At 61.2% G+C, this 42198-nt stretch carries 40 protein-coding genes, 1 tRNA gene and 1 pseudogene; 18 read left to right on the top strand and 24 right to left on the bottom strand.

The window, feature by feature from the left end; translation table 11 throughout:
* Positions 1–451 precede the first annotated feature (451 nt).
* A complete protein-coding gene (locus FFR93_RS38295) occupies positions 452–2392 on the top strand; it encodes a M23 family metallopeptidase (protein WP_138396971.1) in 1941 nt (646 codons plus the stop codon).
* 50 nt (positions 2393–2442) lie between these two features.
* Here FFR93_RS38295 and clpB read toward each other — a convergent pair whose 3' ends face one another.
* The 6 genes from clpB to FFR93_RS38265 all read right to left on the bottom strand — a co-directional run bounded on the left by clpB (position 2443) and on the right by FFR93_RS38265 (position 11958).
* Positions 2443–5043, bottom strand: coding sequence for an ATP-dependent chaperone ClpB (gene clpB, locus FFR93_RS38290; RefSeq protein WP_064713717.1), 2601 nt, complete (start codon positions 5041–5043; stop codon positions 2443–2445).
* A 253-nt stretch (positions 5044–5296) separates the two neighbouring features.
* A complete protein-coding gene (locus tag FFR93_RS38285; RefSeq protein WP_064710592.1) occupies positions 5297–6019 on the bottom strand; it encodes a DUF4167 domain-containing protein in 723 nt (240 codons plus the stop codon).
* A 342-nt stretch (positions 6020–6361) separates the two neighbouring features.
* Positions 6362–7222 carry a peptide chain release factor N(5)-glutamine methyltransferase gene (gene prmC / locus FFR93_RS38280; RefSeq protein WP_138396970.1) on the bottom strand — a complete coding sequence of 287 codons (861 nt, stop codon included), beginning with the start codon at positions 7220–7222 and terminating at the stop codon, positions 6362–6364.
* The gene (gene prfA / locus FFR93_RS38275) at positions 7219–8298 is read right to left on the bottom strand and encodes a peptide chain release factor 1 (RefSeq protein WP_138396969.1); all 1080 of its coding nucleotides are present in this window, start codon (positions 8296–8298) and stop codon (positions 7219–7221) included. Before prfA ends, prmC begins: the two co-directional genes overlap by 4 nt.
* Before the next feature lie 28 nt (positions 8299–8326).
* Positions 8327–10594, bottom strand: a complete 2268-nt coding sequence (ptsP, locus tag FFR93_RS38270) for a phosphoenolpyruvate--protein phosphotransferase (RefSeq protein WP_138396968.1) — start codon at positions 10592–10594, stop codon at positions 8327–8329.
* Between the two features lie 89 nt (positions 10595–10683).
* Positions 10684–11958, bottom strand: coding sequence for an aspartate kinase (locus FFR93_RS38265; protein ID WP_064710596.1), 1275 nt, complete (start codon positions 11956–11958; stop codon positions 10684–10686).
* 293 nt (positions 11959–12251) lie between these two features.
* On the opposite strand from FFR93_RS38265, the gene ubiG reads away from it, so the two are divergent.
* Positions 12252–12998: a bifunctional 2-polyprenyl-6-hydroxyphenol methylase/3-demethylubiquinol 3-O-methyltransferase UbiG gene (ubiG, locus tag FFR93_RS38260; RefSeq protein ID WP_138396967.1), complete on the top strand. Its 747-nt coding sequence runs from the start codon at positions 12252–12254 to the stop codon at positions 12996–12998.
* Between the two features lie 61 nt (positions 12999–13059).
* On the opposite strand, the gene FFR93_RS38255 is transcribed toward ubiG, so the two are convergent.
* From FFR93_RS38255 to FFR93_RS38240, 4 genes are read right to left on the bottom strand one after another with little or no spacing between them, the layout of a single operon-like run.
* On the bottom strand, positions 13060–13488 hold the full coding sequence (locus FFR93_RS38255) for a DUF1178 family protein (RefSeq protein ID WP_138396966.1): 429 nt from the start codon (positions 13486–13488) through the stop codon (positions 13060–13062).
* Positions 13485–14342: a carbon-nitrogen hydrolase family protein gene (locus tag FFR93_RS38250; protein WP_064710599.1), complete on the bottom strand. Its 858-nt coding sequence runs from the start codon at positions 14340–14342 to the stop codon at positions 13485–13487. The genes FFR93_RS38255 and FFR93_RS38250 overlap by 4 nt, the downstream gene beginning before the upstream one ends.
* A gap of 11 nt (positions 14343–14353) precedes the next feature.
* Complete coding sequence (grxC, locus tag FFR93_RS38245) at positions 14354–14611, bottom strand: glutaredoxin 3 (RefSeq protein WP_138396965.1); 258 nt, start codon at positions 14609–14611, stop codon at positions 14354–14356.
* Positions 14612–14643: 32 nt separating this feature from the next.
* Positions 14644–15420 carry a ComF family protein gene (locus FFR93_RS38240; protein ID WP_138396964.1) on the bottom strand — a complete coding sequence of 259 codons (777 nt, stop codon included), beginning with the start codon at positions 15418–15420 and terminating at the stop codon, positions 14644–14646.
* Between the two features lie 76 nt (positions 15421–15496).
* On the opposite strand from FFR93_RS38240, the gene FFR93_RS38235 reads away from it, so the two are divergent.
* A complete protein-coding gene (locus tag FFR93_RS38235; RefSeq protein ID WP_138396963.1) occupies positions 15497–16381 on the top strand; it encodes a methyltransferase domain-containing protein in 885 nt (294 codons plus the stop codon).
* A gap of 15 nt (positions 16382–16396) precedes the next feature.
* Here the strand turns inward: FFR93_RS38235 and FFR93_RS38230 are convergent, their stop codons facing one another.
* From FFR93_RS38230 to FFR93_RS38205, 6 genes are all read right to left on the bottom strand, one after another.
* Complete coding sequence (locus FFR93_RS38230; RefSeq protein WP_138396962.1) at positions 16397–16564, bottom strand: Flp family type IVb pilin; 168 nt, start codon at positions 16562–16564, stop codon at positions 16397–16399.
* 80 nt (positions 16565–16644) lie between these two features.
* The gene (locus tag FFR93_RS38225; protein ID WP_064710604.1) at positions 16645–16962 is read right to left on the bottom strand and encodes a hypothetical protein; all 318 of its coding nucleotides are present in this window, start codon (positions 16960–16962) and stop codon (positions 16645–16647) included.
* A gap of 125 nt (positions 16963–17087) precedes the next feature.
* A complete protein-coding gene (gene mutT / locus FFR93_RS38220; RefSeq protein ID WP_064710605.1) occupies positions 17088–17501 on the bottom strand; it encodes an 8-oxo-dGTP diphosphatase MutT in 414 nt (137 codons plus the stop codon).
* Entirely contained in the window at positions 17498–18304 is an 807-nt protein-coding gene (locus tag FFR93_RS38215; RefSeq protein ID WP_138396961.1) for a GNAT family N-acetyltransferase, read from the bottom strand. Before FFR93_RS38215 ends, mutT begins: the two co-directional genes overlap by 4 nt.
* Positions 18285–19526 carry a bifunctional glutamate N-acetyltransferase/amino-acid acetyltransferase ArgJ gene (gene argJ / locus FFR93_RS38210; protein WP_138396972.1) on the bottom strand — a complete coding sequence of 414 codons (1242 nt, stop codon included), beginning with the start codon at positions 19524–19526 and terminating at the stop codon, positions 18285–18287. The genes FFR93_RS38215 and argJ overlap by 20 nt, the downstream gene beginning before the upstream one ends.
* 112 nt (positions 19527–19638) lie before the next feature.
* Positions 19639–20520 (bottom strand): peptidylprolyl isomerase, encoded by an 882-nt coding sequence (locus FFR93_RS38205; protein WP_064713727.1) that lies wholly within the window; start codon positions 20518–20520, stop codon positions 19639–19641.
* Positions 20521–20767: 247 nt separating this feature from the next.
* Here FFR93_RS38205 and secA point away from each other — a divergent pair, with 247 nt between their 5' ends.
* From secA to FFR93_RS38190, 3 genes are all read left to right on the top strand, one after another.
* Positions 20768–23482, top strand: a complete 2715-nt coding sequence (secA, locus tag FFR93_RS38200; protein ID WP_064713728.1) for a preprotein translocase subunit SecA — start codon at positions 20768–20770, stop codon at positions 23480–23482.
* A gap of 178 nt (positions 23483–23660) precedes the next feature.
* On the top strand, positions 23661–25076 hold the full coding sequence (locus FFR93_RS38195; protein ID WP_138396960.1) for a lipopolysaccharide biosynthesis protein: 1416 nt from the start codon (positions 23661–23663) through the stop codon (positions 25074–25076).
* Positions 25077–26354, top strand: a complete 1278-nt coding sequence (locus FFR93_RS38190; protein WP_138396959.1) for a GNAT family N-acetyltransferase — start codon at positions 25077–25079, stop codon at positions 26352–26354.
* A 15-nt stretch (positions 26355–26369) separates the two neighbouring features.
* On the opposite strand, the gene FFR93_RS38185 is transcribed toward FFR93_RS38190, so the two are convergent.
* Complete coding sequence (locus tag FFR93_RS38185; protein WP_138396958.1) at positions 26370–27998, bottom strand: AMP-binding protein; 1629 nt, start codon at positions 27996–27998, stop codon at positions 26370–26372.
* A 197-nt stretch (positions 27999–28195) separates the two neighbouring features.
* Between FFR93_RS38185 and FFR93_RS38180 the strand changes: the two genes are divergently transcribed.
* The gene (locus FFR93_RS38180) at positions 28196–29176 is read left to right on the top strand and encodes an aldo/keto reductase (protein WP_138396957.1); all 981 of its coding nucleotides are present in this window, start codon (positions 28196–28198) and stop codon (positions 29174–29176) included.
* Between the two features lie 84 nt (positions 29177–29260).
* On the opposite strand, the gene FFR93_RS38175 is transcribed toward FFR93_RS38180, so the two are convergent.
* Complete coding sequence (locus tag FFR93_RS38175; protein ID WP_138396956.1) at positions 29261–29839, bottom strand: TetR/AcrR family transcriptional regulator; 579 nt, start codon at positions 29837–29839, stop codon at positions 29261–29263.
* Positions 29840–29957: 118 nt separating this feature from the next.
* Here FFR93_RS38175 and FFR93_RS38170 point away from each other — a divergent pair, with 118 nt between their 5' ends.
* On the top strand, positions 29958–31253 hold the full coding sequence (locus tag FFR93_RS38170) for an MFS transporter (protein ID WP_064710614.1): 1296 nt from the start codon (positions 29958–29960) through the stop codon (positions 31251–31253).
* A 126-nt stretch (positions 31254–31379) separates the two neighbouring features.
* Positions 31380–31464, top strand: a tRNA-Leu gene (locus FFR93_RS38165).
* Between the two features lie 204 nt (positions 31465–31668).
* On the opposite strand, the gene FFR93_RS38160 is transcribed toward FFR93_RS38165, so the two are convergent.
* Together FFR93_RS38160 and FFR93_RS38155 are read right to left on the bottom strand one after the other, a co-directional pair.
* Positions 31669–31956 carry a hypothetical protein gene (locus FFR93_RS38160; protein ID WP_064710615.1) on the bottom strand — a complete coding sequence of 96 codons (288 nt, stop codon included), beginning with the start codon at positions 31954–31956 and terminating at the stop codon, positions 31669–31671.
* 169 nt (positions 31957–32125) lie between these two features.
* Complete coding sequence (locus FFR93_RS38155) at positions 32126–32371, bottom strand: hypothetical protein (protein ID WP_138396955.1); 246 nt, start codon at positions 32369–32371, stop codon at positions 32126–32128.
* Positions 32372–32580: 209 nt separating this feature from the next.
* Here FFR93_RS38155 and FFR93_RS38150 point away from each other — a divergent pair, with 209 nt between their 5' ends.
* Positions 32581–34329 carry a cation:proton antiporter gene (locus FFR93_RS38150; RefSeq protein ID WP_138396954.1) on the top strand — a complete coding sequence of 583 codons (1749 nt, stop codon included), beginning with the start codon at positions 32581–32583 and terminating at the stop codon, positions 34327–34329.
* A gap of 13 nt (positions 34330–34342) precedes the next feature.
* On the opposite strand, the gene FFR93_RS38145 is transcribed toward FFR93_RS38150, so the two are convergent.
* A complete protein-coding gene (locus FFR93_RS38145) occupies positions 34343–34633 on the bottom strand; it encodes a hypothetical protein (protein WP_138396953.1) in 291 nt (96 codons plus the stop codon).
* Between the two features lie 195 nt (positions 34634–34828).
* Here FFR93_RS38145 and FFR93_RS38140 point away from each other — a divergent pair, with 195 nt between their 5' ends.
* Positions 34829–35419, top strand: a complete 591-nt coding sequence (locus tag FFR93_RS38140; protein ID WP_064710617.1) for a YqaA family protein — start codon at positions 34829–34831, stop codon at positions 35417–35419.
* A 20-nt stretch (positions 35420–35439) separates the two neighbouring features.
* On the top strand, positions 35440–35955 hold the full coding sequence (locus FFR93_RS38135; protein WP_138396952.1) for a disulfide bond formation protein B: 516 nt from the start codon (positions 35440–35442) through the stop codon (positions 35953–35955).
* A gap of 11 nt (positions 35956–35966) precedes the next feature.
* On the opposite strand, the gene FFR93_RS38130 is transcribed toward FFR93_RS38135, so the two are convergent.
* Positions 35967–36524 carry an HNH endonuclease gene (locus tag FFR93_RS38130; RefSeq protein ID WP_064710619.1) on the bottom strand — a complete coding sequence of 186 codons (558 nt, stop codon included), beginning with the start codon at positions 36522–36524 and terminating at the stop codon, positions 35967–35969.
* Positions 36525–36635: 111 nt separating this feature from the next.
* A complete protein-coding gene (locus tag FFR93_RS38125) occupies positions 36636–37328 on the bottom strand; it encodes a DNA-3-methyladenine glycosylase (protein WP_138396951.1) in 693 nt (230 codons plus the stop codon).
* On the opposite strand from FFR93_RS38125, the gene gluQRS reads away from it, so the two are divergent.
* Positions 37327–38208, top strand: a complete 882-nt coding sequence (gluQRS, locus tag FFR93_RS38120) for a tRNA glutamyl-Q(34) synthetase GluQRS (RefSeq protein ID WP_138396950.1) — start codon at positions 37327–37329, stop codon at positions 38206–38208. The two genes, FFR93_RS38125 and gluQRS, sit on opposite strands and share 2 nt — an antisense overlap.
* Here gluQRS and FFR93_RS38115 read toward each other — a convergent pair.
* A complete protein-coding gene (locus FFR93_RS38115) occupies positions 38173–39096 on the bottom strand; it encodes a YihY/virulence factor BrkB family protein (protein ID WP_064713737.1) in 924 nt (307 codons plus the stop codon). The two genes, gluQRS and FFR93_RS38115, sit on opposite strands and share 36 nt — an antisense overlap.
* A gap of 76 nt (positions 39097–39172) precedes the next feature.
* Here FFR93_RS38115 and FFR93_RS38110 point away from each other — a divergent pair, with 76 nt between their 5' ends.
* The 5 genes and pseudogenes from FFR93_RS38110 to FFR93_RS38090 form a co-directional block, all read left to right on the top strand.
* Complete coding sequence (locus FFR93_RS38110) at positions 39173–40006, top strand: SDR family oxidoreductase (RefSeq protein WP_064713738.1); 834 nt, start codon at positions 39173–39175, stop codon at positions 40004–40006.
* A gap of 18 nt (positions 40007–40024) precedes the next feature.
* Positions 40025–40228 (top strand): twin transmembrane helix small protein, encoded by a 204-nt coding sequence (locus tag FFR93_RS38105; protein WP_064710624.1) that lies wholly within the window; start codon positions 40025–40027, stop codon positions 40226–40228.
* Between the two features lie 250 nt (positions 40229–40478).
* Positions 40479–41057 carry a cob(I)yrinic acid a,c-diamide adenosyltransferase gene (locus tag FFR93_RS38100; protein ID WP_064713739.1) on the top strand — a complete coding sequence of 193 codons (579 nt, stop codon included), beginning with the start codon at positions 40479–40481 and terminating at the stop codon, positions 41055–41057.
* Between the two features lie 32 nt (positions 41058–41089).
* Entirely contained in the window at positions 41090–41872 is a 783-nt protein-coding gene (locus FFR93_RS38095) for a rhomboid family intramembrane serine protease (protein WP_138396949.1), read from the top strand.
* Positions 41873–42055: 183 nt separating this feature from the next.
* Positions 42056–42198 (top strand): annotated as a pseudogene (locus tag FFR93_RS38090) (electron transfer flavoprotein subunit beta/FixA family protein); the annotation flags it as partial.

The raw sequence follows: 42198 nt of genomic DNA, 5'->3' as shown, positions 1-42198 counted from the left end.
TGAGTTTCTTCAGAACGAGAGACTTCGTCGCCAGCAGCGCCGCCGCCCTCGTCAGTGAGTGGGCTTATAGAACTATCACCTTTTCCAAGTCAACAGCGCTTTTCGAAAAAAATCATTTTTCTCTCAAGTCGTTGTTTTTCCTAAGCGAGTTTCCGCGGGCCTGACAATGCGATCCTTTCCCGGATTCTGACCTGTCCTCCACGAGGCCAGGAGGAGTGAACATCCTTCGACTTTTCGTGGAAAGAGCGCTGTTTCGTCTCTCGCGCCCCGACATGATCACAATCTGCTGGTCTTTACGGACACATGATTCACACAGGCAAATGCGTGTAGCCTGCATTTCCGGTGCATGATTTGACTTCAGTGCCCAAAATATGCACATCTTTCGCCCCAGCCAGGATGGCCGAGAAATGCTCCCAGAGACGTCAAATGTAAGGACGCGGATCCGACTGCCATGATGACGGAGAAAATGATGATCCGCTCGTTGGGCAACGAGCCTCCGCTTCTGGCCGACGGCAGACGTGCGCCCGATAAGCGCGAAGTTTCGTTGCGCTGGCTCTCGGGCACGTTCCTCACCGGTATCACATCCTCTGTCCTGATGGGCGTCGCCCTTTTTGCCGCCCTCGACGGCCGCCAGCAGCTGGCGATTCCTGCCGAGGCCTATGCGAGTGCTGCCGCAGAGGCGCATGTGGATACGACGGTGGTCCGTGGCGGCAGGCTGATCGCGCCCGCCATCGCCGCAAAACCTTCCGACCGGGCGATCATGGAAGTTTCGACCGTCGTCCATGACGGCGAGAAGGAGGTCGTGCGCCGCCAGCCGTTCGCGCATGTGAAGATGACGCTGGCCGCTAACCATGTGGCGACCGAAGACTACCCGGATTTCGATCCTCTGGCGATCTTTTCCGCCGACGAACCTCAGCCCGCTCCGCAGAGCCGCACCGGCGCAATTTATGGCTCCGATGTCGAATCCGAAGTCAGCCTGAAGACCATTCCCTTCCCGACCGGCAAGCCCGGCATGAAGATGGCCTCTGGCCTTTCGCTCGAGGAGGTCGAAGAAAACGTCCGCTCCAACGGCTCCGTGCTGACCGACGGCAACACGCAGCTGGCGGCTCTCTACTACGTCGATCCACGGCGTTTCTCTAACGAGGAAGCCGATGTTGATCTGACCGCCGGCCTGTCCGCCCGCGTGCTCGAGCAGAATATGACGGTCTCGGCATCGGAATCGATCACGCCGCAGACCGAGGAATTCGCGGACGATATCCTCCCGGTGCGCGTCGATGCACCGATCGCCAAGGCGCTGACTGATTCAGGCTATCCGCAGCAATATGCCGACGGAATTGCCGGCTTCATCGCCCAGCAGCTGGGAACCAGCGATCTCGAAGAAGGCGACGTGCTGCGTATCGGCATCATCCAGAAGGGTGAACAGGCAAAGATCATCCGGGCCAGCGTTTATCGCGGAACACGCCATCTGGTCACCGTGGCTCTCGACGACAAGGGCAAGTATGTGCCCGGCAGCGAGCCGCCGATGCTGGACGCCATCGCTACGGCCTTCGACGACAATACCTTCGCTCCGCCGCCCGGACAGAACCTCCCGCGCGTCTATGACGGCATCTATCGCGCCGCCCTTTCCTACGGCATGACCAAGGATATGACCGCGCTGATCATCAAGCTGCTCGCAAGCAATGTCGATTTCCAGGCGCAGTTGAGACCGACCGATAAGCTGGAGGCATTCTTCTCCGTCGCCGACAGCACCGGCCAGGCGACGGAAGATTCCGAACTGCTCTACGTCAATGCCCGTTTCGGCGATACGCAGACGCGCTTCTATCGCTTCCAGGATCCCGACGACGGCACGGTCGATTATTTTGACGAGAACGGCAAGAGCATCCGCCAGTTCCTGCTGCGCAATCCGGTTCCGAACGGCATTTTCAAGTCGGGCTTCGGCATGCGCCGCCACCCGATCCTCGGTTTCGCCCGAATGCATACCGGCGTCGATTGGGCAGCCCCCCGCGGCACGGCGATCATCGCCGCCGGCAACGGCACGGTCGAAAAAGCCGGCTGGGATTCCGGCGGATATGGCAACCAGACGATCATCCGCCATGCCAACGGCTATGAATCCTCCTACAATCACCAGAGCGCCATCGCCAAGGGCGTCGTTCCCGGCGCGAAAATACGTCAGGGCCAAGTGATCGGCTGGGTCGGCACGACGGGTGAATCCACCGGCCCGCACCTGCATTACGAGCTGATCGTCAACGGCACCAAGGTCGATCCGTTGCGCATCCGACTCCCCGGCGGAAAATCGCTGCAGGGCCAGGCGCTGGCGAAATTCGAAGACGAGCGAAAGCGTATCGATACGCTGCTGAACAACCAGACGCTGGATCAGGTGGCGAGCAAGTAGTACGAAAATGGCGGCCGAAGCCGCCATTTCCCATTCCTCGACAAAATAGATTAAGCCGCTGCGCTCACCGTCTGCCGCGTGCTGAACTGGAGCCGGTCCGAACCGTTGGTCACCTTGACAGTCGATCCGTCCGGCACCTGGCCCGACAGGATCTGCTCGGCCAGCGGGTCCTGCACGAACTTCTGGATCACCCGCTTCAGCGGCCTTGCGCCGTAAATCGGATCGTACCCCTTGTTCGCCAGCCAATGGCGAGCTTCCTCGTCGAGATCGATGACGATCTTGCGTTCGGACAGCAATGCTACCAACCGCTTCAGCTGAATGTCGACGATTGCACCCATCTCCTCGCGTTTTAGGCGGTGGAAGAGGATGATCTCATCGATGCGGTTCAAGAATTCCGGCCGGAAATGCCCGCGCACGACGTCCATCACCTGCTCGCGAACGGTGTCACTGTCATCGCCGTCCCTAAGCTGCGTCAGATATTCGGCTCCGAGGTTCGAGGTCATGATGATCATCGTATTGCGGAAGTCGACCGTCCGCCCCTGGCCGTCCGTCAGGCGTCCGTCATCAAGCACCTGCAGCAGGATGTTGAAGACGTCGGGATGCGCCTTCTCGATCTCGTCGAACAGCACGACTTGATACGGCCTGCGGCGCACGGCTTCCGTCAGCGCTCCGCCTTCATCGTAGCCGACATAGCCGGGAGGCGCGCCGATCAGCCGGGCGACGGAGTGTTTCTCCATGTATTCCGACATGTCCATGCGCACCATCGCCGTCTCGTCATCGAAGAGGAAGCGGGCGAGGGCTTTGGTAAGCTCCGTCTTGCCGACGCCGGTCGGGCCGAGGAAGATGAACGAGCCGATCGGCCGGTTCGGGTCCTGCAGGCCGGCACGCGCGCGCCGCACCGCCCGCGACACGGCCTGAACCGCATCGCCCTGGCCGATCACCGATTTCGCCAGCTCGTCTTCCATCCGAAGCAGCTTGTCGCGTTCGCCTTCCAGCATCTTGTCGACCGGAATGCCGGTCCACCGGGAAACGACATGGGCGATATTGTCGGGGCTGACCACCTCCTGCACCATCGCCCCGCGCTCGCCGTCCTGCTTCTCGGCTTCGACCAGCTGCTTTTCGAGATCCGGAATGACGCCGTAGGTCAGCTCGCCGGCGCGCTGGAATTCACCCTTGCGCTGGGCGATCGCCAGCTCGTTGCGGGCATCGTCGAGCTGCTTCTTGAGATCGGCGGCGAGGCCGAGCTTCTGCTTTTCCGCCTGCCAGCGGGCCGTCAGCGCATCGGCCTCCTCTTCGAGCGCGGTGAGTTCGGTCTCCAGCCGCTTCAGCCGGTCGGCGGAAGCCACGTCGGTTTCCTTCTTCAGCGCCTCGCGCTCGATCTTCATCTGAATGATGCGACGGTCGAGTTCGTCGAGCTCTTCCGGCTTGGAGTCCACCTGCATGCGCAGCCGCGCTGCCGCCTCATCCATCAGATCGATCGCCTTGTCGGGCAGGAAGCGATCCGTGATATAGCGATTGGACAGCGTCGCGGCCGCGACCAACGCCGCATCAGCGATGCGCACCTTGTGATGCTGCTCGTATTTCTCCTTGAGGCCACGCAGGATCGAGATCGTATCTTCCACCGTCGGTTCGTCGACGACGACAGGCTGGAAGCGGCGGGCAAGGGCCGGATCCTTCTCGACATGTTTACGATATTCGTCGAGCGTGGTGGCGCCGACGCAATGCAGCTCGCCGCGCGCAAGCGCAGGCTTTAGAAGGTTGGAGGCATCCATCGCTCCATCGGCTTTACCGGCGCCGACCAGCGTGTGCATCTCGTCGATGAACAGAATGATCTCGCCGTTTTCCGCCTGGACTTCGTTGAGAACAGCCTTCAGCCGCTCTTCGAATTCGCCGCGATATTTCGCACCCGCAATCAGCGCGCCCATGTCGAGCGCCATCAGCTTCTTGTCCTTGAGCGATTCCGGCACGTCGCCGTTGACGATACGCAGAGCCAGACCTTCGACAATCGCCGTTTTGCCGACGCCCGGCTCTCCGATCAGCACCGGATTGTTCTTGGTGCGGCGCGACAGGACCTGGATGGTGCGGCGGATCTCGTCGTCGCGGCCGATCACCGGATCGAGCTTGCCCTCCCGGGCTTCACCGGTGAGGTCGCGGGCGAATTTCTTAAGTGAATCGAAGCCCTGCTCGGCACTGGCCGAATCTGCCGTCCGTCCCTTGCGGATATCGTTGATGACCTGGTTGAGACCCTGGGCTGTCACACCTGCATTCTTCAGCGTCGAATAGGTAGAGGCCGAGGATTCGATCGCCAGCGCCTGCAGCAGACGTTCGACCGTGACAAAACTGTCGCCAGCTTTCTTGGCCGCCTCTTCGGCGGTCGAAAGCACCTTGGCGAGCGGTTGCGCCAGATAGATGTTGCCGTTGCCGCCCGATATCTTCGGCATCTTGGCAAGAGCCGCGTCATTGGCAAGGCGAGCAGCCTTGGCATCGCCGCCGGCACGCTCGATCAGCGACGCCGCCATGCCTTGATCGTCATCGAGCAGGACTTTGAGCACATGTTCGGGTGAAAATTGCTGATGGCCCTGCGCCAGCGCGTAAGTCTGTGCCGACTGGATGAAACCGCGCACCCGCTCGGAATATTTCTCGATATTCATATTCTACCTCCATTGATCGCCCTGCCCTTACGAGGCGCAGACCGATGATTGAGATCGACCCCCTCAAAAGGCAGGCCGCGCTTGACCCATTTGGGATTTGGGCGAAGCAGTTCGAGGAGAATATGGTACCCGGCCCGAAGAGTTTAAAGAGCCCGGAAAATGAAAATCCCCGGCGGAAGGCCGGGGATTTTCAAGCAAATTCGAGTAGATGACCTGAGCCCTCGGCTTTTCCTGAAGCGAGGACCGATATCTCTTATTCCGATGCGACGTCCGCCAACACAGGCGCCTCGGCGGAAGTGCTCTCGCCCTCGCTAGCTGCATCGCCCTCTGCGCCGCGACGCGGCCGGCGGGGACGATTGCCGGCGCTGCGGCGGCGGGGTTGCCGTTCGCGCGGCTGACCGGCGGAGCCTTCCTCGTCCATGGCCACCTCGGCGGGAATACCTTCGATCTCCGGCTGGGGCCCGGTTCCGTCGATGACTTCGGGCTGGGGTGCCTGGGCAGGCGCCGCGGCGGCGGGAACCGGCTGCGGCTGTGCCTGCGGTTGGTGCTGCCTGCTCTGCGGCGGCTGGACGACAGCGACATCATCGCCGTCATTTTCGTTGTTATCAATGTCGTCGCTGTCGCGATCCGCCGAGTCGCGGTCATTGAAGTCGCCGCGGTCGTCGCGCTGGAACCGCTCCTGCATCTGCGCCTGAGCGCTGGCGATGATGCGATTGTAATGTTCGGCGTGCTGAAGATAGTTCTCGGCCATCACGCGGTCGCCAGAGCTCTGGGCATCACGGGCAAGCTGCGCATATTTCTCGGCGATATGCTGTGCGGTACCGCGAATCTTCACATCCGGACCGGAGCTGTCATAGGTCCGAGTCAGCGGATTGCCGCCCTTGCGGTTGAAATTGTTGTTATTATTTCCGCCGCCGCCGTTGTTATTGTTGTTACCACGCCCTCGACCGCGCTTGTTTTGCTGTCCTGGCCTCATAGATCGTTCACCTGAATTCTCTGTTTGTGATGGATACATGGCACCAACCGCCATGACCGGAAAACCGGGTCAGGACCTTTGTGCCGCGAGCATACTGCGCCTCTGCGCCGACCTGCCGCTTGGTTCTCAAGTCAGTTTGACTGATTCACGCGTTGGGTCGTGTTCAACCGTTGAAACTCTCGTTAAAAGAGCGGACCCCCGAGGCAAACCAAGTACCGAACGAATCTCGTTCATTCCTATCTGCCCAACACGTGTCCGCAACCTATATTGCTTCCCTGGGAAATCCAAGCCTTTTCTTCGCAATAACAATAATGTCCCGTTCAATGGCGCAATTATCGCCGTTTACGCGAGCGCGAACACGAGCGCCCTGTCGTTCTGGCCATAATCTTTCACGGATTTGAGGCACCTGAAGCCCTTCGCTTCGAAGATCGCCGTCACATCGTTTCGCTGATCGTAGCCGATTTCCAGTCCGAGAACCCCATCGGGCCTCATGAACCTTGCCGCATCCTTGGCTATGGCTTTGTAGGCGTCAAGCCCATCCGGGCCGCCATCCAGCGCTGCAACCGGATCAAATTTCGTCACTTCGGGAGCGAGATCGTGAATGACCTTGGAGGCAATATAGGGCGGATTTGAGACAATCGCGTGAAAGGAGCCATGGATGTTGTCGAACCATCTCGACTGTATGGCCTGAAAGCGATCCTGCAACCCGTTTCTTTCCGCGTTTGATCTTGCCGTGCCTAGGGCATCCGCCGATATGTCGCTGCCGACACCTGACGCATCGGAACACTCACTCAGAAGCGCAAGGCATATCGCCCCGGTCCCGGTTCCTATGTCCAGAATATGGAGATGATCGTGGATCTTTGCAAGGTCCTGGAGATAGGGAAGCACCGTATCGACCAGGATTTCCGTATCCGGCCGCGGCTCCAGCGTCTCCGCCGATAGGCAAAGCGGCAGGCCGTAAAATTCCCGCTCGCCAAGAATGCGATGCACAGGCTCATGGTCAAGCCGCCGTTCCATCGCCTTAAAAATCACTTCGATCTGCTCAGGTGAAAGCTTCTCGGCCGATCGCGTCAACAGCTCGGTCGACGACTGTTTCAAAAGGCCTGCGACAAGCAGTCGCGCATTGGTTGCCGCATCGACGATGCCCGCCTCTGTGAAACGACGGCGCGCTTCAGCAAGCATATCGGCAACCGTCGCGCTCATTGTGGCTCGCCGAGCTGCGCCAGCTGGCTTGCCTGGTAATCGGCCATCAATGCATCGACGACCTCCTCGATCTCGCCTTCCATCATCCGGTCGAGCTTGTAAAGCGTCAGATCGATGCGGTGGTCGGTTACCCGTCCCTGCGGGAAATTATAGGTACGGATGCGTTCCGAACGATCGCCGGAGCCAACCTGGCTCTTGCGATCGGCCGAGCGCTCGCTGTCGGCCCGTTGCCGCTCGGCATCGTAGAGCCTGGAGCGCAAGACCTGCATCGCCTTGGCGCGGTTCTGATGCTGTGATTTTTCCGAGCTGGTGACGACGATGCCGGTCGGCAGATGGGTGATGCGCACCGCCGAGTCCGTCGTATTGACGTGCTGACCGCCGGCGCCCGAAGAGCGCATCGTATCGATGCGGATATCTTCCGGCCGGATTTCGATGTCGATCTCCTCGGCTTCCGGCAGCACTGCCACTGTGGCGGCCGAGGTATGGATGCGCCCGCCCGCTTCGGTCTCCGGCACGCGCTGCACGCGGTGCACGCCGGATTCGAATTTCAACTTGGCGAAGACGCCCCGGCCTGTGATCGTCGCGATGATTTCCTTGTAGCCGCCGGCCTCACCCTCGCTTGCCGAGAGCACTTCCACCTTCCAGCCTTTTTCCGAGGCGAAACGCTCGTACATCCGGAAAAGATCGCCGGCAAAAAGCGCAGCTTCCGAGCCGCCGGTGCCGGCGCGGATTTCCAGGATCGCGCTCTTTTCGTCGGCAGCGTCCTTCGGCAGAAGCAGGATCTGCATTTCCTGCTCCAGCGCCTCGATCCGCGCTTTTACTTCGGGCAGTTCGAGCTCGGCGAGATCGCGCATCTCGCGATCGACCGATTTGTCCTCAAGCAGCGTTTCGAGATCGGCGAGCTCGGCGCCAGCCTTCTCATAGGCGCGGATCTTCGTGACGACGGGCTGCAGCTCGGAATATTCGGATGCGAGCTTCACATAGACATCGGCGGCTGGACCAGCCGACATGCGCGCCTCAATCTCGCCGAAACGGCGTTCCAGCTCGCGCATCTTTTCAACGGGAAGCTTCGCCACCCTTCACTCCGATTCTTCTTATATTTGTCTAAAGGGGAATATTGTGGCTCTCGGCGAAGCGGGCAAGCACCTCGCGCATCGGCTCCGTGCTGCGATGATCGTCGAGCACTTCGTCCATCACCTTCGCCAGCGCCCCGACATCAAGCCCAAGCAGCATCGCCTTCACCGGCCCAATCGAGGCGGGTGACATCGAGATCGCCCGAAAGCCGATGCCGAGCAGCGCCATTGCCGAAAGCGGCTTGCCGGCAAGCTCGCCGCAGAGCGTCACCGGCGTCTTGTTCCGATCCGCCCCGCGCACGATATCGCGTAGGATCCGCAAAAACGGCTTGCCGAGTGGATCGAAGCGATCCGACACCCGCGCATTGCCGCGATCGACCGCCATAGAAAACTGGAAGAGGTCGTTGGAACCGACCGAGACGAAATCGACCGCCTCCATCAGTTCATCAAGCTGCCAGAGCAGCGCGGGCACCTCCAGCATCGCTCCGAATTGCAGCTTGCGCGGCAGCCCGTGCCCGAAGCGCGACAGATGCTGCACTTCCTTCTGCAGGAGTTCGCGCACCATCTTCAGCTCGGAAACCTCCGTCACCATCGGCACCATCAGCTTCAGCTCGGTATCGGCCGATGCCTTCAGCAGGGCGCGCAGTTGGGTGCGCAACAATCCCGGCCTGTCGAGCGACAGCCGGATCGCACGCCAGCCGAGTGCGGGATTTTCCTCTTCGTGGCCACGGAAATATGGTACGACCTTGTCGCCGCCGATATCGAGTGTGCGGAATGTGACAGCGCGGCCCGCCGCCTGCTTGATCACATTACGATAGAATTGCTCCTGCTCTTCCGCCTTCGGCATGGTAGAGGCGATCATGAATTGCAGCTCGGTGCGGAAGAGACCGATGCCCTCCGCACCCGATTCTGAAAGCTGCGGCAGGTCGACCAGCAGGCCGGCGTTCATCATCAGCGAGATCCGCTGGCCGTCCTTGGTAACCGGCTCGATGGCGCGCAGTGCCCGGAACTGCTCCTGCCGCCTGGCGCGGAAGCGCACCTTTTCCTCGTAGGAGCGCCGATGATCGGCCATCGGCCGGAGATGCACATGCCCCTCATCGGCGTCGATGATCACGGCATCGCCATTCTCGGCGAGCGCTACAACGCCCGCCGCCTGGCCGATGACGGGAATGCCCATGGCGCGCGCGACGATCACCACATGGCTCGTCACCGCCCCTTCCTCCAGCACCAGTCCGCGCACATTGGCCCGGGGATAATCGAGCAGCTCGGCCGCCCCCATGGCGCGCGCCAGAATGACCGCATCGTTCGGAAAGCCTTCGGCGGTCGTCCGGCCTGTATAGCCCGTCAGCTGCCTGAGCAGTCGGTTTGCCAGATCCTCGAAGTCATGCATGCGTTCGCGCAGATAAGGGTCGGTCAACCGCATCATCCGCGCCTTGGTGTCGCTCTGCACCTTTTCGACCGCCGCTTCTGCCGTCAGGCCGTTACGGATCGCCTCTTCGAGCTTGCGCACCCAGCCCTGGTCGTGCGCGAACATACGATAGGTTTCGAGCACCTCGCGATGCTCGCCTTCCATCGACACGTCACGGCGCGACAGCATGTCGTCAATCGAGATCCTCAGCGAGCCCATGGCCTCCGCCAGCCGCCGGATCTCCTTCTCCGCATCCTCGTTCAGCAGGTTGGTGACGACGATGCGCGGCTCATGCAAGACGACGTAGCCGAGGCCGATGCCGTCGTTGTAAGTATCGCCGTCGATCGTCACTGATCGTGTCAGGTCGAGTTCGAGGCCCGGTTTGGTGATCTTCTTGAGCTCGCCGGTGGCGATCATCTCGGCAAGCACCATCGCCGTCGTTTCGAGCGCTTCCACCTCCTCGTCGCGATAGTTGCGGCTCGCCTTGTTCTGCACGACGAGAACGCCGAGCGAGCGCCCGGTTCTCAAGATCGGCACACCGAGGAAGGAATGGTAGATTTCTTCACCCGTCTCCGGCAGGTAGCGGAAGGCCGGATGCGACTGCGCGTCGGAAAGGTTCAGCGGCTGCGCCGAGGCGGCGATCGTGCCGACGAGGCCCTGCCCCATCTTCAGCTGCGCCAGGTGCACGGCTTCGCGGTTGAGGCCTTCGGTCGCATAGAGTTCAAGCACGCCGTCGGCGCGCAGCACATAGACGGAGCAGACTTCCGCCACCATATTGCCGGCGATCTGGCGGACGATTCGGTCAAGACGATCCTGCGGCTCCAGCGGCTCTGCCATCAACTCGCGCAGCCGCCTGAGCAGCACGCGCGGACCGCCGGAAAGGTCTCTCATGGCGTTTCAAGCTCCCGAAACAACGCACTCAGTCCCGGCAGGCCGGCCCTCGTCTCCTCAACCTGAAGGGGCAGGCCGCCCACTGGGAATCAATTCTTATCCAGACCGTAGCAGGAATGCAAAGTCCTGACAGCGAGTTCTGCATAGGGACCGTCGATCAGGATGGAAATCTTGATCTCGGAGGTAGTGATCGCCTTGATGTTGATCCCTTTTTCGGCAAGTGCACGAAACGCGGTCGCGGCAACGCCGGCATGGCTGCGCATACCGATACCGATGACGGAGACTTTAACCAGGCCCGATTCGTTCTGCACGACATCGTAGCCGATCTTCTCCTTATGGTCGCCGAGCACCTTGATCGCCTTCTCCACGTCGCCAGACGGCACGGTGAAGGTCATATCGGTCTTCGATCCGTCCTCGGAAATATTCTGGACGATCATGTCGACATTGATATGGGATTCGGCAAGCGGCCCGAAGATCGCGGCGGAAACGCCCGGCCGGTCGGCAAGACGGCGAAGCGAGATCTGAGCCTCATCCTTGGCATAGGCGATGCCGGTGACTACTTCCTGTTCCACGATTTCATCCTCGTCACAAATCAGTGTTCCGGGCGGGTTCAACAGATCGCCCATGCCCGGAGCATCGGGATCTTCGAAAGACGAGCGCACGAAGGTGCGCACCTTGTGCACCATGGCAAGCTCGACCGAGCGCACCTGCAGCACCTTGGCGCCGAGCGAGGCCATCTCAAGCATTTCCTCAAAGGCGATCTTCTTCAGCCTGCGCGCCTGCGGCACGATGCGCGGATCGGTCGTGTAGACGCCGTCGACATCGGTATAGATATCGCAGCGATCCGCTTTGACAGCGGCCGCGATGGCGACGGCCGACGTGTCTGAGCCGCCGCGTCCGAGGGTGGCGACGCGGTTGTCCGGCCCCAGCCCCTGGAATCCGGCAATGACGGCGACCTGCCCCTCGCCCATCCGCTTGATAATGTCGGAACCGTCGATCTCGAGAATCCGGGCCGCACCATGCGCATTGTCCGTGCGGATCGGGATCTGCCATCCCTGCCAGGACCGCGCATTGATATCCATCGCTTGCAATGCGATCGCCAGCAGCCCCGAGGTCACCTGCTCGCCGGAGGCGACGACCGAATCATATTCCCGAGCATCGTAAAATGGCGAGTTGGCGCCGATGACCTTGGGCATGCCCTGCACCCAGCCGACCAGTTCATTGGTCTTGCCGGACATTGCAGAGACGACCACCGCCACCTCGTGGCCGGCATCCACTTCGCGTTTCACATGGCGGGCAACGTTCTTGATGCGGTCCAGGTCAGCGACGGACGTGCCGCCGAATTTCATTACGATGCGTGCCATATGCCTCTACCACGACTTGCGCCGGAAAGCGGAAAACCGGACCCGGCATAACGAAGCCCAGGGGTGACCGGTCGGTGAAAGAGCCAGATCCCAGATTCTGGAACCGCTCTAATGCCCAGGCCCCCAAAGGCCTCAAGTTGCGGCGTCTCTTAGCGAGTTTGGCGGGGGGAGGCAAGCGTGGGCGATAAAAGCAGTTGCCTGGCGGTTCCGCACCCGTCCGCCTCCTGATCTCAGCCCCTTGACTTATGTCACCGATCGTCCGACTTCAGATCTCACGAACGAAGGAGCGGACGATGACAGAAGGCGCCAGAAGCACGATCGACCAGGGCGAAGTGGACCGCTTCTCGGCGATGGCGGCGGAATGGTGGAGCCCGACCGGCAAGTTCAAGCCGCTGCACAAATTCAACCCCGTCCGCCTCGCCTATATAAGAGACAAGGCCTGCGAGAATTTCGGCCGTGATCGGAAGAGCCCGCGCCCGCTCGAAGGTTTGCGCGTGCTCGACATCGGTTGCGGCGGCGGCCTGTTGTCCGAGCCTGTTGCCCGCATGGGCGCCACCGTGGTCGGCGCCGATCCTTCCGAAAAGAATATCGGCATCGCCTCGACCCATGCGAACGGTTCCGGCGTCTCGGTCGACTACCGCGCCGTCACTGCCGAGGAACTCGCCGATGCCGGCGAGACTTTCGATATCGTCTTGAACATGGAAGTGGTCGAACACGTCGCCGACGTCGAGCTCTTCATGAGGACCTGCGCCAGAATGGTCCGCCCGGGCGGCCTGATCTTCATCGCCACGATCAACCGCACGCTGAAGGCGGCGGCGCTCGCCATCTTCGCCGCCGAAAACATCCTGCGCTGGCTGCCGCGCGGCACCCATCAATATGAAAAGCTGGTGCGCCCGGAAGAGCTGGAAAAGCCGCTCACGGCAAGCGGCCTTGAGATTACCGATCGAACCGGCGTCTTCTTCAATCCGCTGTCCAACCAGTGGAACCTGTCCAAAGACATGGACGTGAATTACATGCTGCTGGCGAAGCGGACGGTATAATTCCCGCAGCCAATGCTACATTTCAGCATCTGCTCCCGCAGCCATATGCACTGACTGCATCTCAGTTTACGTCCTCAGGCAAAACGGGAATGGCAGCAATCTCGATGCCTTCGTCGACGAGCGCCTGCGCCTCGTCGACGGTTGCTTGGCCGATGATGCCCCGGGCGTCCGCCTCGCCATAATGGATCTTGCGGGCTTCCTCGGGAAATTTCGTGCCGACATCCTCGGAATTGGCCTTGACGGCCGCAACTGCTTCTTTCAGCTTTTGCAGGGCCTCCCGGCGCATGGCATCCATCGCCAACGTCTGCCTCTCATCCTTCTTGCGCGCGGTCGACACCGAGGGCGCCATCAGGAGCTTGGACACGGCGGCGGAATGGCAGACCGGGCAGGTCAGGAAGCCGCTCGCGAGCTGGCGGTCGAAATCGGCGCTTTCTGAAAACCAGCCTTCGAATTCATGCGCATTGTCACAGGTAAGGGAATAGCGGATCAAGCGGCGACGCCTCCTGCGACTGCCCCCGCGATCTTCTCGACCGAGAATTCCCGACCGTTCCTCAGGTTCGGGATCTTGTCATGGGCGGCCTTGACCGCGCTGGGATCGATCTCGGCAACGATGACCGCCTCGCCTGTTGCGCCGGCCGAGGCCAGCACGGTGCCCCAGGGATCGATGATCATCGAGTGGCCGAAGGTCTCGCGCCCGTCCTCGTGCCGGCCCGCCTGCGCTGCGGCAACGACGAAGACGCCGTTCTCGATCGCCCGTGCTCTCAACAGGATTTCCCAATGCGCCTCACCGGTTTGCTTGGTGAAAGCGGCAGGAACCGTCATCACCTCGGCGCCGGCAACGGCCTGAGCGCGGAAAAGCGCCGGGAAGCGGACGTCGTAGCAGATGGCAAAACCCATTTCGGCAAAGGGCAGCGACAAGACGCGTGCCTCCGAGCCCGCGGTATAGGCGGCGCTCTCGCGCCAGCTCTCGCCGTTGTCGAGATCGACGTCGAACATATGAATCTTGTCGTAGCGATTTAGAATCCGGCCGTCAGGACCAAAGAGGAAGCCGCGATTGGCAATCTTGCCATGGGCGAGCGCGATCGCCGTCGAGCCGACATGCATGTAGATGCCGAGTTCCCTGGCAAGCTCGGAGCCCGTCTTGACAATGATATCGTGCGTCTCGTCGGCAAGCACGGCGCGTGCCGCATCGCGGTCACGCTGCAGCATGCCCGTCATTTCAGGCGTCTGCACATAGGTCGCGCCCTGCGCTGCAGCCTCGCGCACCAGCCGCGCCATGGCGGCGGCATTCCTTGCGGGATCGACCCCGGAGCACATTTGAACAGCGGCGGCCTTGAAGCTCATCGGATCTTCCTTCAGGCCGCCAGCATCGGGTCGAGCTTGCCGGCTCGATCCAGCGCGAAGAGATCGTCACAACCGCCTACATGCTCGGCACCGATGAAGATCTGCGGGAAGGTCGTCCGCCCGTTTGCCTTGCCGACCATCTCCTGGCGTAGATCCGGCGAATAGGTGGCGTCGTGCTCGACATATTCGACGCCCTTTTGTTCGAGCAGGGACTTGGCGCGGGCGCAATAGCCGCAGAACTGCCGTGTATAGATCGTGACGGGTACCATGATATCTCCAGACGAATGCCGGGTATTTTCTGTCATATAGGCTCGGAAATGGCCCTTGCAAAGGTTAAAACTGTGATATCCGCCGCACCCGCCTTACGCAGCGTCCGGCTTGCGGCGGCGACCGTTGCCCCAGTCGTATAGACGTCGTCGACGAGCACGATACGCTTGCCGAAAACGTCGCTCTCGCAGCCTTTGGCAATCGCGAAAGCACCTCTGACATTGTCCTCGCGCGCCTTGGCGCCGAGGCCGACCTGCTGGCTGGTGCGCTTGAGACGGATGAGCGTGGAGGCAAGCAGCGGTTTGTCCGATAGCCTCGCCACATGGCGGGCAAGTTCGGCAGCCTGGTTGAACTTACGGACCAGCATGCGAGTGCGGTGCAGCGGCACCGGGACCAGCGCGTCGCAGCTTTCGACCGCACCGTCGGAGGCACGCAGCATCCAGCCGGCCATCATCGGCGCCAGATCGGTGCGATCGCGATATTTCAACCCGTGAACAAGATCGCGGACCGCATGGTCATGCGTCGCCGCCGACCGCAATCGGTCGAAAGGCGGGGGATTGGCGATCGCCTCTGCGCTGAGGATGCCGGCGCCGAGATCATGCGAGAAGGGAATGCCGAGCACTTCGCAATAGGGCCGCTCGATGAAGCGGATGCCGGACCAGCATTTCGCGCACAGCCCACGATGGCCGCCGGTCGAAATGCCGCAGACGGAACAGGCGGGCGGATAGAGAAAATCGGCAAGCGCCGAAAACGGTCGCAGGAGATGCGCCCGGAGCAAATCCGCCGGTCTTTCGGAGTGGATCCGTTTCATAAGGTCGAGACTAGCCTGTTCTCTTCGAAAGGAAAATCGCCTTGCCGCTGCAGCCAGCCGGGACTATGGACATACCATGGAAACGATCTTCGATAGAGCCCTGATCGCCGCACACCGTCATCGCGCGCTTGTCAATAATGACCTGAAAGCCGCCTTCCTGCTTGAGATCGCAGCCAAGGAAATGGCCGAGAGGCTTGTTGTCGTCGAGCGGCGCTTCGAAACCGCCGTTGAATTGCATGGCACAACCGGTGCAGCCGCCCGCGCGGCAATGGCGACGGGCAAGATTGGCACAATGATCCGCGTCGAAAGCGAGAAGGCCTATGCGGGCCCGGGCGAAACCCTTGTCGAGGCGCCGCTCGAGGAGGTGCCGCTTGCGCCGCAATTGGCCAACCTCATCCTTGCGCCGCTCAGCCTGCATCTGACCAACGACACGCCTGGCGTTTTCATCCAGATTCGCCGCGCTCTGAAGCCGGACGGCCTGTTCCTGGCGGCCATCCCCGGCGCCGGCACGCTGCAGGAGCTGCGCGACGTGCTTTTGGCTGCCGAGCTCGAGATGACGGGCGGCGCAAGCCCCCGCGTCATCCCCTTCGCTGATGTGCGCGATATCGGCAGTCTGATGCAGCGCGCCGGCTTCACCCTGCCGGTGATCGACGCTGAGAACTATACGGTCCGATATGACTCGCTCTTTCCGCTGATGCGCGATCTCAGGGCGATGGGCATGAGCAATCCGCTTGCCGCCCGTAGTCGCATGCCGCTGACGCGGGCCTTCTTCCTGCGCGCCGCAGAGATCTACGCCGAGCGATATTCCGATGCCGATGGACGCATTCGCGCGACATTCTCGATCATCTATGTCTCCGGATGGGCTCCGCATGATAGCCAGCAGAAGCCGCTTCAGCCGGGCTCGGCCAAAGCACGTCTTGCCGACGCCCTGAAAGTGGACGAACACAAGCTCAGGCAGTGATCATCGGCAGCTTCTTCAATTGACGGTGATATTGTTGGTGACCATGTTGAAGAGGTTCTGCAGGCTGCCGGTGAAGATGCCGAGACCCGAGACAAGCGCAGTGCAAATGATGGCGGCGATCAGGCCGTATTCGACCGCCGTCGCACCTGTGTCATCTGCAAGAAATGCTTTCCAAAGACGCATTACCCAACCCTCTGCGTGAACGCCTGCAACGATCAATTCCACGGCCACCGGGCGATGGCAGTCATTCCAAGCAACCGGCTTCAGCAGCCGGCGCCGACGCCGTAGCCCTGGACGACGCAGACGGAGCCGGGCGTATCCTGAAGGACGCTACGGCGAATCGTATAGTGCTTGCCGCTTTCGTTCTTCGGAATCGACCCGGTTGTGATCGTATCGAAATCAACCGGCGCGCTCGCAAAGACGCTTTTCTTGGAGGAATCCGCAAGCATCGGGGTCAGGATCAGCGTTAGCGCGACCACTGCCGTGCCAAAGAGAAGGGCGATATTGAGCGCGCCCGTCCTGCGCGAGGCAGACGCAGCCCGTTCCTTTTCCCGGACAGCTTTCCAGAAATCATCGTCCATGACGTCAAGCCTTTTAAATACGCACGCCAGATGCTTGATTGAGGCTGATCTTTGGCAGAAGGTGTTAAACGATCCATTAATATCCACAGCGGAAAACGCGGCTGCACAACAATAATCAGCTAACGCTAAAGTAAATCCTGCAACATCGGGATAAGCGGCTCGTCGGCCGGCGGCATAGGGTAATCCCGAAGGGCCTGCGCGCGCACCCATTTCAAAGCCTGCCCTTCGCGGCCCTGGGCAATGCCCTCATAGCGCCGGCAGATATAGAGCGGCATCAACAGGTGAAACGTCTCATAGGAATGGCTGGCGAAGGTGAACGGCGCCAGGCAGGCGATCTTGGTCTTGATGCCGAGCTCTTCCTCGAGTTCGCGCACCAGCGTCTCCTCCGGCGTCTCGCCGGGTTCTACCTTCCCGCCGGGAAATTCCCAGAGCCCGGCCAGCGACTTTCCCTCGGGACGTTGTGCCAATAGGATACGCCCGTCGGCATCGATCAGCGCACAGGCGGCGACCAGCAATATCTTCCGACCTGCCTCGCTCATCGCGACTCCCGCTGCCAATAGCAATAGTGATAGGCGCCGCGAAAACCGAGGCGCTCGTAGAGCGCAATGGCCGGACGATTGGAAAGCTTGACCTGCAGCCAGGCCGAGCGGGCGCTGCGCATGCGCGCCCAGCGCAGCGCCGAGGTCAGGATTTCGGTGCCGAGCCCCTCGCGTCGACGCGTTTCGCAGACCGAAAGCGACATGATGCCGGCAAGATCGTTGTCCTGGACGCAGAGCACGGTCGCAAGCGGTCCCTCCACTGCATTCTCGATCATGAAGAGCCCCGACGGCGGCTTGATCGCCGAAATGATTTCGGCAAGCGCCGGTTTCAGGCTCGGCGGCGCCCCGTCGACCGCCAGGTTGGCATCGACGAAACGGCCGACGTCATGGGTTGGCAGGTGATCGAGCGTATCCGGCAGCTCAGCCTCGGCCAGATTGCAGGTCATCACCACGGTCTCGTCGAACCGTGTCCAGTTCTGGGCGCTGAGAAGCTCGATCAGCACCGGCGACGCGAGCGGCGTCTGGCGGACGACGGCGGCGCGGCCATAGGCCTCGAATTTCCGGCTCGCCTTTTCCAGACGGATCTCGACATCGCGATGATCCGAGGGATCGAGCGGCACGATGGAATTCAGCCGGTTGGACGGATGGCCCGCGGTCAGCCGCACCTGCCAGCTGCCGTCATATTGCACGGATGCCGCCGGCCAGGCGCGAAAGCCGACGGCCTCCAGCCTGCGGACCAGCGGCAGATTCTGCGAAGATATGGATGCCTGCACCAATGGACGATCAGCTCCGATAGTCGCCATTGATCGCAACATATTCCTTGGTGAGGTCGCAGGTCCAGACGGTTGCCGATCCAGTGCCGAGGCCGATATCGACTTTGACGGGGATATCCTGTGCCTTCATCACATTCGAGGCTGCTTCCTCGGAATAGTCGGGATCGCGCTCGCCATTGACCGCGACCCTGATATCGCCGAACCAGATGGCAAGCCGGTCGCGATCCGCCATCTCCCCCGATTTGCCGACGGCCATGACGACACGTCCCCAGTTAGCGTCTTCGCCCGCAGCAGCCGTCTTGACCAGCGGCGAGTTGGCGATCGACAGCGCGATGCGCTTGGCGGCGGCATCGCTCTCGGCGCCGGTCACGGTGATTTCCAGCATTTTGGTGGCGCCTTCGCCGTCACGCACCACCTGCAGCGACAGATCCTTCAGCACTTCGTTCAGGGCTGCCCGGAAAGCGGCAAGACGCGGATCATCGGCGCGGTCGATGTGCGGCTGGCCGTCTTCGGCCGCCGCACCCGTCGCAAACAGCATCAGCGTGTCGGAGGTGGACGTGTCGCTGTCGACGGTCATCGAGTTGAAGGTCGGCCCGACACCGTCGGACAAAAGCGCCTGTAGCGCTGCGGGCGCGATGTCGGCATCGGTGACGATGAAGGAGAGCATCGTCGCCATGTCGGGCGCAATCATGCCGGCGCCCTTGGCAATGCCGTTGATGGTCACGGCGACGCCGCCGATCTCGGCGCTGCGGGTCGAAACCTTGGGATAAGTGTCGGTGGTCATGATCGCCTTGGCGGCTTCGAACCAGAAATCGCCGGTCGCCTCGGCCTGCATCCTGTCAAGGACGCCTGAGAATTTGGCGGCATCGAGCGGTTCGCCAATGACGCCGGTCGATGCGAGATAGATCTCATTCTCGCTGCAGCCAATTGCCGCAGCAGCCGACTTCGCCGTCAGCGCTGTGGCCTGGCGGCCCTTCATGCCGGTAAAGGCATTGGCATTGCCGGAATTGACCACGACGGCGCGTGCAGTCCCGTGCGGCAGGTTCGCACGGCAGAAATCGACCGGCGCCGAAGGGCATTTGGAACGGGTGAAGACGCCCGCGACCGATGCCGGCTTGTCGAAGACCATCATCAGCACGTCGGTGCGGTTCTTGTACTTGATGCCGGCCGAAGCGGTCGCCATGCGCACGCCGCGCAGCGAAGGCATCGGGACGAAGGATTTCGGGGCGAGCGGCGAAACGGAACCGGACATGATGAAACCTGCCAATGAGCATTTCCCGGCGACTGAAGAACCGGCTCGCCGTCCGGAAATGCGACAACAACGATAACGAAGGGCCCGGAAGAACCGGGCCCGGATGCGGATATTACTGCTTCGGCGCCGGCTGGGCGGGTTCGGCGCCGGGCTCCGGCTGCTTGTTGGCCTCGTCGTAACCCTTGCGTAGCGCCTCGTCCGAGATCTCGATCTTGGCAGACGACTTGGCCTGGTTGAGGAGGGCAAGATACTTGTCGCGCATGACGAGCTGACGAACCTGGTCCTGCACCTGGTCGAAAGGCGGCGGCGGAGCGTCGCGCTTGTCCTCGACCTTGATGACATGATAGCCGAAATCGGTTTTGACGGGCGTCTTGGAATAGGTGCCCTTCTCGAGCGCGAAGGCCGCGTCCTCGAATTCCTTGACCATGCGGCCGCGCGAGAAATAGCCGAGATCGCCGCCTTCCGACTTGTTCGGGTCGGTGGATTTCTCCTTGGCAAGTTCGGCGAAATCCTTGCCGGCGTCGAGCTGCTTGATGATGTCCTTGGCTTCGTCCTCGGTCTTGACCAGGATGTGGCGGGCGTGGACTTCCTCCTGCTTCGGCAGGGCTGCGACCTCCTTGTCGTAACGAGCCTTGATTTCTTCAGGGGTCACGGTGTCGACGACGTGCTTCTTGAAATAGGCATTGTGCAGCTCGCGATCGGAGAGATACTGCATGCGCCTCTTGAATTCGTCGGTCTGATCGAGCTTCTCCGTCGTAGCGCCGGCCGCAAGCAGCTTCACATCGATGGCGGCGGACAGGGCTGCGACCTTCTTTTGGTCGTCGGGAAGCTGTGCCAGCTGCGGATCGAGGTTGGCGACGGCGAGATCGAGTTCAGACTGGTGGATCTCAAGATTGCCGACCTTGGCGATGACGGCGTCCTCTGCATGGGCCGGAGCCTGGAATGCAACGAAAGTTGCAAACGCCAGCGTGGCGAATTTATTGGTGCTCAACATCAAATAACCCTTCACAGTTACATCGCCGGCTTCAGCGTCGCCTATTCCAGCTCAAAATAGCCATCAACACCGGATTGTGGCCTTTCTGTATCCGCCAAATCCGTTGACATCATTCGACCCCCCTCTTATCTGTCACGCAACCTCGCGTCCAGAACAGTTTCCGGGCGTTTCAAAGGCGTGCGCCTGATTTTCGGCTGGGCCGCGGACAAGAAGCGTGGCGGATGAATATTGAGAAAGGACCAGTCACATGGTCAGCTTTGGCGGTATAGCCCGCAAGTTATTTGGGTCGTCCAATGATCGCCGCGTGCGGTCCTTCCAGCCGAACGTCACTGCGATCAACTCCATCGAAGAGAAGACGAAAGCCCTGACGGACGAGCAGCTCGCGGCAAAGACCGTCGAATTCCGTGCTCTTCTTGCCGAAGGCAAAACGCTCGACGACATTCTGATTCCCGCCTTCGCCGTCGTGCGCGAGGCTTCGCGCCGCGTTCTCGGCCTGCGACCTTTTGACGTACAGCTGATTGGCGGCATGATCCTGCACTCGAATGCGATCGCCGAGATGAAGACCGGCGAAGGCAAGACCCTCGTGGCCACGCTGCCGGTCTATCTGAACGCGCTTTCCGGCAAGGGCGTGCACGTCGTCACCGTCAACGATTATCTCGCCCAGCGCGATGCCGCGAACATGGGACGCGTCTACGGCTTCCTCGGGATGACCACGGGTGTCATCGTCCACGGTCTCTCCGACGAGGAGCGCCGCGCCGCCTATGCCTGCGACATCACCTATGCCACCAACAACGAGCTCGGCTTCGATTATCTGCGCGATAACATGAAGTACGAGAAGAATCAGATGGTCCAGCGCGGCCACAATTTCGCGATCGTCGACGAAGTGGACTCGATCCTCGTCGACGAGGCGCGCACGCCGCTGATCATCTCCGGCCCCCTCGACGACCGCTCCGAACTCTACAATACGATCGACGCCTTCATTCCGCTGCTGGAGCCTAGCGATTACGAAATCGACGAAAAGCAGCGCTCCGCCAACTTCTCCGAAGAAGGCACCGAGAAGCTGGAAAATCTGCTCCGCCAGGCCGGCCTCTTGAAGGGCAATGGCCTTTACGACATCGAGAATGTGGCCATCGTCCACCACATCAACAATGCACTGAAGGCCCACAAACTCTTCCAGCGCGACAAGGACTACATCGTCCGCAACGGCGAAGTCGTCATCATCGATGAATTCACCGGCCGCATGATGCCGGGCCGGCGCTATTCGGAGGGGCAGCACCAGGCACTCGAAGCCAAGGAAAAGGTACAGATCCAGCCGGAAAACCAGACGCTCGCTTCGATCACTTTCCAGAACTACTTCCGCATGTACGACAAGCTCGCCGGCATGACCGGCACGGCGCAGACGGAAGCGGAGGAATTCGGCAATATCTACAATCTCGATGTCATCGAGGTCCCGACCAACCTGCCGATCAAGCGTATCGACGAGGACGATGAGGTCTATCGGACCTTCGACGAAAAGTTCAAGGCGATCATCGACGAAATCCTCGATGCTCATAAACGCGGCCAGCCGGTGCTCGTCGGCACGACCTCGATCGAGAAGTCGGAGCTGCTCGCCGAGCGCCTGCGCAAGCAGGGCTTCAACGACTTCCAGGTGCTGAACGCCCGCTACCACGAGCAGGAAGCCTATATCGTCGCCCAGGCAGGCGTGCCGGGCGCCGTCACGATCGCCACCAACATGGCCGGCCGCGGTACCGACATTCAGCTCGGCGGCAACCTGGAAATGCGTATTGAACGCGAACTCGGCGAAGTCGAGGCCGGTACGGAGCGCGACGCCAGGGTCCAGGCGATCGTCGAGGAGATCAAGGAGCTCAAGCAGAAGGCGCTCGCCGCCGGCGGTCTCTACGTCATCGCCACCGAACGCCATGAGAGCCGGCGCATCGACAACCAGTTGCGCGGCCGCTCCGGCCGCCAGGGCGACCCCGGCCGCTCGAAATTCTACCTTTCGCTTCAGGACGACCTGATGCGCATCTTCGGCTCCGATCGCATGGACAGCATGCTGACCAAGCTCGGCCTCAAGGAGGGCGAAGCGATCGTCCATCCCTGGATCAACAAGGCCCTCGAGCGCGCGCAGAAGAAGGTCGAAGCCCGCAACTTCGATATCCGCAAGAATCTGCTGAAGTATGACGACGTCCTCAACGATCAGCGCAAGGTGATTTTCGAGCAGCGTCTCGAGCTGATGGAATCGACCAATATTTCCGAGACCGTCTCCGACATGCGCCGCGAAGTGATCGAGGATCTTGTCGAAAAGCATATCCCCGAGCGCGCCTATGCCGAGCAATGGGATGCCGTCGGCCTGAAGACCGGCGTTACCAACATCCTGAACCTCGATCTGCCGATTGAGGAGTGGGTCAAGGAAGAAGGCATCGGCGAGGACGATATTCGCGAGCGCCTGACGCAAGCTGCCAACGCCGCCTTCACCGAAAAGGCGGAGCGCTTCGGCGACGACATCATGCATTATGTCGAACGCTCGATCGTCATGCAGACGCTCGATCATCTCTGGCGCGAGCACATCGTCAACCTCGACCATCTGCGCTCAGTCATCGGTTTCCGCGGCTACGCCCAGCGCGACCCGTTGCAGGAATACAAGTCCGAAGCCTTCGAACTCTTCACCGGCCTCCTCAACAATCTGCGCGAGGCCGTCACCGCCCAGCTGATGCGCGTCGAGTTGGTGCAGCAGGCGCCCGCCGAGCCCGAACCGCCGGTGATGCAGGCTCATCACCTGGATCCGACGACAGGCGAAGACGATTTCGCCCCGATCTACCAAGCCTCCGAAGTCATGGTCTCGCCCGAGAACCGCAATCCCGACGACCCTGCCACCTGGGGCAAGGTTGGTCGCAACGAGGCCTGCCCCTGCGGCTCAGGCAAGAAGTACAAGCATTGCCACGGCGCCTTCGAGCAGGTCTGAATCAAGATGCAAAAGCTGGAAAATGCCGCCTCCGGGCGGCATTTTCTTTTCTGCGGCAGCACCGAAAACTCTGCCTTTACAGTCGAATGGCAGTCCCAAATCCGGAACCGTTTCTTAACCCTGTTCTGTCAAGACTTCAGGGACGATTTGCCTGACCTCAGAGTTTTGCGTGTTTATCATGGCGGTCATAGAAACAGCGGAGAAAGTGCTGCCCGCGGGCCTGCGCCCGATCGGCGGCCGTACGCTGCGAATGTTTGCCGCCATGTTCACCGAACGTGGCGAAAAGGCTGCAGCCCGGCGCATGGCGCTGACGGCCTTCTCGATCCGCATCCTCAGTGCCGCACTCGCCTTCATCTCGCAGATCGTGCTCGCACGGCTGATGGGCGAGTATGAATATGGTATCTTCGTTTTCGTCTGGGTGCTGATCGTCGTCTTCGGCGATCTCTCCTGCCTTGGCTTCCACACCGCGATCGTGCGCTTTCTTCCGCAATACAAGGCGGCGGGCGCCTTCGATGAAATCCGCGGCCTGACAGGCACGGCACGCATATTCGCAATGCTTTCCGGCACGGTAATGCTCGCCGCCGGCATGATCGGCCTGCATTTCTTCGGTGATATGATCGAGACCTATTATCTCGTCCCGATCTTCCTAGGCCTGCTTGCCATGCCGATGATCGCACTTGGCGACATTCTGGAAGGCACGTCGCGGGCGAACCATTGGCCGGTGATGGCGCTGAGCCCGGTCTACATCATCCGGCCGATCCTCATCATCGCCTTCATGCTGACTGCGATTGCGGTGGGCGCAGAGCACACGGCCGTCACCGCCATGCAGGCGGCGCTTGCCGCCACCTTCGTCACTGCGCTTGGCCAATATGGCGCGACACTCCACCGCCTTCGCCGGCATTATGATGAGGGGCCGCGCAAGGTCGAATTCCTCGCCTGGCTCAGCGTCGCCTTCCCGATCTTCCTGATCGAGGGTGTGAGTTTCCTGCTCACCAATTCCGATGTCATCGTCGTCGGCATTTTTCTTGAGCCGCACGACGTCGCCATCTATTTCGCCGCCGCAAAGACCATGGCGCTGGTGCATTTCATCAATTTCTCGGTCAAGGCGGCTTCCGGCCCGCGCTTTTCCTCGATTATCGCCGAAGGCGACCATGCTCAGCTGGCGGCCGCCGCCGCCGACGCCGCCCGCTGGACTTTCTGGCCGGCGCTCGGGGTCGGCCTCGTCGTGCTCGCAACCGGCCATCTGCTGCTGTCGCTGTTTGGCGACGCCTTTACGTCAGGTTATCTGCTGATGGCAATCCTGCTTGCCGGCATCCTTGCCAAGTCACTGGTCGGCCCGGCCGAAACGCTGCTGATGATGGCCGGCAAGCAGAACCTCTGTGTCACGCTCTATGCCGGAGCATTGGCCGCCAATGTCGGCCTCAACCTTGCTTTGATCCCGCATTACGGCATCGAAGGCACCGCCGTCGCCACGGCCTCGGCCATGGCGGTCGAGGCTATCCTCCTGCATGTCGCCGTGCGCCGCACGCTCGGCATCATTCTCTTCGCCTTCGCCAGCCCCTCCGCCGCAACGCCAGAAATGAGAGTTCGATAGATGGTGCGCCTGCCCCCCGTCACCGAAAGCACCGACAGTATCTCCAACCGCATGATTCATGATCTTGCGGCGCTGCATTTCGAAGCGCCGCAGGCCGAGGCCCGCGCCGAGATCGGCCGGCCGGGGCGCGAACTCTGCCTCTACCCCGGCAAGCTCGGCTACGAACTTCAGGACGAGCTCGACTTCCTCTCCAACCGGGCGATGGAGCCGAACGTCTTTTTCTCCGGCCGCTTCCTCGCGCCCGCCATGCCACGGATCGAAGACCGGCAGGTGAACTTCGCCCTGATCCGCGACCACAATGCCGGCCGCAGCCGGATGCGCTTCCTCCTCCCGTTTTCCCTCGATAGACCCGGTTTTGCGGTCGGCCCCTCGATCATCCGCGGCTGGTCGAACAGCTTCGGCCCGCTCGGCACGCCGCTCGTCGATAGCGAAGATGCAGCCGAAACCCTCGACAATTTCTTCGAGGGGCTGACCGTTCCTGATCTCAACCTGCCGAGCACCCTGGTCCTGCCGGATCTGAGGTTGAACGGAATTTTCGTGCGCATGCTCAAGGCCGTGGCACTCAGCCGCAACCTTCCGCTCACTGTGGCCAATCCCTATTTGCGACCGATGCTGCAGAGCGAGGAGGAGGCGCCTGCCTATCTCGGCAAAACCATATCCTCCTCGCATATGCGCGAGATGCGCCGCCAGTGGCGCCTGCTGGAGGAACAGGGAACGGCCGTCTACGCCGTCGCGCGCCAGCCGCGCGAAGTCCACATCCGGTTCGAGGAGTTTCTGGCGATGGAAGCCGGCGGCTGGAAGGGCAAGCGGCGAAGCGCTCTCGTCACCGATCGCTATCATACCGCCTTCGCGCGCGAGGCCGTCTCGAACCTTGCCGCCGTCGACGCCGTGCGCATCCATACGATTGATCTCAACGGCAAGGCCATCGCCGCCATCGTGGTGCTGATGATGGGCGGCGAGGCCTATACCTGGAAGACGGCCTATGACGAGAACTATGCCCGCTATTCGCCGGGCAAGCTCCTGATGAGCGAACTCACGGAATGGCATCTCGACGATGCCAACATCGTGCGCTCGGATTCCTGCGCCGTCTCCGACCACCCGATCATGAGCCGCTTTTGGCAGGAGCGCGAGGAGATGGGGACCTTGGTCATAGGCCTGACGCAGAACGGCGACCGCGACATGCGCCAGGTCGCCGCCCAGCTCCACATGTATCGCAGCACCCGCAACATGGCGAAGATGCTGCGCGAGAAGATTATGTCGCTCGCTGGCCGAGGCTAAGCAACTCCGGAATGCTTAGCCCTCAGCCGCAGCTTTCTCCCGCAGCAGCCGGCGGATCACCTTGCCTGTTGTCGTCAGCGGCAACGACTCGACGAATTCCACCTCGCGCGGATATTCGTGCATCGAAAGCCGCATCTTCACCCATTCCCTGATTTCGGCGGCCAGCGCCTCGCTCGGCGAATGATCGGGCGACAGCACGATGTAGGCCTTGACGATCTCGGTGCGCACGGCATCAGGTTTGCCGACGGCTGCGGCAAGCTGCACGGCGGGATGGCCGATCAGGCAATCCTCGATCTCGGCCGGGCCGATGCGGTATCCGGACGAGGTGATGACGTCGTCGTCGCGGCCTTCGAAGGTGACGTAGCCGTCTTCGTCCTGCCGGCCGATGTCGCCGGTAAGCAGCCAGCCCTTGAGAAATTTTCGCTCGGTCGCCGCCGCGTCGTTCCAATAACCGAGGAACATGACGGGATCGGCACTGGCGATGGCGATCTGGCCGGCTTCGCCCGTCGGCAATTCGTCGGCGGCCTCGCTGACGATCGCGACGCGATGTCCAGGCACCGCCCGTCCGATGGCCCCGGCCTTCGTGACGCCAAAGGCGGCACTCGACGACAGCACGAAATTGCACTCCGTCTGGCCGTAGAATTCGTTGACGGTGATGCCGAGCGTGCGACGCGCCCAATCATAGGTCTCCCGGCCGAGTGCTTCTCCCGCCGAGCCGATAGTGCGCAGCACCAGATCATATTTCGACCTGGGATCGGAAACAGACCGCATCAGCCGAAGCGCCGTCGGCGGGATGAAGGCGTTGCGCACCTTCATCTCCGCCATGATCCGAAAGGCCATGTCGGCATTGAATTTCTGCGCCGGTGATGAGACGACCGGAACGCCGAGCAGAAGGCTCGGCAGCAACGCATTGAGCAGACCGCCCGCCCAGGCCCAGTCGGACGGGGTCCAGACCTTGTCGCCCGCCTTTGGAAACCCTTCATGGGCGAACTGCATGCCGGGAATATGCCCGGGCAGAACACGGTGGCCATGCAAAGCGCCCTTGGGCGGCCCGGTCGTGCCCGAGGTAAAGATCATCAGCGCCGGATCGTCGGGCTTTGTCTTCTCTCCCTCGAAGACCGGCGCATGCGAGGCGGTCAGATCGGCAAAGGAGAGGGCGTCGGCAGCGTTGCTGACACTGATCACATGTCGCAGCTCCGGCAGACGGTCCCGGATCTGCCGGACGCGATCGAGGCCGAAATCATTGGTGATGATCGCCGCCGCACCTGAGATCCTCAGCCGATATTCAAGCGCCTCGACGCCGAACAGCAAAGCCAGCGGCAGGGCGATCGCACCCATCTTATAGATCGCGACGTGCGCAATCACGGTCTCGAAGGACTGGGGCATCAGCAGAGCAACGCGATCGCCGCGCTCGATGCCGAGCGACGCCAGCGTATTGGCGAACGCCGAAGAGGCACCGGAAAGTTCGCCATAGGTCAGTGAAAGATGGTCGCCGCCCTCGCTGAAATGCTCCAGACAGACGCGCTCTGGATCTCGCGCCGCCCATTCGTCGCTGACGGCGCGGCCGATGTTGAAATCCTCTGGAATCCGCCAGGAAAAATCGCGGTAGAGATCGTCATAACGATCAAGGGACGGCAGTCTCATAGTCGGATTCCGGTGAAATGCTGCAGCAGCTAACACCTTGAGGCGCGGATGCGCAAGCCACAGACCAACTGCTGCCCATCACGCATCATTGTACTTACCATCCGCAGATTCCTCGTTCAGTCCCCCTGCATCTTTGGCGGCTTCGCACTAGATGTTGAAACGCCGCGTGGGGGTTATCTCGATTCTGGAGTCGTTTCATGGAATACGTCAAATTTGGAAAGACCGGCCTCGAAGTATCGAAAATCTGCCTCGGCTGCATGACCTTCGGCGACCCTGCGCGCGGCAATCATGCCTGGAGCCTGCGGGAAGAGGAGAGTCGGACGATGATCAAGCAGGCGATCGACCTCGGCATCAATTTTCTCGACACAGCAAACACCTATTCCAACGGCTCGTCGGAGGAGATCGTCGGCCGCGCCATCAAGGACTTCGCCAAACGCGAGGACATCGTGCTGGCAACCAAGGTGTTCAACCGCATGCGACCTGGCCCGAATGGTGCCGGTCTGTCGCGCAAAGCGATCTTCGACGAGATCGACAATAGCCTGCGCCGCCTCGGCACCGACTATGTCGACCTCTATCAGGTTCATCGTTTCGACTATACGACGCCGATCGAGGAAACGCTGGAAGCGCTGCATGACATCGTGAAATCGGGCAAGGCGCGTTATATCGGCGCCTCATCCATGTATGCCTGGCAGTTCGCCAAGGCGCACTACGTCTCTCGGCTGAACGGCTGGACCGAGTTCGTCAGCATGCAGAACCACCTGAACCTGCTCTACCGCGAGGAGGAGCGCGAAATGCTGCCCTTCTGCGAAGACCAGAAAATTGCCGTCATCCCCTGGAGCCCGCTGGCCCGCGGCCGCCTGACCCGCGACTGGGACGAGACGACGGCCCGCAGCGAAACCGACGAATTCGGCAAGACGCTTTACACCCAGTCCATCGATGCCGACCGCAAGATCGTCGATGCCGTCGCCGAAATCGCCAGAGCCCGCGGCATCTCGCGCGCTCAGGTCGCCACCGCCTGGATCCTGCAGAAGAGCATGGTGACCGCCCCGATCATCGGCGCATCCAAACCGAACCACCTGACGGATGCCGTTGCCTCGCTGTCCGTCAAACTCACCGCCGATGAAATCGCTGCACTCGAAGCGCCCTACATCCCGCATGCCGTCGCCGGCTTCAAATAGTGGCCGGTCGGCAGGCAGAAGGACATGTAATTCCCTGTCCCGCCTGGCGTGGAGAGGGTCGGAACATCGGCTCCGCGATCGGGATTATGTCCCATTGGCGGGATCGAGCTGCCGGCGCATCGTCACCAGAAATTGCTCGGCAAGCGCCCTGTCCTCGACGGCGCGGGCAAGAATTACGGCCCCCATCATCGATGAGAGCGTCGTCGCGGCATTGGCGCGGCGCTCCTCCTCCGTCTCGCCGGGAACGATATCGGCAAGCGTGTCGACCAGCACGGACAGCCCGTCGCTGAAGACCGCGCGAACCGCGCCGCGGCTGCGGCTCACCTCCTGGATCAACGTCGCGAAGACACAGCTGCCGCCCGGATCGTCAACCGTGCGCCAATGGATATAATGGTCGAGAAGTGCTTGCAGCGGCCTGTCCGGAGACTCGGCAATATGTTCCTTCCAGCGAGTCTCGACCTTGTCGATCAGCTTGCGGCTGACCTCAAGCGCCAGTTCGTCCTTGGAGCTGAAATGGCCGTAGAAGCCGCCATGCGTCAGCCCCGCCGCCTTCATGATGTCGGCGACGCCGACGCCGTCGAAACCATTCTCGCGAAAGAGCACGCCGGCAACACTGAGGATCCTCTCCCGGTTTTCGGCAAATTTCTCGCGGCTGACCCGCATCTTCGTCTCCAGAAATAGTCGCTTGACAAATTATATGATGTCCATCATCAATAAGCAACAATTATGATGATCATCATGTAAAACTGCTTCCCACCTGAATTCGAACGGAATTTCCCTTATGGTTTCCACGGCCCTTGCCTCCTCCCTTGCCCGGCGCAACATTCACTATGGTTGGATTGTCGTTGCCGCGACCTTCCTGACCATGCTGGTGACGGCAGGCGCCATGGGCGCACCCGGCGTTCTGATCAAACCGCTCCAGGACGAGTTCGGCTGGGAGACCTCGCAAATTTCGTCCGCACTGGCGGTCCGCTTGATCCTTTTCGGCCTCATGGGTCCGTTCGCCGCCGCCTTCATGAATTATTTCGGCGTGCGAAAGGTCATCGTCTTTGCATTGGCGCTGATCGGCTCGGGCTTCATCGGCTCGCTTTTCATGACCAAGCTTTGGCATCTGCTGGCCCTGTGGGGCATCGTCGTCGGCTTCGGCACCGGGCTGACGGCGATGGTGCTGGCGGCAACGGTATCGGCGCGTTGGTTCGTCAAGCATCGCGGTCTGGTCGTCGGCATGCTGTCGGCAAGTTCGGCCACCGGCCAGCTGGTCTTCCTGCCGCTGATGGCGGAACTCACCGAACGTTACGGCTGGCGTGCCACCGTGTTCTTCGTCTGCGCCATGATCATGGCTGCCGCCCTTCTCGTCCTTCTCTTCATGCGTGACCGCCCCTCGGACGTGAACTTGCCGTCACTTGGAGAAACCCATGTCGCGCCTGCGCCGCCGCGCACCACGCTCGGCGCCGCGCTGATGACGCCGATCACCACGCTCCGCGAAATCTCGACGACCTCGACGTTCTGGATCCTCTTCTCCACCTTCTTCATTTGCGGCCTCAGCACTAATGGCCTCATACAGACCCACTTCGTCACTCTCTGCGGCGATTTCGGCATCATGCCGGTGGCCGCCGCTAGCGTGCTCGCCGTCATGGGCATATTCGATTTCTTCGGCACCATCGGTTCCGGCTGGCTTTCCGACCGTTTCGACAATCGCTGGCTGCTGTTCTGGTACTACGGTCTGCGCGGCCTCTCGCTGCTCTACCTGCCCTTCAGCGATTTCAGCTTCTACGGCCTTTCCATCTTTGCCATCTTCTACGGTCTCGACTGGATCGCTACCGTGCCGCCGACCGTCAAGATCGCCGCCGACCGATTCGGCCGCGAAAAGGCCGGCATCGTCTTCGGCTGGGTCTTTGCCGGACATCAGCTGGGCGCCGCCACCGCCGCCTATGGCGCCGGCTTATCGCGCACGGAATTGTCGAGCTACCTGCCCGCCTTCTTCGTCGCCGGCGCCTTCTGCCTCCTGGCCTCGATTCTCGCCATCACGCTGAAGAAGTCCGGCCTCCCCAGCGCGGCACCTGCCGCCGCCCACTGATATGAAAAGAGATCCGGCCTTTCGAAACCAGGCCGGATCCTCCAACGCTCCATTGCGATAACTTCGCCGGCCCGTCTTGCGCGCGCGGGTGCTCGCATGTTAGACAGCCGCCCGTCCGTATCCGTTGCCCCATTGGCGGAATTGGTAGACGCGCTCGACTCAAAATCGAGTTTCGAAAGAAGTGCTGGTTCGACCCCGGCATGGGGCACCATCTACGCTCCGTGGGGCTTCGGCTCGGCGAGCCGAAGAGAGCAGCAAGGCGGAGGCTGTCTCGCCGCAGTCCGTCAGGAACGAAGGCGGACTGGTTCGATTATGCTCCGCTTAGCGGCACCACCATCCCGAATGCCGTCGTGTCGCGCCTCCGCATCATCGAGCTGACGCGGAAGCACGGAACGAATGCACGTCTGACCGAAAACTACTTGTTCTTCAGCAGCCACATCTTGCCGGCCATGGTGATGCCGTAAACATCTTTCGATGCGTCATCGTCGAGGTGCCGCCGCTCGAGCAAGCCCGGCTCGTTCAACTCGCCCAGCGTCTTTGCCGTGACCGATTTCACCTTCTGCGGCCGCTCTTTCCAGCGGTCGGTCTTTGCGTAGGTCACCGTCGCGTTCTGATGCGTCCATTTGTTCGCCGGCTGAGGATAAAGATCTCCATCCCTCGCGAGTTTGAGTGCGGCGATCTGGGATGGGGTAAGCTCAATCATAATGAAATTTCCTGTGCGGGGTTCTATGCGCTGGGAATGCGCTTCGAACGAATGGGTGCTCATAACACCGCCTGATCACTTCCACCACCGCAATGAGCTGTCCGTGCCCATGAAAGGAGAAAACCCGGCTAGCAAGGGGTCCGGGTTTCGTCCTTGTAGCGAATTTTCGTCAATAGCAGCGGCTTGCCGTCCTGGTCACCTCGCCTTCATCGGTCTGACGGGGGACGCACCTGGTTTCGCAGCCATCATGTCGATAGCGGCGGTGCTCACGTTTGCGCACAGCACCGAAAGTGACGCCGCGTTCACTTATGGTGAATGCCGGCCCCCTCGTAACGATAGTCATCGCGAGAGCAGGCGCTGCAAACGAGCAGGTGGCAAGGGCCGCCACGGCACAGTTCAGATTGATCTTTCTCATGTCCTTTCTCCTTGTCTAAAGGGCCTACGAAGCAAAAGGGAAGTGGTTCCGACATCAGCGGCAAACCTGTCATTCTGGAATCGAAGTGGAATTTATTGTTCGCGACTAGGCCGACGCCTCCCAGACCAGCCGCAAAACGCAAATCAACTATTTAATTTTGCTTGAGCTTCGTCCAAGGTGGCGGCCGTTACCATCAGACGAGGGCAGACGTGCATCAGGAAGTAGGACTCATCGCGACGGTCGCCGTCAGTTTCGTTTTCGCGGCAGTCCTCGGTTATGGCGCCGACCGGTTGCGACTGCCGCCGCTCGTCGGCTATCTGTTGGCCGGCATCCTGATGGGTCCATTCACGCCGGGCTTCGTCGCCGACACCGCCCTTGCCGGGCAGCTCGCCGAAATGGGCGTCATCCTGCTGATGTTCGGCGTCGGCCTGCATTTTTCGGCCTCCGATCTGCTCGCTGTACGCGGTATCGCCGTGCCAGGTGCGATCGGCCGCATTTTCCTCGCCACATTGCTGGGCATAGGCCTCTGCAAGCTCTGGGGCTGGAGCCTTGGCGCCGGCATCGTCTTCGGCCTCAGCCTTTCGGTGGCGAGTACGGTCGTGCTCCTGAAAGCGCTGGAGGAGCGCAATCTCGTCAATGCGCCAAGCGGGCGCGTCGCCGTCGGTTGGCTGATCGTCGAGGATCTTGCGATGGTGCTGGCGCTGGTGCTGCTGCCGGCGCTGGCAGAGCTTCTCGGCGGCCACGCCGTCGATGCGACCAATCACGGCCTCGGCGAGCTGCCGCTCGCCCTGACGATCGGGCTGACCTTGTTCAAGGTGCTGGCCTTCGCCGCCATGGCGATCTTCCTCGGCCCCCGTATCGTGCCTTGGCTACTGACGATGATCGCCCGCACCGGCTCGCGCGAACTCTTCACGCTGACGGTCCTGGCGATCGCGCTCGGCATCGCCTTCGGCTCGGCGGCGATTTTCGGCGTCTCCTTTGCGCTCGGTGCCTTTTTCGCCGGGGTCGTCATGAGCGAATCCCAGCTCAGCCACAGAGCGGCGGCCGATTCGCTGCCGTTGCAGAACGCCTTCTCCGTGCTGTTCTTCGTCTCCGTCGGCATGCTCTTCGATCCCTCGATTCTTGTGCGCCAGCCGCTGGCCGTGATCGGCGCCCTGGCGCTCGTCATCCTCGGCAAGGCCGTCATCACCTTCGCGATCGTCATGCTGCTGCGATATCCGATCGGCATGGGTTTGGCCCTGGCCGGCGGTCTTGCCCAGATCGGCGAATTTTCCTTCATCCTCGCTGGCCTCGGCGTCTCGCTAGGGCTTCTGCCGCATGAAGGCCAGGATCTGATCCTTGCTGCAGCGATCCTGTCGATCACACTCAACCCGATTGTGATCTTCGCGACCGAAGGCATGAGGAAATATATCCATTCGAACTGGCCCGTGCTCTTCGAAAGCTTCGGCAGAAAAAGGCAGAAGACGCTCGGCAAAGAATTGGAAAAGATCAGAGCGCTCGGCGAGGAACGCGAACGCCAGCATCAGTTGAAGATGCAGCAGCTGATCGAAACCTTCCCGTTGTTTTCCCAGGTCGGCGAGGATGCGCAGGAAGAGCTGCTGCTGCTTTTCAACGCGAGGTCGGCTCCACCCGGCGAACGTGTCATCCGTCGCGGCGACCGCGGCGACAGCATGTATTTCATTTCCTCAGGCGCGGTCGAAGTGCGGCTCGCCAGCGGAGCGATCCGTCTGGAACCGGGTTCCTTCTTCGGCGAAATGGCGCTGCTGAGCGGTGGAAGGCGCACGGCGGACGTCATCGCCGTCGACTTCTGCCAGTTCGAAGTGCTGGAGCGGCGCGATTTCAACATGTTCATGTCGCACCACCCCAATCTGCGCGCCATCGTCAGCGAAATGGCGCAGAAACGCACGGAGATGAACGTGCTGCGCCAGCAATGGGAAAAATCAATGGATCTTTCCTGAGGCGGTGATCGTCTCAACCCGCCGGCCAGTAGCCATCGGAGCGGAAATCATCCGGGATCGGGTCGAGCCGCGACAAGGTCTCGGCTGCGAAATCGATCTGCAGCGACAGGTATTTCAGGGACGCAACCATCGGCGCGCCGGTGACAAATTCGCGGACGCGGGACATGTGATAACCGCTCTCGCTGAGTCGCCGCGCCGCTTCCCGGCGCACGTCTTCCCTGCTCGGTCCCGGACCCGCTTCGGCCCGGTCATTCATTTGGACGGCCCGCCCAAGGCCGCCTTCGATCACATTGAACATTCTCATGCCACCCTGCACGTCGACGATACCAACCTCGCCGTAGAATGGCCGATTCGCAATCCTATGAAATCCGGGGAGGGGCAGCGACGCCTCGGTATCACAAAGTTTTTAGACAGCGGTGGCACGAAGGACACGGGCAACCATTTACAGCGCCGCACATGGACCCTAAAGCTTTTTGCACCGCAACAGGAAAGGAATGGGATGCTTCGCAGACTTTACGACTGGACCATGTCGCTGGCCTCGCGCAAATCGGCCGAAGTTTGGCTCGCCGTTATCGCCTTCGTGGAAAGCTCCGTCTTTCTCGTTCCCGCCGACGTACTTTTCCTGCCGATGGCGCTCGCCAAGCCGGAACGCTCCTATCGCTACGCTGTCGTGGCGACCTTGGCTTCTGTCCTCGGCGGTATCGCCGGCTGGGCACTCGGTTATTACGCCTATGAGACGGTGGCCCGGCCGGTTCTCGAATTTTACGGCAAGCTCGACGCCTTTGAGCAGATGAAGGCGTATGTCACCTACGAGACGATCCTCCTGCTGCTTATTACCTCAGGCCTCGCACATCTGCCGCCGATCAAGATCGTGACCATCCTGTCCGGCGTCATCCACGTCAACCTCGGTCTTTTCATCGTTTCGGCGATCGTGGCGCGCGGCGCGCGTTTCCTGTTCCTCGCCTGGCTGCTGCGCCGCTACGGCGAGCCCATCCGCCATTTCATCGAGAAGCGCCTCGGCCAGATCGTCGGCGTCGGTGCCGGTGCCCTGATCGTGCTATATGTCGGCTACCGCTCTTTCGCTCACTAGGACACTTGCGGAGTTCCGCCATGACTGCCACCCCCTCGCCGCTCGCCCGCCCCGGCTTTACCTATTCCCTGCTGCTCGCCATCGGCATGGCGGCAGCAGTCGGCGCGGCGCTCGGCTTCCAATATATCGGCGGCTATATTCCCTGTGCGCTCTGCCTCTTGCAGCGCCAGCCCTATTATTATGCCATCCCCATCGCCATTATCGGCGCGGTCTCCTCGCTCGTCGGCCTGCCGAACTGGATCACCCGGGCGCTCATTCTCGCGGCCGGTGTCCTGATGCTGGTGACGGCTGGCATGGGCGTCTATCACGCCGGCGTGGAATGGCATTTCTGGCCAGGGCCGGCGACCTGCTCGACGACTGCAAACGGCATGACGAGCAATGCCGGCGATCTGCTGACCGAACTCAATACGATCAAAGGCCCATCCTGCACCGATGCAGCGCTGAGAGTGCTTGGCCTGTCTTTTGCAGGCTGGAACGTGATCGCAGGCATTCTGCTCGCAGCTTTCGCCTTCGTCGGCGTCCGCAAATCTGCCTGAGGCGAGCCCTATCAGGGCTGCAGTTCGGTATCCCAGTAGAGATAGTCGAGCCAGCTTTCATGCAGATAGTTGGGCGGAAACAGCCGGCCGTTATTATGGAGATCCTGCACCGTTGGCTGGTAGGGCTTTTGCGCCGGGAACATGCCCGCCTGCTTCGGAAGTTTGCTGCCCTTGCGCAGATTGCAGGGCGAGCAGGCTGCCACGACATTCTCCCAGGTCGTCTCGCCGCCATGGGCGCGCGGGATGACGTGATCGAAGGTCAGATCGTCGTGAGAGCCGCAATACTGGCACTCGAACCGGTCGCGAAGGAAGACGTTGAACCGGGTAAAGGCGGGATTTCGGGACGGCTGAACGTAAGTTTTCAGGCACACGACACTCGGAAGCCGCATCGAAAAGCTCGGTGAGGAAACCGAATGTTCATATTCCGCGATGATATTCACACGGTCGAGAAACACCGCCTTGATCGCGTCCTGCCAGGACCAAAGCGACAAGGGGTAATAACTCAGCGGCCGGTAGTCAGCGTTCAGGACGAGCGCCGGCAGGGCCTGCGGGGAGACTGCAATCGTCAAGGGACTCTCCTGATCGATTCGGCATCTGCACCTGTATATTAGGCCGGTTGTTACAGGATTGTGAAGTCCAATAAATTCAGAGGATAAAGGCAATTTGAAGAGCGTGGCCGATCAGCCGATCGGCAATAGGTCGCGTCGCATTTTCACGGCGTAATAGGCCCAGAAAAGCCGGGCGGCCACCGAGCGCCACGGCGACCAGATCTCCGAAAGCTTCGCAAGCGCCTTTGCCTGCGGCCGCGCCGCAAGTCCAAGCGCGGCGCCGACGGCGTTCTGCAGCGCGACGTCGCCGGCCGGGAAGACGTCGGCATGGCCGCCGCAGAACATCAGATAGACCTCCGCCGTCCACGGGCCGACGCCCTTCAGCGCCGTCAACTCGCCAAGCGCTTCATGCGGCGGCTTCAGGCAGAGTGCGGAAAGATCGAGACGACCGGAGGCAACGGCTTCAGCGACCCGCGACAGCGTGTCGGCCTTGGCGCGCGACAGACCGAATTGCCGCCATGCATCGGGGGCAAGCAGCACGTAACCTTCAGCCGTCAGCGGCCCGTCCGCAGGCAGCATGCGGCGCCAGATCGCCTCGGCGCTGGCGCGCGAAACCATTTGCGAGACGATGATATGGGCAAGGCCGGCAAAACCCGGTTCGCGCAGCCGCAGTGGAAGAGGCCCCGCATCCGCGGCGATCGGGGAAAGGCGCGGGTCGAGGCGCAGCAGCGCTTCGAGCCCCAGCCTGACGTCATGGTCGTTGCGGATGATCTGCACCCGTCCTCCCAGTGGTTCGAAACTGAAATCCGTGGCAGAAGAAAGCATGACCACGAGCGAGCGTCAAAAACCTGTCTTTCGTTTTGCTCCGAGCCCCAACGGATCGCTGCATCTCGGCCATGCGCTTTCAGCCATCTTGAACCGCGACATGGCTGAAAGCGCAAAGGGCCGCCTGCTGCTGCGCATCGAGGATATCGACCAGACGCGCTGCACCCCTGAATTCGAGGCCGGCATCCTGAGGGACCTCGATTGGCTTGAAATCGATTGGGAAAGCCCGGTGCGGCGCCAGTCGGAACATTTCCCCGAATATCAGGCAGCGCTCCACGCGCTGATCGAGCGCGGCTTGGTCTATCCGGCCTTCCTGACACGCGGCGAGGTGAAGGCGCGCGTCTCCGCCTACGAAGCAACGGGGCAATCCTGGCCGCGCGATCCCGACGGCACGCCGCATTATCCGCCGGTTGATCGCGAGCGGCCGGAGACCGAATGGCGGGATATCGTATCCTCCGGGAAAAAGCACGCCTGGAGGCTCGATATGCGCAGGGCGCTCGACCTGATCGGCGAACTGCTGTTCTGGACGGAAACCGGCGACGGCAGGACGGGCGAAATCGCCGCCGAACCCGAGGTCTGGGGAGACGTCATCCTGTCGCGCTCGGATGCCCCCTCCAGCTACCATCTTTCGGTGGTCGTCGACGATGCGCTGCAGGGCGTCACCCATGTCGTACGCGGGCTTGACCTCTTCCACGCCACATCGGTGCACCGGCTGCTGCAGGTGCTGCTCGGCCTGCCCCAGCCCCTCTACCACCACCATCGTCTCATTCTCGACGCCGATGGCCGCAAGCTGTCGAAAAGCGAAGGTGACAGCGGCCTTGCCGAATTGCGTGCCCGGGGCATGTCAGGGGCCGATATTCGCCGCCTTGTCGGGCTCTGACCGTCGCTCGACACGCTCTCTGCCGACGATCGAAAGTGTATGGGAGAACATCCGGAAGACGCGGAACTTGATCAGCGCCGCGTTGATCTCCGCACCAATGATGAAGATGACACCGACCATGTAGAGAAAGATCAGCACGATCATAACCGAGGCGAGACCGGCATACGTGGCTGTATAGTTGGCAAAGGTCGCGAGATAATAGGCAAAGATCAGCGCACCGGCGAGCCAGAGAAGCAGCGTCAGCAAGACGCCCGGAATAACGTCGAAGACCCGCCGCTTGCCTGATGGCAGCCAGAGATGCACGACGAGCAGCCCGACGGTGAGCACGACGAGCGTGCCGTAGACGCGCCAGCTGAAGACGATGTCGAGCGTATCGGCAAACAGCGGAAACCAGCCGCGCGCATAATCGAGGGCCAGCGGCAGGGCAACGAGGAGGATGCTGATCGCGGCGAAGATGATGACGGCGATCAGCACGTAGCCCAGGCTTGCGAGGCGGGTGAAATACCAAGGCCGCGTCTCCTGCACCCTGTACGCGCGGTTGAGCGAGATGCGCAACGCCTCGACGCCGTTCGAGGCGAAATAGGCGGCGGCCAGCACCGAAATTGTAAGCAGCCCGCCGCGAGGAATGGTCAACACCTGCAGCACCTGGTCAGCGAGAGGCTTGGCGATCGCCTCGGGCCAGGTGTCGAAGATCAGATGGATGGCAGTCGAGGAAAACTGATCGGCGCCGAGGAAGCTGGCAAGCGCCGTGCCGAAGATCAGGAAGGGGAAAACCGCAAGCAGGCTCGAGAGCGCCACGTGGCTGGCCATCGCAAAGCCGTCATCCTCCACCATATGACAGATCGCGTCATAGACCACGTCGTATATCGTGCGCAGCGCCTTCGGCATTCCGTCTCCGGTTTTCCAGATTGTGTCGTTTGGCCGAATATGGGAAACGAGTCTCATTTTGTACAGGAATCATTCCATGGCGGAACAGCCTACAATCGTCGTCACCGGCTGTTCCTCCGGCATCGGCGCCTACTGCGCCCGAGCGCTGAAAGCTGATGGCTGGCGCGTTTTTGCAACGGTGCGCAATGCGGATGATCTGCCCGCACTGGAAGCCGACGGCATCGAAGCCTTCGTGATGGATTATGCCAGGGTCGAAACCATCTCCGGTCTGGTGGCCACGGTCCTCCACCGCAGCGGCGGCCGCATCGACGCGCTGTTCAACAACGGCGCCTATGGCCAGCCTGGTGCCGTCGAGGATCTCTCAACGGCGGCGCTGCGTGCGCAGTTCGAAGCGAATTTCTTCGGCTGGCATGAATTGACGCGGCAGGTCCTTCCCTCCATGCGCAAGCATGGTCACGGACGGATCGTGCAATGCTCCTCCATTCTCGGCCTGGTTCCCTACCGCTATCGCGGTGCCTACACCGCCTCGAAATTTGCGCTGGAGGGCCTCAGCATCACCCTGCGCATGGAACTCCATGGCAGCGGCGTCCATGTGAGCCTGATCGAACCCGGGCCGATCGCCACGCGCTTTACCGCCAATGCGCTCGCAAAGTTCAAGGAAAACATCGACATCGGGAATTCGCCGCACGCAGCCGATTATACCAGACAGTTGGCGAGGCTTGACGGCTCGGGGCCGGTCAACCGCCATAAACTTGGCCCGGACGCGGTCTATTCGGTATTGAAACACGCATTGAACTCGAAAAAACCAAGGCCACATTATCCTGTAACGACTCCGGCTAAACAGGGCATGCTCCTGAAGCGGCTGCTTCCGGCGGACCTCTTCTACAATCTGATGCGCTGGACCGATTGACCGAGAAAGTTGAATGCCATGTCCACGGCCACCTATATCCTTGCGATCATCGTCATGGGCCTCGTCGCCCTGGTCCTGATCCGCGGCCTCTTCAACATGATGAAGGGCGGCGATGCCAACCTCTCCAACAAGCTGATGCAGCTTCGCGTCCTGTTGCAGGCAATCGCCGTCGTCCTGATCATGCTGACACTATGGTTCACCGGCGGCGGCCGTCCGACCTGACGGAAAACCATGGAGTGGTGGGTTGATGACGAAGTGGAATGACAGAGGAGACGTGGATGCCAGATGAGGTGTCTCTTCAGTCAGCATCAAGCTTGGCGAAAAGGCCAAATCCACTCTCCGTCATCCTCGGCCTTGAGCCGAGTATCCATTCCACGGCTGCTGATGGATTCGGTGTGGGTGCTCCGGTCAAGCCCGAGCATGAGGGAGGTTGGGGTGGTGCTACAATCCTCCCGCCAGCAGGCGGTGCTGCATGGTAAAACTCAACAAGATCTACACCAAGACGGGCGACGACGGTACGACCGGGCTGGCTTCCGGTGGACGCCGAAGGAAGGACGACCTGCGCGTCGAGGCCTACGGCACGATCGACGAGGCCAATTCCGCGATAGGCGTGGCGCGGCTTTACACGACAGGATTGCCCGAGCTTGACGCGATGCTGATGTCGATCCAGAACGATCTCTTCGACCTCGGCGCCGATCTTGCCACTCCCGACACGGGCGCCCCCCCGGCCTATGAGCCTTTACGGATCGTCGAGACTCAGGTCGCGAGGATCGAGCGCGATATCGATCGGCTAAACTCCGATCTGGATCCGTTGAAATCCTTCATCCTGCCGGGTGGCAGCCCGGCCGCCGCACATCTGCATCTGGCCCGCACGACCGCACGCCGGGCCGAGCGCCTCATGGTGACGCTTGCACGCAGAGACGGTGAAATCGTCGGCGAGCAAGCGATGAAATATATCAATCGGCTCTCGGATTTTCTCTTCGTCGCGGCCCGTCACGCAAATGACCGAGGTCGTGCGGATGTGCTTTGGGTTCCGGGAAAAAACCGATAGGTTTGCCGCGATCACGATCGCCGGGGGGCCTTATGTTCATACCACTTCACGATGCCAATACGCTGAAGCACATCAGGGTCCAGTGGGTGACGCTGGCTTTGATTGCGCTGAATCTCGCCGTCTGGCTCTTCACCAGCCTGGAGAGCGAACTGGCGGCTCAGGCGACGGCGGTCGGCCTCGGCTACATCCCGGCCGTCGCCTTCGGACACGCGCAGTTGGCACAGGGATTGGAAATTGTGCCGGAGCCATTCACCTACATCACCTATGCTTTCATCCATACGGGCTTCTGGCATCTGGCCTCCAACATGGTCTTCCTCTGGGTCTTCGGCGACAATGTCGAGGATGCGATGGGGCATTTGCGTTTCCTGCTTTTCTATGTGCTCTGCGCGGCTGGCGGCGCCCTTTGTCACGGTCTGCTGACAATGACGTCGGAAGCGCCGCTGGTTGGCGCTTCCGGAGCGATCTCAGGCGTCGTTGCCGCCTATGTCATGCTGCATCCGCGCGTCAGGGTCTGGGTTCTGGTGTTTCTGCGCGTGCCCTTGCCCCTGCCGGCCTTCGTGCCGCTGCTTTTGTGGATCGGACAACAATTCTTCATGCTGGCGATTGCACCGGACGGCGACGTTTCCTGGGGCGCCCATGTCGGCGGCATTCTTACCGGTGCCCTTCTGATCCTCGTGCTGCGCCGCCCCGGCGTGCCGCTCTTCGACCGGCAAATTGTAACGCCCCGCGCCGTCAGAGATGAGGCTGACGCCGTGGCAGCAAGCACAGGTGGGCGAAGCGGGCAGCGTCTTCCTTGGGGCCGAGACCGAGGCTGACCGACATATTGACGTGAACGTAAACGTCCATATATTGCCGGAGCGAAGCCCGGCTGGCGTCATGCAAGCGTTGTATTTGGAGGAAAAACGCGTATCCATGTCGCCATTCGACGATCGAAGCGGCGCCTGAGCGCGCATTTTCCAAAAACCTCGCGAAACCAATCTCTGTTGAAGGAAGGCCCCATGAAGATTCTCGTGCCCGTCAAGCGGGTTGTCGACTACAACGTGAAGATCCGCGTGAAGCCGGATGGCACGGGTGTCGAGCTTGCCAATGTGAAGATGTCGATGAACCCGTTCGACGAGATCTCGGTGGAAGAGGCGCTGCG

The organism is Rhizobium sp. MHM7A (assembly GCF_005862215.1).
In the GTDB taxonomy this organism is placed as follows: Bacteria; Pseudomonadota; Alphaproteobacteria; order Rhizobiales; family Rhizobiaceae; genus Rhizobium; species Rhizobium bangladeshense.
The sequence above is the reverse complement of the archived record's forward strand: the minus strand, read 5'-3'. Positions and strand labels throughout refer to the sequence as shown.

Bases quoted from the DNA above. Each gene is read 5' to 3' on its own strand.
- FFR93_RS38295 (WP_138396971.1), top strand. From the start codon at position 452: ATGATGACGGAGAAAATGATGATCCGCTCGTTGGGCAACGAGCCTCCG.
- clpB (WP_064713717.1), bottom strand. From the start codon at position 5,043: ATGAATATCGAGAAATATTCCGAGCGGGTGCGCGGTTTCATCCAGTCG.
- FFR93_RS38285 (WP_064710592.1), bottom strand. From the start codon at position 6,019: ATGAGGCCAGGACAGCAAAACAAGCGCGGTCGAGGGCGTGGTAACAAC.
- prmC (WP_138396970.1), bottom strand. From the start codon at position 7,222: ATGAGCGCGACGGTTGCCGATATGCTTGCTGAAGCGCGCCGTCGTTTC.
- ptsP (WP_138396968.1), bottom strand. From the start codon at position 10,594: ATGAGAGACCTTTCCGGCGGTCCGCGCGTGCTGCTCAGGCGGCTGCGC.
- FFR93_RS38265 (WP_064710596.1), bottom strand. From the start codon at position 11,958: ATGGCACGCATCGTAATGAAATTCGGCGGCACGTCCGTCGCTGACCTG.
- ubiG (WP_138396967.1), top strand. From the start codon at position 12,252: ATGACAGAAGGCGCCAGAAGCACGATCGACCAGGGCGAAGTGGACCGC.
- FFR93_RS38250 (WP_064710599.1), bottom strand. From the start codon at position 14,342: ATGAGCTTCAAGGCCGCCGCTGTTCAAATGTGCTCCGGGGTCGATCCC.
- grxC (WP_138396965.1), bottom strand. From the start codon at position 14,611: ATGGTACCCGTCACGATCTATACACGGCAGTTCTGCGGCTATTGCGCC.
- FFR93_RS38240 (WP_138396964.1), bottom strand. From the start codon at position 15,420: ATGAAACGGATCCACTCCGAAAGACCGGCGGATTTGCTCCGGGCGCAT.
- FFR93_RS38235 (WP_138396963.1), top strand. From the start codon at position 15,497: ATGGAAACGATCTTCGATAGAGCCCTGATCGCCGCACACCGTCATCGC.
- FFR93_RS38230 (WP_138396962.1), bottom strand. From the start codon at position 16,564: ATGCGTCTTTGGAAAGCATTTCTTGCAGATGACACAGGTGCGACGGCG.
- FFR93_RS38225 (WP_064710604.1), bottom strand. From the start codon at position 16,962: ATGGACGATGATTTCTGGAAAGCTGTCCGGGAAAAGGAACGGGCTGCG.
- mutT (WP_064710605.1), bottom strand. From the start codon at position 17,501: ATGAGCGAGGCAGGTCGGAAGATATTGCTGGTCGCCGCCTGTGCGCTG.
- FFR93_RS38215 (WP_138396961.1), bottom strand. From the start codon at position 18,304: ATGGCGACTATCGGAGCTGATCGTCCATTGGTGCAGGCATCCATATCT.
- argJ (WP_138396972.1), bottom strand. From the start codon at position 19,526: ATGTCCGGTTCCGTTTCGCCGCTCGCCCCGAAATCCTTCGTCCCGATG.
- FFR93_RS38205 (WP_064713727.1), bottom strand. From the start codon at position 20,520: ATGTTGAGCACCAATAAATTCGCCACGCTGGCGTTTGCAACTTTCGTT.
- secA (WP_064713728.1), top strand. From the start codon at position 20,768: ATGGTCAGCTTTGGCGGTATAGCCCGCAAGTTATTTGGGTCGTCCAAT.
- FFR93_RS38195 (WP_138396960.1), top strand. From the start codon at position 23,661: ATGGCGGTCATAGAAACAGCGGAGAAAGTGCTGCCCGCGGGCCTGCGC.
- FFR93_RS38190 (WP_138396959.1), top strand. From the start codon at position 25,077: ATGGTGCGCCTGCCCCCCGTCACCGAAAGCACCGACAGTATCTCCAAC.
- FFR93_RS38185 (WP_138396958.1), bottom strand. From the start codon at position 27,998: ATGAGACTGCCGTCCCTTGATCGTTATGACGATCTCTACCGCGATTTT.
- FFR93_RS38180 (WP_138396957.1), top strand. From the start codon at position 28,196: ATGGAATACGTCAAATTTGGAAAGACCGGCCTCGAAGTATCGAAAATC.
- FFR93_RS38175 (WP_138396956.1), bottom strand. From the start codon at position 29,839: ATGCGGGTCAGCCGCGAGAAATTTGCCGAAAACCGGGAGAGGATCCTC.
- FFR93_RS38170 (WP_064710614.1), top strand. From the start codon at position 29,958: ATGGTTTCCACGGCCCTTGCCTCCTCCCTTGCCCGGCGCAACATTCAC.
- FFR93_RS38160 (WP_064710615.1), bottom strand. From the start codon at position 31,956: ATGATTGAGCTTACCCCATCCCAGATCGCCGCACTCAAACTCGCGAGG.
- FFR93_RS38155 (WP_138396955.1), bottom strand. From the start codon at position 32,371: ATGAGAAAGATCAATCTGAACTGTGCCGTGGCGGCCCTTGCCACCTGC.
- FFR93_RS38145 (WP_138396953.1), bottom strand. From the start codon at position 34,633: ATGAGAATGTTCAATGTGATCGAAGGCGGCCTTGGGCGGGCCGTCCAA.
- FFR93_RS38140 (WP_064710617.1), top strand. From the start codon at position 34,829: ATGCTTCGCAGACTTTACGACTGGACCATGTCGCTGGCCTCGCGCAAA.
- FFR93_RS38135 (WP_138396952.1), top strand. From the start codon at position 35,440: ATGACTGCCACCCCCTCGCCGCTCGCCCGCCCCGGCTTTACCTATTCC.
- gluQRS (WP_138396950.1), top strand. From the start codon at position 37,327: ATGACCACGAGCGAGCGTCAAAAACCTGTCTTTCGTTTTGCTCCGAGC.
- FFR93_RS38125 (WP_138396951.1), bottom strand. From the start codon at position 37,328: ATGCTTTCTTCTGCCACGGATTTCAGTTTCGAACCACTGGGAGGACGG.
- FFR93_RS38115 (WP_064713737.1), bottom strand. From the start codon at position 39,096: ATGCCGAAGGCGCTGCGCACGATATACGACGTGGTCTATGACGCGATC.
- FFR93_RS38110 (WP_064713738.1), top strand. From the start codon at position 39,173: ATGGCGGAACAGCCTACAATCGTCGTCACCGGCTGTTCCTCCGGCATC.
- FFR93_RS38105 (WP_064710624.1), top strand. From the start codon at position 40,025: ATGTCCACGGCCACCTATATCCTTGCGATCATCGTCATGGGCCTCGTC.
- FFR93_RS38100 (WP_064713739.1), top strand. From the start codon at position 40,479: ATGGTAAAACTCAACAAGATCTACACCAAGACGGGCGACGACGGTACG.
- FFR93_RS38095 (WP_138396949.1), top strand. From the start codon at position 41,090: ATGTTCATACCACTTCACGATGCCAATACGCTGAAGCACATCAGGGTC.